Source organism: Allobosea sp. NPDC055332, assembly GCF_053645455.1.
In genome coordinates this window covers 642,716-695,499 of sequence record NZ_JBSHMO010000005.1, presented here as the reverse complement: position 1 = coordinate 695,499, position 52,784 = coordinate 642,716, and the positions used below count along the sequence as shown (strand labels likewise).

Annotated in this window: 56 protein-coding genes and 1 pseudogene (1 of these 57 cut by a window edge); 34 read left to right on the top strand and 23 right to left on the bottom strand. The window is 67.3% G+C overall.

What is annotated here, in order from left to right; genetic code table 11:
- The first annotated feature begins 289 nt into the window (after window positions 1–289).
- Window positions 290–1,945, top strand: a complete 1,656-nt coding sequence (locus tag ACWIGM_RS28825) for an acetolactate synthase large subunit (protein WP_454029398.1) — start codon at window positions 290–292, stop codon at window positions 1,943–1,945.
- A gap of 161 nt (window positions 1,946–2,106) precedes the next feature.
- Window positions 2,107–3,489: an aldehyde dehydrogenase family protein gene (locus ACWIGM_RS28820; protein ID WP_454029397.1), complete on the top strand. Its 1,383-nt coding sequence runs from the start codon at window positions 2,107–2,109 to the stop codon at window positions 3,487–3,489.
- 8 nt (window positions 3,490–3,497) lie between these two features.
- Here the strand turns inward: ACWIGM_RS28820 and ACWIGM_RS28815 are convergent, their stop codons facing one another.
- On the bottom strand, window positions 3,498–4,121 hold the full coding sequence (locus tag ACWIGM_RS28815; RefSeq protein ID WP_454029396.1) for an SCO family protein: 624 nt from the start codon (window positions 4,119–4,121) through the stop codon (window positions 3,498–3,500).
- Between the two features lie 32 nt (window positions 4,122–4,153).
- A complete protein-coding gene (locus tag ACWIGM_RS28810) occupies window positions 4,154–5,215 on the bottom strand; it encodes a L,D-transpeptidase family protein (RefSeq protein ID WP_454029395.1) in 1,062 nt (353 codons plus the stop codon).
- 189 nt (window positions 5,216–5,404) lie between these two features.
- Between ACWIGM_RS28810 and ACWIGM_RS28805 the strand changes: the two genes are divergently transcribed.
- Window positions 5,405–6,028: a DsbA family protein gene (locus tag ACWIGM_RS28805; protein ID WP_454029394.1), complete on the top strand. Its 624-nt coding sequence runs from the start codon at window positions 5,405–5,407 to the stop codon at window positions 6,026–6,028.
- Between the two features lie 7 nt (window positions 6,029–6,035).
- The gene (locus ACWIGM_RS28800; protein WP_454029393.1) at window positions 6,036–6,200 is read left to right on the top strand and encodes a hypothetical protein; all 165 of its coding nucleotides are present in this window, start codon (window positions 6,036–6,038) and stop codon (window positions 6,198–6,200) included.
- A 4-nt stretch (window positions 6,201–6,204) separates the two neighbouring features.
- Here ACWIGM_RS28800 and ACWIGM_RS28795 read toward each other — a convergent pair whose 3' ends face one another.
- The 5 genes from ACWIGM_RS28795 to ACWIGM_RS28775 are packed head-to-tail and all read right to left on the bottom strand — an operon-like array spanning window position 6,205 to window position 10,966.
- Entirely contained in the window at window positions 6,205–6,507 is a 303-nt protein-coding gene (locus tag ACWIGM_RS28795) for a hypothetical protein (RefSeq protein ID WP_454029392.1), read from the bottom strand.
- Window positions 6,508–6,547: 40 nt separating this feature from the next.
- Window positions 6,548–7,462 (bottom strand): cation diffusion facilitator family transporter, encoded by a 915-nt coding sequence (locus tag ACWIGM_RS28790; RefSeq protein WP_454029391.1) that lies wholly within the window; start codon window positions 7,460–7,462, stop codon window positions 6,548–6,550.
- Complete coding sequence (lspA, locus tag ACWIGM_RS28785; RefSeq protein WP_454029390.1) at window positions 7,462–7,968, bottom strand: signal peptidase II; 507 nt, start codon at window positions 7,966–7,968, stop codon at window positions 7,462–7,464. Before lspA ends, ACWIGM_RS28790 begins: the two co-directional genes overlap by 1 nt.
- Entirely contained in the window at window positions 7,965–8,594 is a 630-nt protein-coding gene (locus ACWIGM_RS28780) for a methyltransferase family protein (RefSeq protein ID WP_454029389.1), read from the bottom strand. Before ACWIGM_RS28780 ends, lspA begins: the two co-directional genes overlap by 4 nt.
- An 11-nt stretch (window positions 8,595–8,605) precedes the next feature.
- A complete protein-coding gene (locus ACWIGM_RS28775) occupies window positions 8,606–10,966 on the bottom strand; it encodes a heavy metal translocating P-type ATPase (protein WP_454029388.1) in 2,361 nt (786 codons plus the stop codon).
- A gap of 116 nt (window positions 10,967–11,082) precedes the next feature.
- Here ACWIGM_RS28775 and ACWIGM_RS28770 point away from each other — a divergent pair, with 116 nt between their 5' ends.
- The 19 genes from ACWIGM_RS28770 to ACWIGM_RS28680 all read left to right on the top strand — a co-directional run bounded on the left by ACWIGM_RS28770 (window position 11,083) and on the right by ACWIGM_RS28680 (window position 29,612).
- Window positions 11,083–11,502 carry a MerR family transcriptional regulator gene (locus tag ACWIGM_RS28770; RefSeq protein WP_454029421.1) on the top strand — a complete coding sequence of 140 codons (420 nt, stop codon included), beginning with the start codon at window positions 11,083–11,085 and terminating at the stop codon, window positions 11,500–11,502.
- Window positions 11,503–11,590: 88 nt separating this feature from the next.
- Window positions 11,591–11,956, top strand: a complete 366-nt coding sequence (locus tag ACWIGM_RS28765) for a hypothetical protein (protein WP_454029387.1) — start codon at window positions 11,591–11,593, stop codon at window positions 11,954–11,956.
- 180 nt (window positions 11,957–12,136) lie between these two features.
- Window positions 12,137–12,655 (top strand): YcnI family copper-binding membrane protein, encoded by a 519-nt coding sequence (locus ACWIGM_RS28760; RefSeq protein ID WP_454029386.1) that lies wholly within the window; start codon window positions 12,137–12,139, stop codon window positions 12,653–12,655.
- A gap of 41 nt (window positions 12,656–12,696) precedes the next feature.
- Window positions 12,697–14,283 carry a copper resistance CopC/CopD family protein gene (locus ACWIGM_RS28755; RefSeq protein ID WP_454029385.1) on the top strand — a complete coding sequence of 529 codons (1,587 nt, stop codon included), beginning with the start codon at window positions 12,697–12,699 and terminating at the stop codon, window positions 14,281–14,283.
- Complete coding sequence (locus ACWIGM_RS28750; protein ID WP_454029384.1) at window positions 14,280–15,077, top strand: DJ-1/PfpI family protein; 798 nt, start codon at window positions 14,280–14,282, stop codon at window positions 15,075–15,077. The genes ACWIGM_RS28755 and ACWIGM_RS28750 overlap by 4 nt, the downstream gene beginning before the upstream one ends.
- A gap of 19 nt (window positions 15,078–15,096) precedes the next feature.
- The gene (locus ACWIGM_RS28745) at window positions 15,097–15,576 is read left to right on the top strand and encodes a copper chaperone PCu(A)C (RefSeq protein ID WP_454029383.1); all 480 of its coding nucleotides are present in this window, start codon (window positions 15,097–15,099) and stop codon (window positions 15,574–15,576) included.
- Window positions 15,577–15,736: 160 nt separating this feature from the next.
- Window positions 15,737–16,651 carry a dihydrodipicolinate synthase family protein gene (locus tag ACWIGM_RS28740; RefSeq protein WP_454029420.1) on the top strand — a complete coding sequence of 305 codons (915 nt, stop codon included), beginning with the start codon at window positions 15,737–15,739 and terminating at the stop codon, window positions 16,649–16,651.
- Window positions 16,651–17,820, top strand: coding sequence for a mandelate racemase/muconate lactonizing enzyme family protein (locus ACWIGM_RS28735; RefSeq protein ID WP_454029382.1), 1,170 nt, complete (start codon window positions 16,651–16,653; stop codon window positions 17,818–17,820). Before ACWIGM_RS28740 ends, ACWIGM_RS28735 begins: the two co-directional genes overlap by 1 nt.
- A 27-nt stretch (window positions 17,821–17,847) precedes the next feature.
- Window positions 17,848–19,119, top strand: coding sequence for an ABC transporter substrate-binding protein (locus ACWIGM_RS28730; protein ID WP_454029381.1), 1,272 nt, complete (start codon window positions 17,848–17,850; stop codon window positions 19,117–19,119).
- A 123-nt stretch (window positions 19,120–19,242) separates the two neighbouring features.
- Complete coding sequence (locus tag ACWIGM_RS28725) at window positions 19,243–20,148, top strand: carbohydrate ABC transporter permease (RefSeq protein ID WP_193219565.1); 906 nt, start codon at window positions 19,243–19,245, stop codon at window positions 20,146–20,148.
- Window positions 20,149–20,158: 10 nt separating this feature from the next.
- The gene (locus ACWIGM_RS28720; RefSeq protein ID WP_454029380.1) at window positions 20,159–20,989 is read left to right on the top strand and encodes a carbohydrate ABC transporter permease; all 831 of its coding nucleotides are present in this window, start codon (window positions 20,159–20,161) and stop codon (window positions 20,987–20,989) included.
- A gap of 9 nt (window positions 20,990–20,998) precedes the next feature.
- The gene (locus ACWIGM_RS28715; protein WP_454029379.1) at window positions 20,999–22,120 is read left to right on the top strand and encodes an ABC transporter ATP-binding protein; all 1,122 of its coding nucleotides are present in this window, start codon (window positions 20,999–21,001) and stop codon (window positions 22,118–22,120) included.
- The gene (locus ACWIGM_RS28710; protein ID WP_454029378.1) at window positions 22,117–23,100 is read left to right on the top strand and encodes an NAD-dependent epimerase/dehydratase family protein; all 984 of its coding nucleotides are present in this window, start codon (window positions 22,117–22,119) and stop codon (window positions 23,098–23,100) included. Before ACWIGM_RS28715 ends, ACWIGM_RS28710 begins: the two co-directional genes overlap by 4 nt.
- The gene (locus ACWIGM_RS28705) at window positions 23,040–24,779 is read left to right on the top strand and encodes an SMP-30/gluconolactonase/LRE family protein (protein ID WP_454029377.1); all 1,740 of its coding nucleotides are present in this window, start codon (window positions 23,040–23,042) and stop codon (window positions 24,777–24,779) included. Before ACWIGM_RS28710 ends, ACWIGM_RS28705 begins: the two co-directional genes overlap by 61 nt.
- Entirely contained in the window at window positions 24,779–25,540 is a 762-nt protein-coding gene (locus tag ACWIGM_RS28700) for an SDR family NAD(P)-dependent oxidoreductase (RefSeq protein ID WP_454029376.1), read from the top strand. The genes ACWIGM_RS28705 and ACWIGM_RS28700 overlap by 1 nt, the downstream gene beginning before the upstream one ends.
- On the top strand, window positions 25,524–26,957 hold the full coding sequence (locus ACWIGM_RS28695; protein ID WP_454029375.1) for an FAD-binding oxidoreductase: 1,434 nt from the start codon (window positions 25,524–25,526) through the stop codon (window positions 26,955–26,957). The genes ACWIGM_RS28700 and ACWIGM_RS28695 overlap by 17 nt, the downstream gene beginning before the upstream one ends.
- Before the next feature lie 262 nt (window positions 26,958–27,219).
- Window positions 27,220–28,299, top strand: coding sequence for a tonB-system energizer ExbB (gene exbB / locus ACWIGM_RS28690; RefSeq protein ID WP_454029374.1), 1,080 nt, complete (start codon window positions 27,220–27,222; stop codon window positions 28,297–28,299).
- A 3-nt stretch (window positions 28,300–28,302) separates the two neighbouring features.
- Entirely contained in the window at window positions 28,303–28,755 is a 453-nt protein-coding gene (gene exbD / locus ACWIGM_RS28685; protein WP_454029373.1) for a TonB system transport protein ExbD, read from the top strand.
- Complete coding sequence (locus tag ACWIGM_RS28680; protein WP_454029372.1) at window positions 28,752–29,612, top strand: energy transducer TonB; 861 nt, start codon at window positions 28,752–28,754, stop codon at window positions 29,610–29,612. Before exbD ends, ACWIGM_RS28680 begins: the two co-directional genes overlap by 4 nt.
- 9 nt (window positions 29,613–29,621) lie before the next feature.
- Here ACWIGM_RS28680 and ACWIGM_RS28675 read toward each other — a convergent pair whose 3' ends face one another.
- The 3 genes from ACWIGM_RS28675 to ACWIGM_RS28665 form a co-directional block, all read right to left on the bottom strand.
- Entirely contained in the window at window positions 29,622–30,920 is a 1,299-nt protein-coding gene (locus tag ACWIGM_RS28675; RefSeq protein WP_454029371.1) for an alpha/beta hydrolase, read from the bottom strand.
- Between the two features lie 85 nt (window positions 30,921–31,005).
- Window positions 31,006–31,773: an SDR family NAD(P)-dependent oxidoreductase gene (locus ACWIGM_RS28670; protein WP_454029370.1), complete on the bottom strand. Its 768-nt coding sequence runs from the start codon at window positions 31,771–31,773 to the stop codon at window positions 31,006–31,008.
- A 108-nt stretch (window positions 31,774–31,881) separates the two neighbouring features.
- Window positions 31,882–32,172 (bottom strand): metal-sensing transcriptional repressor, encoded by a 291-nt coding sequence (locus ACWIGM_RS28665; protein ID WP_454029369.1) that lies wholly within the window; start codon window positions 32,170–32,172, stop codon window positions 31,882–31,884.
- A gap of 216 nt (window positions 32,173–32,388) precedes the next feature.
- Here ACWIGM_RS28665 and ACWIGM_RS28660 point away from each other — a divergent pair, with 216 nt between their 5' ends.
- On the top strand, window positions 32,389–33,276 hold the full coding sequence (locus tag ACWIGM_RS28660; RefSeq protein ID WP_454029368.1) for a nickel/cobalt efflux transporter: 888 nt from the start codon (window positions 32,389–32,391) through the stop codon (window positions 33,274–33,276).
- Here the strand turns inward: ACWIGM_RS28660 and ACWIGM_RS28655 are convergent.
- The 12 genes from ACWIGM_RS28655 to ACWIGM_RS28600 form a co-directional block, all read right to left on the bottom strand.
- Window positions 33,257–34,105, bottom strand: coding sequence for a GNAT family N-acetyltransferase (locus ACWIGM_RS28655; RefSeq protein ID WP_454029367.1), 849 nt, complete (start codon window positions 34,103–34,105; stop codon window positions 33,257–33,259). The two genes, ACWIGM_RS28660 and ACWIGM_RS28655, sit on opposite strands and share 20 nt — an antisense overlap.
- Window positions 34,106–34,115: 10 nt before the next feature.
- Window positions 34,116–34,637, bottom strand: coding sequence for a hypothetical protein (locus tag ACWIGM_RS28650; RefSeq protein WP_454029366.1), 522 nt, complete (start codon window positions 34,635–34,637; stop codon window positions 34,116–34,118).
- Between the two features lie 12 nt (window positions 34,638–34,649).
- Window positions 34,650–35,579 (bottom strand): nucleoside hydrolase, encoded by a 930-nt coding sequence (locus ACWIGM_RS28645; RefSeq protein ID WP_454029365.1) that lies wholly within the window; start codon window positions 35,577–35,579, stop codon window positions 34,650–34,652.
- A gap of 1 nt (window position 35,580) precedes the next feature.
- Window positions 35,581–36,342, bottom strand: a complete 762-nt coding sequence (locus ACWIGM_RS28640; protein ID WP_454029364.1) for an ATP-binding cassette domain-containing protein — start codon at window positions 36,340–36,342, stop codon at window positions 35,581–35,583.
- Window positions 36,343–36,347: 5 nt separating this feature from the next.
- Window positions 36,348–37,289, bottom strand: a complete 942-nt coding sequence (locus ACWIGM_RS28635) for a sugar ABC transporter substrate-binding protein (protein WP_454029363.1) — start codon at window positions 37,287–37,289, stop codon at window positions 36,348–36,350.
- Window positions 37,290–37,322: 33 nt separating this feature from the next.
- Entirely contained in the window at window positions 37,323–38,264 is a 942-nt protein-coding gene (locus ACWIGM_RS28630) for an ABC transporter permease (RefSeq protein WP_454029362.1), read from the bottom strand.
- A 2-nt stretch (window positions 38,265–38,266) separates the two neighbouring features.
- Entirely contained in the window at window positions 38,267–39,046 is a 780-nt protein-coding gene (locus tag ACWIGM_RS28625) for an SDR family NAD(P)-dependent oxidoreductase (protein ID WP_454029361.1), read from the bottom strand.
- A gap of 121 nt (window positions 39,047–39,167) precedes the next feature.
- Entirely contained in the window at window positions 39,168–40,712 is a 1,545-nt protein-coding gene (locus ACWIGM_RS28620; protein WP_454029360.1) for a xylulokinase, read from the bottom strand.
- A gap of 31 nt (window positions 40,713–40,743) precedes the next feature.
- On the bottom strand, window positions 40,744–42,045 hold the full coding sequence (locus ACWIGM_RS28615; RefSeq protein ID WP_454029359.1) for an NAD(P)/FAD-dependent oxidoreductase: 1,302 nt from the start codon (window positions 42,043–42,045) through the stop codon (window positions 40,744–40,746).
- A gap of 11 nt (window positions 42,046–42,056) precedes the next feature.
- Window positions 42,057–42,788, bottom strand: coding sequence for an amino acid ABC transporter ATP-binding protein (locus ACWIGM_RS28610; protein ID WP_454029358.1), 732 nt, complete (start codon window positions 42,786–42,788; stop codon window positions 42,057–42,059).
- Window positions 42,785–43,447: an amino acid ABC transporter permease gene (locus ACWIGM_RS28605; protein ID WP_454029357.1), complete on the bottom strand. Its 663-nt coding sequence runs from the start codon at window positions 43,445–43,447 to the stop codon at window positions 42,785–42,787. Before ACWIGM_RS28605 ends, ACWIGM_RS28610 begins: the two co-directional genes overlap by 4 nt.
- 95 nt (window positions 43,448–43,542) lie before the next feature.
- A complete protein-coding gene (locus ACWIGM_RS28600; protein ID WP_454029356.1) occupies window positions 43,543–44,298 on the bottom strand; it encodes an ABC transporter substrate-binding protein in 756 nt (251 codons plus the stop codon).
- A gap of 136 nt (window positions 44,299–44,434) precedes the next feature.
- On the opposite strand from ACWIGM_RS28600, the gene ACWIGM_RS28595 reads away from it, so the two are divergent.
- The 7 genes from ACWIGM_RS28595 to cueR all read left to right on the top strand — a co-directional run bounded on the left by ACWIGM_RS28595 (window position 44,435) and on the right by cueR (window position 50,433).
- Window positions 44,435–45,022, top strand: a complete 588-nt coding sequence (locus ACWIGM_RS28595; RefSeq protein WP_454029355.1) for a helix-turn-helix domain-containing protein — start codon at window positions 44,435–44,437, stop codon at window positions 45,020–45,022.
- A gap of 150 nt (window positions 45,023–45,172) precedes the next feature.
- Window positions 45,173–45,346 (top strand): hypothetical protein, encoded by a 174-nt coding sequence (locus ACWIGM_RS28590; protein WP_454029354.1) that lies wholly within the window; start codon window positions 45,173–45,175, stop codon window positions 45,344–45,346.
- Complete coding sequence (locus tag ACWIGM_RS28585) at window positions 45,343–46,206, top strand: alpha/beta fold hydrolase (protein WP_454029353.1); 864 nt, start codon at window positions 45,343–45,345, stop codon at window positions 46,204–46,206. The genes ACWIGM_RS28590 and ACWIGM_RS28585 overlap by 4 nt, the downstream gene beginning before the upstream one ends.
- Window positions 46,207–46,289: 83 nt before the next feature.
- The gene (locus tag ACWIGM_RS28580) at window positions 46,290–46,679 is read left to right on the top strand and encodes a c-type cytochrome (RefSeq protein WP_454029352.1); all 390 of its coding nucleotides are present in this window, start codon (window positions 46,290–46,292) and stop codon (window positions 46,677–46,679) included.
- 95 nt (window positions 46,680–46,774) lie between these two features.
- Window positions 46,775–47,356, top strand: coding sequence for an NUDIX hydrolase (locus ACWIGM_RS28575; protein WP_454029351.1), 582 nt, complete (start codon window positions 46,775–46,777; stop codon window positions 47,354–47,356).
- A 153-nt stretch (window positions 47,357–47,509) separates the two neighbouring features.
- The gene (locus ACWIGM_RS28570) at window positions 47,510–50,044 is read left to right on the top strand and encodes a heavy metal translocating P-type ATPase (protein WP_454029350.1); all 2,535 of its coding nucleotides are present in this window, start codon (window positions 47,510–47,512) and stop codon (window positions 50,042–50,044) included.
- Window positions 50,041–50,433, top strand: a complete 393-nt coding sequence (gene cueR / locus ACWIGM_RS28565; protein ID WP_454029349.1) for a Cu(I)-responsive transcriptional regulator — start codon at window positions 50,041–50,043, stop codon at window positions 50,431–50,433. Before ACWIGM_RS28570 ends, cueR begins: the two co-directional genes overlap by 4 nt.
- A gap of 85 nt (window positions 50,434–50,518) precedes the next feature.
- On the opposite strand, the gene ACWIGM_RS28560 is transcribed toward cueR, so the two are convergent.
- A complete protein-coding gene (locus ACWIGM_RS28560) occupies window positions 50,519–50,800 on the bottom strand; it encodes a hypothetical protein (RefSeq protein ID WP_454029348.1) in 282 nt (93 codons plus the stop codon).
- Between the two features lie 206 nt (window positions 50,801–51,006).
- On the opposite strand from ACWIGM_RS28560, the gene ACWIGM_RS28555 reads away from it, so the two are divergent.
- The 3 genes and pseudogenes from ACWIGM_RS28555 to ACWIGM_RS28545 all read left to right on the top strand — a co-directional run.
- Window positions 51,007–51,336, top strand: coding sequence for a hypothetical protein (locus ACWIGM_RS28555; RefSeq protein WP_454029347.1), 330 nt, complete (start codon window positions 51,007–51,009; stop codon window positions 51,334–51,336).
- Between the two features lie 12 nt (window positions 51,337–51,348).
- Window positions 51,349–52,434: pseudogene (locus tag ACWIGM_RS28550) on the top strand (cytochrome P450); the annotation flags it as partial.
- Window positions 52,435–52,763: 329 nt separating this feature from the next.
- A protein-coding gene (locus ACWIGM_RS28545) for a glycine zipper domain-containing protein (protein WP_454029346.1) crosses the window boundary here: on the top strand, window positions 52,764–52,784 show its 5' end (the start). The gene runs 471 nt beyond the window's last position; the window shows 21 of its 492 coding nt (coding positions 1–21); its start codon is at window positions 52,764–52,766; its stop codon lies beyond the right edge, outside the window.

The window sequence follows — 52,784 nt, the reverse complement described above, 5'->3', positions numbered from 1 at the left end:
AGAGCGGCCCCGCCAGCGGCGGCGCCGTCTCGATGGGCGGTTTATAGGGGGACCCCGCTTCCCATGTCAACACGCTTCTTGAAAGTTTTTCGACAAAAGTGCCTCTGAATCTGAAAGGCGCGTATTTTCAATAGCTTATCTTTTAATCGGCAAAGAGCCCAGCATAAGTGGGGCGATCAGAGCCCAGCCGGTCCCGCCGCGACAGCGGCCCTGCCATGCGCCGGCTTTCCCTTCGCGTGAAGGCGCCCTACCTTTCCCGGTATCGAGGCGTTCCGGATAGGCGATGGCAATGACGAAGGGTTCCGATCTCCTGGTGGCAGCGCTCGAGAACGAGGGCGTCGACCGCATCTTCGGCGTTCCCGGCGAGGAGAACCTCGACGTCGTCGAGTCACTCCGGACCTCGAAGATCGAGCTCGTCCTGACCCGGCACGAGCAGGCCGCCGCCTTCATGGCGGCGACGCATGGCCGGCTGACGGGCAGACCGGGTGTCTGCATCGCAACGCTCGGGCCCGGCGCGCTCAATTTCTCGACCGGGGCGGCCTATGCCCATCTCGGCGCCATGCCGATGATCCTGATCACCGGCCAGAAGGCGATCATGAGCGCCAAGCAGGCGCGCTTCCAGATCGTCGACGTCGTCGCCTCGATGAAGCCGCTGACAAAGATGACCCGGCAGATCGTCAGCGCCGCCAGCATTCCGGCGGTGGTGCGCGACGCCTTCCGCGTCGCCATGGAGGAGCGTCCCGGTCCGGTCCATCTCGAATTGCCGGAGGACATCGCCGGCGAGGAGGTCGCCGATGTGCCGCTGATCCCGGTGCATGCGCTGGAGCACCCGGTCGCTAACCCCAAAGCGATTGCCCGCGCCGCCGAGATGATCCTCGCCGCCAAACGGCCGCTGCTGATGATCGGCGCTGCCGGCAACCGGCCGCGACTGGTCGAGCCGCTCTCCGATTTCGTGCGGCGAGTGAAGCTGCCCTTCTTCAACACCCAGATGGGCAAGGGCGCCGTCACCGGCGGCTCCAATCTCTATATGGGCACGGCCGCCCTGTCCGAGGGCGACTATGTCCACCAGGCGGTCGACCGGGCCGACCTGATCATCGCGATCGGGCATGACACGATCGAGAAGCCGCCTTTCCTGATGCGGAGCGCAGGCGGACCGAAGGTGATCCATGTCAGCTACCAGTCGGCGACGGTCGAGCAGGTCTACCATCCCGATGCCGAGGTGATCGGCGATATCGGCGCGACCGTCGCGGCGCTGGCGGAATTGCTGGGCGGCCGGCTCGAGGCCGATCCGGTCATGCTGGAGCTGCGCCAGAAGATCCTCGCCCATCTCAACGACCGGTCCGAGGAAGACCGCTTCCCGATCACGCCGCAGCGGATCGTCCATGACATCCGCGCCGTGATGCCGGAGGACGGCATGGTCTGCCTCGACAACGGCATGTACAAGATCTGGTTCGCGCGGAACTACCGCACCCACGTCGCCAACACGCTGCTGCTCGACAATGCGCTGGCGACGATGGGCGCCGGCCTGCCCTCGGCGATGATGGCGGCGATGCTCCATCCCAAGCGCCGGGTGATGGCCGTCTGCGGCGATGGCGGCTTCATGATGAACAGCCAGGAGATGGAGACCGCCGTCCGGCTCGGCCTCAACCTCGTCGTCGTCGTCCTCAACGATAGCGCCTATGGCATGATCCGCTGGAAGCAGGCGGTCGACGGCTTCGCCGATTATGGCATGAGCTTCGGCAATCCCGATTTCGTTCGCTATGCGCAGGCCTATGGTGCCAAGGGCTCGCGCGTCGGCTCGGCCGCCGAGCTCGTCCCAACGCTGGAAGCCGCCTTCAAGGGCGGCGGCGTCCATCTCGTCGAGGTGCCGATCGATTATTCGGAAAACACCCGCGTGCTCGTCGAGGAGCTGCGCAACAAGACGCCGGATATCGAGCTGGCCTGATACGGAGCCAGCCTTCGATTCTTACGGCCCTCATCCTGAGGAGCCATTTCATAGAAATGGTGTCTCGAAGGATGCTCCAGAGATCACTGGAACCATCCTTCGAGACGCCGCTACGCGGCTCCTCAGGATGAGGGCTGTGGTTCCAGTGAAAGGATAATCCCATGCTGCAGGTCGTGCAGGCTTATGATCGCGCGCCGATCGAGGAGATCGCCACCGATGATGCCGCGGCGCTCGAAGCCAAGCTGGCGGCGGCCGACAAGGTCTTCCGCGATCGCGGCAACTGGCTCCAAGCCCATCAGCGGATCGCGATCCTGCGCAAGCTCGCCGAATTGCTGTCGGCCAGGCGCGATCATTTCGCCCGCCAGATCGCGCGCGAGGGCGGCAAGCCGCTGACCGATGCGGTCATCGAGACGACCCGCGCCATCGACGGCATCCACAATGCCGCCGATGAACTCCGGAACTTCGCCGGCCGCGAGATCCCGATGGGGCTGACGCCCGCGGCTGCGGGCCGCTGGGCCTTCACCACCAAGGAGCCGATCGGCGTCGTCGCAGCGATCTCGGCCTTCAACCACCCGCTCAACCTGATCGTCCACCAGGTCGCGCCGGCGATCGCCGTCGGCTGCCCGGTGATCATCAAGCCGGCGAGCACGACGCCCCTGTGCTGCCGCGACTTCGTCGCGCTGGTGCACGAGGCCGGCCTGCCGGAGGCCTGGTGCCAGATTTTCCTGCCGGAGACCAACGAGCTCGCCGAGAAGCTCGTGACAGATCGGCGTGTCGCCTTTCTCAGCTTCATCGGCTCGGCCAAGGTCGGCTGGTACCTGCATTCCAAGCTGGCGCATGGCGCGCGCTCGGCACTGGAGCATGGCGGGGCGGCGCCGGCGATCGTCGACCGCAGTGCCGATCTCGACAGGATCATCGAGCCGCTGGTCAAGGGCGGCTACTACCATGCCGGCCAGGTCTGCGTCTCGACGCAGCGCATCTACGTGCATGAAGAGATCGCCGACGCCTTCACCGAACGGCTGGTGGCGCGGGTCGCCAAGTTGCGCACGGGCGACCCCGTCCTGAAGGAGACCGAGGTCGGCCCGCTGATCCTACCCAAGGAAGCCGACCGGGTGGCGAGCTGGATCGACGAAGCGGTGAAGGGCGGAGCCAAGCTCGCGCTCGGCGGCAAGCGGCTCTCCGAGACGACGCTGGAGCCGGCCGTGCTGCTCGATCCCGCCGCCGACGCCAAGGTCTCGCAGCTCGAGGTCTTCGGCCCGCTGGTCTGCGTCTATCGCTACAGCAAGCTCGACGAGGCCATCGCCCGGGCCAATTCGCTCAATGTCGCCTTCCAGGGCAGCGTCTTCGCGCAGGACATCGATGTCGCCCTGCATGTCGCCGAGCGGCTCGACGCCTCGGCGGTGATGATCAACGACCCGACCGCCTTCCGGACCGACTGGATGCCTTTCGCCGGCCGCAAGGAATCCGGCTACGGCACCGGCGGCATCCCCTACACCATGCGCGATATGACGCAGGAGAAGATGATCCTGATGAACCGGCGCTGAGGCAGCCTTCAGCGCTTCAGCAGCAGCCTGACCTTCGCTAGCGCCGAATCCTGCTCCTCGTGATAGTCGATCAGGCTGCGGAACCGCCCTTCCCCGTCCATCAGATAGACCGAGGCGGTGTGGTCCATGGTGTAGCCGTCCGCCGTCGGGATGCGCTTGGCATAGGCCTTGTAGGCCTTCAGCGCCGCGTCGACCTCGGCCTGCGTGCCCGAGAGCCCGACGATGCGCGGATCGAAGGACTGCAGATAGAGCGAAAGCTGCGCTGGCGTGTCGCGCTCGGGATCGACGCTGACGAAGAGCACATTGAGCTTGTCGGCCTCGGGGCCGAGCTTGCCGAGCAAGGTCGTGAGCTCGAACAGCGTGGTCGGGCAAACCTCCGGGCAGTGGGTGAAGCCGAAAAAGACCAGCGTCGGCTTGCCGAGATAATCGGCCTGCGAGACCTTGCGGCCGGTATGGTCGGTCGAGGTGAACGGACCGCCGACATCGGCCAGCGGCGTCGACACGGCTGCACTGGGCCCCGGCCGGCCGGGGCCATCGACACGCCACCAGCCGAGCGTGATTGCGGCGGCGGCGAAGGCGACGAGAACGACGGCGGCCCAGGCGCCGTAACGGATGATCTTGAGGATCGGCATAGCGCTCTGTCTGGCGTCCGGCCTCGCCGGCGTCAACGTGGCGAAATCGACCCGGTCGCCGTTGCCTGCTGCGGCTCATCGTCGCCGCCGCCACCATAGGGATCGGCCAGCGCCGCCTGCGGCGCGCTGATCTCGACCTTGCCGGCGACCATGGTCTGCATGCGCTCCGGCCCAATATTGCGCAGCAGCTTGCGGAAGCTCGGATGCATGCCGCCATCCATCAGCGCATAGCTCATCGCCGGCAAGCTGCTGATGAGTTCGGCGAGGCGTGCGTCGTCGCGGGCACTGCGGGCCGCGACCAGCGGCTCGACCTCGGGATCGGTCTGGTAGGCCGGGCACGGCGCGCCAGGGACGAAGGCCGAGGCATCGCCCGCCGGGTTGAAGACGTAACGGCCACCGCAGGTCGCGAGCTTCGGCGGTTGGCGCGTCGCCTCGAAATGATCCGAGCCTTCCTTGAGATTGCGCCAGAAGGCGATGTTCGGGTTGCCGCGATGGCGCGCCAGGTTCTCTGGCGTCATCCGGAAGGGGAAGGCCTGAACCTGGAAGCTGCGCTGCCCGCCGGCGAAGGCCTCACGCGCGAGGCCGTAGAGCTCGGTGACGCCGTCATCGGTCATGGCGTAGCAGCCAGCCGAAGTGCAGGCGCCGTGGATCATCAGGGCCGAGCCGGTATAGCCCTGCGCCTTCTCCAGCGCGTTGGGATAGCCGAGATTATAGGACAGGTAGTACGCCGATCTCGGGTTCATCAGCTCGGGCGTCACCGTATAGAAGCCCTCGGGTGCCTGCCGGTCGCCCTCACGCTTCTTCGGGCCGAGCTGGCCGGACCAGCGGCACATCGGATAGGTCTTGAGCAGGGCATATTGGCCGGAGCGATCGCGCTTCCAGACCTCGAGCTCGCTCTCCTTCTTGTAGAGGCGCACGACGATCGGGTCGGCCTGACTCATGCCCTTGTTCGACATCTGCGAGACGAGCGCAGCCGGCAAAGGCTGGTTGCCGCGGCCGTCGCCGTCCACTCCGACGCATGACGACAGGGTAATGGCGGCAACGCCGAGCAGCGCGAAGCGCCGGAGATGCTGGAAGAGAGAGCGATCGGACATGGCTAAAATTATCGGCGTCTGGCGCTAACGACTCGTGAACGGGCTTGAACCCGCGCGACCCTGCAACCTCAGGCCGGTCGAGGTTCAATTGACGTTTTCGTGAACGGCATCTCCCGCGCCCCTCTCCTTCGGCACTTGAAGCTCAGGTGGCTTCAGGTCGCAGAACCGCGGCGAAAGGGGAATCACGCCATGCTCGACCGCCGCCTCGCCTTGCAATCCCTCGCCCTCGGCCTTGCCGGCTCGCTGTCCCTGCCGGCGCTCGCCCAAGCGCCGACCGCCCTGCTCGGTCCCGGTCCGCTGCCGGAAAGGGTCTTCGGCGCGGCGGAGGCGCCGGTGACGGTGATCGAATACGCCTCGCTCACCTGCCATCACTGCATGAACTTCCACATGAAGACCTGGCCGGAGCTCAAGGCGAAATACGTCGACGCCGGCAAGGTGCGCTTCATCATCCGCGAATTCCCGCTCGATCCTTTGGCGATGGCCGGCTTCATGCTCGCCCGCTGCGCCGGCGAGGACAAATGGTACCCGGTCGTCGACATGTTCTACCGGACGCAGGAAGGCTGGGCCCATTCCGACAAGCCGTTGGACGGGCTGACCCAGGCAATGCGCCAGGCCGGCATGGGCAAGGATGGCGTCGAAGCCTGCCTGAAGCGCGAGGACATCTATCAGGGGATCAAGCAGGTCTCTGAGCGCGCCAAGGGCTTCGGTGTCGAGTCGACCCCGACCTTCTTCGTCAACGGCAAGAAGGAGGTCGGGGCGCTCTCGCTCGAACAGTTCGATGCGATCCTGGCGCCGCTGCTGGCCGGGCGCTGAGCCCATCATGGTAAAGTCGCGAAACGTCGCGCTGGCGGCGGCGCTGACCGGGCTGGTGGTCCTGTTCTACGCAGTCACCCTGGTGCGGATGCGCGAGACAGAGGATCGACGGCATCAGAGCGATCCTCAGGCGCACTCAGCCCCGGCAGAGCCTGCTGGGCCGCAGCGCTGAGGCGTCAGACCGAGCGGCCGGTCGTGCGCTTGGCCGTCTCGACTGCGCCGGCGCATTGCGGCGCGATCTCCACGAGCACGGCATCCGGGCTCGCCGCCCCTGTCCAGAAGCGGACGACCTGGACAACAGCCCAGCCGGGGTTCTCGCCGACGCGCGTCACGATCGCGGGTGTCGCGGCCCGGGCGCAGGCGGCGACCTTGTCGGCGCTGTCACGCGGAATGCCCAGCGCCGAGAGCTGGCTGGTGATGGCGCCCTGGATCGGATCGAGGATCAGGAGCGAGACCAGGGCGGCGATGAACGATTCCATATTTCGGCTTTCAGCTGTGCCTGTGTCGGAATTGCGGTGCTCAGAGGCGCTGCTCGTGACCATCCGTCCGGCGGATCGCTTCGTCCTCGATCTGGATGGTGGTGTGCTTGAGCCCGAACTCCTCGGCGAGGAGCCGATTGGCCTGAAGGAGCGTCTCACGACCCTGCGCCATGTCGGCGACGACGATATGTGCGCTCATCGCATCGAGGCCGGAGGTCAGCGTCCAGACATGCAGGTCATGGACGGCGGTGACGCCGGGCAGTGCCAACAGCGACTTTTCCAGCAAAGCGATATCGACTTCTGGCGGCGTGCCTTCCATCAGGATATGGACCGCCTGCTTCAGCAGGATCCAGGTCCGCGGCACGATGAACAGGCCGATGCCGGCGCCGACAATGGGATCGGCCAGCCGCCAGCCGGTCGCCATCACGATCACCGCCGCGATGATAACGCCGAGCGAGCCGAGCATGTCGCTCAGCACCTCGAAATAGGCACCCTTGACGTTGAGGCTCTCGGAGGAGCCGCCAGCGAGCAGCTTCATGCTGATCAGGTTGACGATCAGCCCGACGACCGCGACGGCGAGCATCGGCCCGCCGAGGATGGGCGGCGGGTTTAGGAAGCGCTGATAGGCCTCGTAGAGGATGTAGAGCGTCAGCAGCAGCAGGACGACGGCGTTGGCGAGCGCCGACAGGATCTCCATCCGGACATAGCCATAGGTCCGCTGCGGCGTCGCCGGCTTCTCGGCGAAGCGGATCGCGACCAGCGCCAGGGCAAGCCCGCCGGCATCGGTCAGCATATGCGCCGCATCGGCCAAGAGCGCGAGGCTGCCGGTCCACAGGCCGCCGACCACTTCGGCGAGCATGAAGGCGAAGGTCAGGCCGAAGGCGGCAGCGAGCCGCGATTTGTGGCGGCCGGCGGCCGTGCCGGCGCTGCCGCCATGTGAATGCCCGGCTCCCATCAGGATGCTCCGCTCATATGCCGGTTTGGCGTTCGGTTCATCACCGGCAGGGCGGCCAGCAGCATCAGCGCCACACCGAAGGTCAGCGCGATGTCGGCGCCGTTGAAGGTCGGCCAGTGCCAGTCGCCCCAATGCAAATCGAGGAAATCGGTGACGGCGCCCTGGCGCCAGCGATCGATCGCATTGCCGAAGGCCCCGCCCGCCATCAGCGCAAGGCCGATGCGTTCGAGGCGATGCCCGGCGAACGCCGCCCAGGCCAGCAGGCCGAAGCCAGCAGCGAACTTGAACAGCCCGAGCAGGCCGGGCCAGGCTTCGAGTGTGTCTCGGAACAGGCCGAAGCTGACGCCGGTGTTGAAGCCGAGGCGCAAACTGAGGAAGGGCGTAAGCGCGATCGGCTCGGGCGGATTGAGCACGATCTCCAGCATCAGCCATTTGCTGACCTGATCGAGACCGGCCGCTGCGAGCGCGACGGCGGCAGCGGAAACGAGCCTGCGCGACCAGCTCACGCCGCCTCTCCCACTGCGCGGCTGCTGACGCCGAGCCAACGCCGAACGCGAGCCTTGTAGGCGAGATAGGGCTGCCCGAGCGAAGTGGCGAGCACGCGCTCCTCGATCGCGACCTGCAATCTGATCGCGACCAGCAGCGCCAATGTCAGCGCTGCCTGCACCAGGCTCGGCAGGACGATGAAGAGGCCGATGAAGAGCAGGGCCTGGCCGACGAAGACCGGGTTCCGCGAGACTGCGAAGGGGCCGCTGTCGACGATCGCGCCCTGCTCGCCCTCGGCTGCACCGATGCGCCAGGAGGTGCCCATATAGCGCTGCGACAGCAGCGCGACGCAGGCGCCGATGACGACAAGCAGATGCCCCAAGACATCGAACCAGGGTCCGTCCAGCGCCGCCGTCAGCGGATCGCCCTTCACCGGGTTGCCGAAGGCCGCGAGCCAGAGCGGCCAGAGCACGGCCCCGGCAAAGGCGAGGCGGAAGAGCAGCGCCGGCAGCGTCTGCTTCTCCTTGCCCTTGCCGAACAGCCAGACCGGACGGCCAGCCTCCTTCGCCAGGATCGCCGACATGGCGAGGAAGCTGACGACGTAGACGATGACCATCAGATAGCTGGCGATTTCCATGCCTGACATGGAAAGCCTCCTCAGCCGATCTTGCCGGCGTTGAAGCGCAGCAGGCGCAGCGCGTTCGCCGTCACCAACACGGTCGCGCCGGTATCGGCGAGGATCGCGACCCAGAGGCCGGTGTAGCCGAGCACGCTGGTGACCAGGAACACTGCCTTCAGCCCGAGCGCGATCGCGATGTTCGCGCGGATATTGCCCATCGCCGCCCGCGCCAGCCGGATCATCGCGGCGATGTCGCGCACCCGGCTCTTCAGCACGGCGCCGTCGGCGGTCTCGAGCGCGACATCGGTGCCCGAGCCCATGGCGACGCCGATATTGGCCGCCGCCAGCGCCGGGGCGTCGTTGATGCCGTCGCCGACCATCATCACCGGCGCCTCCTGCGACAGCGCCTTGATGGCGGTGACCTTGTCGTCAGGCATCAGTTCAGCCTTGTGCTCCAGGCCGAGCGAACCGGCGATGGCGGCGCCGGTGCGGGCATTGTCGCCAGTCAGCATTACCGAGCGGACGCCGAGCGCCTTGAGCTCGGCGATAGCCGCAGCCGCATCCTCGCGCGGCTCGTCACGCAAGGCGATCAGGCCGACGAGCGCGCCGTCGGCGATGACGGCCGCAACCGTCTTGCCCGCTGTTTCCAGCCGCTCGACAGCACTCAGCGCCGCCGCGTCGAAGCTGGCGCGCTCCCTGGCGTGGCGCGGCGCGCCGACGAAGATGTCGACCCCATCAAGCGTGCCCGTTACGCCCTTGCCGGCGAGTGCCGCAGCATTGGTGGCGGCGCGCACCGGGATCGCGTGCGCCTTGGCGCGAGCGAGGATGGCAAGCGCCAGCGGGTGGCTGGAGCCAGTCTCGACGGCAGCGGCGAGCTCGACGATCTTGCGCTCGTCACGGCCGAGCGCGACAATTTCGGTGACGCGCGGCTCGCCCGCGGTCAGCGTTCCCGTCTTGTCGAAGGCGACGACGCCGGTGCGGGCGGCGGCCTCGATCACCACACCGCCCTTGAGCAGCAGGCCCTGCCGTGCGCCGGTCGAGAGTGCGGCCGCAATCGAGGCCGGCACCGAGATGACCAGCGCGCAGGGGCAACCGATCAGCAGCAGCGCCAGTGCCCGGTAGATCCAGACCGACCACTCGCCACCGAAAGCCAGCGGCGGCACCAGCGCGACCAGGATGGCGAGGCCGACGATCGCCGGCATATAGATGCGCGAGAAGCGGTCGATGAAGCGCTCGGTCGGCGCCCTCGCCTCCTGCGCTTCCTCGACCAGGCGGATGATGCGGGCGATGGTGTTGTCGGCGGCCGCCTTTTCGACCCGCACACGCAAGGCCGCCTCGCGATTGACCGAGCCGGCATAGACCTGGTCGCCCACGCCCTTGGTCTTCGGCACGGATTCGCCGGTGACCGGGCTCTCGTCGATGCCGGAGACGCCCTCCGTGATCGCACCATCGGCCGGGATGCGGTCGCCCGGGCGCACCAGCACGATCTGGCCGACCTTCAACGCGGCAGCGTCGACCTGGCGGGTCTCGCCGTTCTCCTCGACCAGGGCCGTCTTCGGCACGAGATCGCCCAGCGCCCGGATCGAGGCGCGAGCGCGATCGGCAGCGACGCCTTCCAGCACCTCGCCGACGGCGAAGAGGAAGACGACCAGCGCCGCCTCCTCGGCTGCGCCGATGACGAGCGCGCCGGTCGCGGCGATCGTCATTAGCATCTCGATGGTGAAGGGCTGGCCGACAGCCGCCGCCGCGAAAGCGCGCCGCGCCACCGGTACGACGCCGATCACGCAGGCGACGACGAAGGCCCAGTAGGCAGCCGTCTCGGAGACCGTGAACTTGGCGAGCCAGGCGGCGCCGAGCAGGGCACCGGTCAGCAGGACAAGGCGGCCCTTGCCGGTCTGGTACCAGGAGACGCCGTCCGGTGTCGGCTCATGGACATGGCCAGGCAGACCGTGGCCCTGATCGGCGGCTTTGCTCGCCTTGCCGTGGGTGTGGTCGTGGCTGTGATCGTGTTTGTGGTCATGAGCATGGTCGTGCCCGCCGCAGGCCGAATGGTCATGGTCGTGTGCATGGTCATGCTTATGTGCGTCGCCCTGCGCCTTGCCTGCCGTCCCGTGATCATGGCCGCAGCTGGAGGCGGTCTCGGGCTCAGTCGCCCGCTTGGCGGCAACCGCCGCCGTCGTATAGCCGAGGCTGGCGACGTGCTTCTCGATGGCGTCGCGCCGGGTCCGGCTCTCGTCGAGGGCGAGGGTCAGCGTCTCCGACATCACGGATAGACGGACCTCGGAGACGCCGGGCAGCCGCTCGACCGCGCCGCGAATCTTGGCTGCGCAGCTGGCGCAATCCATGCCGCCGACCTTCCAGGACAGCGTTTCCAGTTCGGTTTTCGCGGCAGTGGCCATGCGTCGTCTCCGCTTGACAGCGTTGCGGGACCACCTACCTACAACCTATAGCCACTACAGCTTCAAGAGGGAAAATCATGCAGCCGGCGAAATCTCTCGCAAGGGCCCTCGAGCGCGTGGTGCCGATCGGGACGCTGGCCGAGCGCACCGGGGTCAAGGTCGAGACGATCCGCTATTACGAGCAGGTCGGCCTGCTGCCGGAGCCCGAGCGCTCCGAAGGCAATCAGCGCCGCTATGGCCGCGCCCATGTCGAGCGGCTCGCCTTCATCAAGCATGCGCGCGATCTCGGTTTCGCGGTCGAGAGCATCCGGACCCTGCTGCGGCTTTCGGACACACCCGGCATGGCCTGCGACGAAGCGCATGCGATCGCGGCCGAGCATCTCGACGAGGTGCGCGACAAGATCGCGCGTTTGCGCTCGCTCGAGGCCGAACTTGCCCGGATCGCAACGGTTTGCTCGGGCGGCGTCGCCGCCAGCGACTGCGCCGTGATCGAGGCGTTGGCCGATCACAGCCATTGCGAGCACCACGGCCACTGAGACACTGACGCAAATTGACCCTGCCGGCAGCCATGCTATCGAAGCGGCAGGAGGGCCGGTTTTGTCCGCAGGGGCTCGCAAAGCAGGGATGAGACGCTGGGCCGCGCTGGCCGCGGCCTATCTCGTCGTGCTGCAGGCGATCTTCGCGGGCCTCGCCTCCGGCGCCAATGCGGCAAGCTTCAGCCTCGACCGCTCGCTGGCGATGACGCTTTGCGCCGGCGGCGATATGCCGGCGAGCCAAAGCGACGGCGCGGCGGCGCATGAGTTGATGAGCTGCTGCATGCTCGGCTGCGCCTTCACCGGCGCCGGTGCACCAGCTGCCCCGACCAACTCGCTGCCGGTCGTCCATCGCGCCGTCGATCTCGTCGCCTTCCAGCGCCGGCTCGATCTGCCATCCGGCTTCGTCGCCGGTCGCTTCCCGGCAAATCCGCGCGCACCGCCCGTCGCCCTCTGAACAGGACAGGCCTGCGCGCAAGGTCGCGTCGCCTCCCCTTGCTGACGGCCGCCAGCGGCCTCTTTCCACTCCATTCGCTCGCGACGGCACGCTGCCGACTCGCGCGCTCCTTTCAAATTCACGCCGCCAAACGCGGCTGCACCGGCCATGCCAGTGTCCTTTCCGCAGGGATTCCTGACGATGAAATCGCTTTCGCTTGCCGCCCTCGTCGCGGCTTTCGCTGCCGGCCCGGCCGTCGCCCATGTCACGCTGGAGACCCAGCAGGCCCCGGTCGGCTCGACCTACAAGGCAGTGCTGCGCGTGCCGCATGGCTGCAAGGGCGCGGCCACGACCAGGGTCCGAGTCCGCATCCCCGAGGGAGTGATCGCGGTCAAGCCGATGCCCAAGCCCGGCTGGACGCTGGAGACGACCAAGGGCAAGTACGAGAAGCCCTATGACTACTACGGCACGCCGACGGCCGAGGGCGTCACCGAGGTGAGCTGGAGCGGCGGCAAGCTGCTCGACGAGCATTATGACGAGTTCGTCCTGCGCGCCTATCTCACCACCGACCTCAAGCCGGAGACGACGCTCTACGTGCCGATCGTGCAGGAATGCGAGGGCGGCGCCGTCGAGCGCTGGATCGAGATCCCGGCGGCCGGCAAGTCGGCGGACGACTACAAGTTCCCGGCCCCGGGCGTGAAGCTGACGCCGAAGAAGTGAGCGAGTGCGGCCGGGCGGGAACGCCCGGCCGCCGTCCCGCCATGACCCGGCACCTTCACCTTCTTCTCATCCTGCTCGGCCTCGCCCTCGCCCCGCTGGCGACGGCGGGACAGGTGCTGGCGCATGCCGCGCTGACCAAGGCCGCGCCGGCCGACGGCGCGGTCGTCGCCGGCGCGCCCGGTGAATTCAGCCTGAGCTTCAGCGAGCCCGTCTCGCCGCTGGTGCTGAAATTGATCGGCCCGGACGGGACGAGCCGCGCGCTGACGCGCTTCACACTCTCGGACCGGACGCTCGCGATCACGGCACCGTCCGATCTCGGCCAAGGCACGCATGTGCTGAGCTGGCGTGTCGTCTCCGAGGACGGCCATCCGGTCGGCGGCTCGGTGCTGTTCTCGGTCGGAGCGCCGAGCGCAGCTCCGATCGTGACGACGCAAAGCGAGCCCGCCGTTCGCCTCACGCTCTGGCTCGGCAAGTTCGGGCTCTATCTCGGCCTCGTTTTTGGCATTGGCGGCGTGGCCTTCATGGCCTGGGTCGCCCCCCTGCCCGCACCCGTGCGCCGGCCCATAGCGGGCTTCCTCACTCTCGGGCTGCTGTCGCTGCCGGTCGCCTTTGCGGCGCAGGGGCTCGACGCGCTGGCGCTGCCGCTCTCTGCGGCGCTTCAGCCTGCAGCCTGGCAGGCCGCCGCCGCGAGCAGTTTCGGTCGCACTACGCTGATCGCGGCTCTGGCTTTGCTCGTGGCACTGCTCGCGCTCTTCGTACCCAGCACAAGCGGGCGCCTGCTCGCAGCCCTCGCCTGGTTCGGCATCGGTGCAGCGCTCGCGGCGAGCGGCCACGCCAGCGCCGCCGAACCGCAATTCCTGACGCGCCCGGCCGTGTTCCTGCACGCGATCGGCATGGCCGGCTGGGCCGGCGCCCTGCTGCCCCTCGCCTTCTCCCTGCGACAGTCCGATGGGGCGCAGACGCTGCAGCGTTTCTCGCGACGCATCCCCGTGCTGCTGCTCTTCATCCTGCTCAGCGGCCTCGCTCTCGCCATCGTCCAGGCCGAGCGCCCTCAGGCGTTGCTGACCACCCCCTACGGCCTCGTCCTCACCGGCAAGCTCGCGCTGGTCGCGGTGCTGATCGGCCTCGGCACCTTCAACCGCTACCGGCTGACGGACGCGGTCGTGTCAGGTAGCGCAGCCACCCGCTCGCTGCTGACCCGGATCATCGCAGCCGAGATCGCGATCGTCGTCGCCATCCTCGCGGTTGTCGCGCTCTGGCGCTTCACGCCGCCGCCGCGCGCGCTCTTCGCTGCGGCCGCCCAGCCAGCCAGCGTCCATATCCATACCGAGAAGGCGATGGCCGACATCAGCGTGACGCCCGGCCGCGCCGGCCCCGTGACGATCACCGTCTCGCTGCTCGACGGCGATTTCGGCCCGCTCGCGGCGAAAGAATTGCGCCTTGCCCTGTCGCGGCCAGAGGTCGGCATCGAGCCGATCGAGCGGCAGGCAATCAAGCAGTCGGATGGCAGCTGGCAGGTCGGCGACCTGACGCTTCCGGTCGCCGGCCGCTGGACCGTCGAGCTCGAGATCCTGGTCTCGGATTTCGAGATGACCCGTCTCAAGGAGACCGTGGAGATCAGGCCATGACAAGTGACATCACACGACGCGACTGGACGGGCCTGGCAGCGGCCGGCGCGCTCTCCGGGTTGCTCGCCGGGCTGCCGCAAGCCGCTTTGGCCCAGCCCGCTGGAACGAGCACGCCGCGGATCGCGATGCTGGTGCATCCCGACATGGTTATGCTCGACCTGATCGGGCCGCTGACCGTGTTCTCGCTGCTGCGGGCGGAGCTGCACCTGGTCTGGAAGGATCGGCAGCCGGTCACGAACGATCTTGGCCTGCCGGTCACGGCGACGACGAGCTATGCCGATTGCCCGACGGAGCTCGATGTCCTGTTCATTCCGGGCGGGTTGAAGGGGAGCGTCGCGCTGATGGACGATGCTGAAACGCTCGCTTTCCTCGCCGATCGCGGCGCGCGGGCCCGCTATGTCACCGCGGTCTGCACAGGCTCGCTGGTGCTTGGCGCAGCCGGGCTGCTCAAGGGCTATCGCGCCACCGGCCATTGGTACATTCGCGACCTGCTCGCAGCGATGGGCGCCAGCGTCGAGCACAGCCGTGTCGTCACCGACCGCAACCGCATCACCGGCGGCGGCGTCACGGCCGGGATCGATTTCGGCCTGACGGTCGCGGCCAAGTTGCGCGATGAGGAGACGGCGCGCCTGATCCAGCTCGTGCTGGAATATGATCCGCAGCCGCCTTTCGACGCCGGCTCTCCGGAGCGTGCCGGCACCAAGCTCACCAGCGACGTGTTGGCACGGCGCAAACCCCTGATCGACGCCGCCCGGCGCAATGCCGAACTCGCCAAGTCCCGCCTCTCGCTTTGATCACGCAAGGAGCCTCAAGATGACCAAGTTCCGCTTCGCCCTCGCCGCCACAGCCCTCGCGCTGAGCTGCGGCACCTCCCTCGCGCAGGACTACACGGCCGGTCCGCTCAAGATCGAGCAGCCCTGGACGCGCGCCACCCCCGCCGGCGCCAAGGTCGCCGGCGGCTATGTCGCGGTCACTAATACCGGTAGCGCCGCTGATCGCCTGCTCGGTGGCAGCAGCGAGATCGCCGGCAAGGTCGAGATCCACGAGATGGCGATGAACAACGGCGTGATGACCATGCGCGGCCTGCCCGAGGGCGTCGAGCTCAAGCCCGGCGCCAAGCTCGAGCTCAAGCCCGGCGGCTACCACATCATGTTCATGGATCTGAAGCGCCAACTCAAGGAAGGCGAAAAGGTCAAGGGCACGCTGAGCTTCGAGAAGGCCGGGGCGGTCCCGGTCGAATTCTCCGTGCAGTCGGTCGGCGCCCGCGCTCCGGCCGAAGCCCACAAGCACTGATCGCCGCCGAAAGGCTGCGAAATCGTGGAGGCCGCCGGGTGCAAGCCCGGCGGCTTTTTTCATGCGCGCTTGACGATCCGCGGCGTCAGAAGTACGGTCCATATTAGAAAACAAATGATCCATAATATGGATCAACTGGAGAAACGCAGTGCTGCAGGGCATGCTCCCGGTGTTGCCGACGCCGTTCACCGAGGCTGGCGCTGTCGATCCCGAGGCGATGGCTGGGATCGTCGATTTCGCCCTCGCCAGCAGTGTCGACGGCGTGGTGTTCCCGGGTTTTGCCAGCGAGGTCGACGAGCTCACTGCCGCCGAGCGGGCGACGCTGTTGAAGGTTGTCGTGCAACGTGTCGGCGGACGCGTGCCGATCGTCGCGGGAGCGAGCGCCCCGACCGCCCTTGAGGCGATCTCGCATTGCCGCGAGGCGCTCGCCAACGGCATCCGCCATGTCATGATCCAGGCGCCGAAGAGCGTCGGCACCACGACCGAAGCAGTCTCGGCCTTCTATGGCGAGATCGCCGCGGCCGTGCCCGGCATCGAGATCGTATTGCAGAACGCGCCGGCCCCACGCGGCTCCGACCTCAAGCCCGAGGCGATCCTGCAGATCGTCAGCGACAATCCGGCGATAACCTATGTCAAGGAGGAGACGCTGCCGTCCGGCCTCGCCATCTCCGCGATCGCGGCCGGCAAGCCAGCGCATCTGAAGGGCGTGATCGGCGGCGGCGGCGCGCGCTACCTGATCGACGAGTATAATCGCGGCGCCTGCGGGGCGATGCCGGCGGTCGAGCTCGCCGACATCCATGTCGCGATGGACCGGGCCTACCGAGACGGCGACACCGCCCGCGCGCGCGATCTTTATATGCGCACGCTGCCGCTCTTGGTGATCCAGTTCAATTTCCGGATGGCCTTCACCAAGCATGTGCTGACGCGGCGCGGCGTGATGACCAATCAGGTCGTGCGGGCGAAGGTGCCGCCAATGGACGCCCTCGACGTCGCCGAGATCGACGCCTGGCTGGATGCCTGCGCCGACCTCATGACCGTCGATGCGCGCGAGCCGACGCTCGCCGGAGGCGCCTGATGGCCGAGCGCGTCGCCCGCGTCGAGGTCTTCTCGATCACCATCCCGCGCGAGACGCCCTATCTCGGCGCCCTGCGCGAAGGCGAGCGCGTCAACGACCACGGCTACATCGTCCGCAAGGGCAACCGCACGGTCTATCCGACCGTCGACCGCACCGTGGTGGTGCGGATCGAGACGGCTGATGGCGCGGTCGGCTGGGGCGAAACCTACGGCATCGTCGCCCCCGGCGCCGCTATGGCGATCATCGACGATCTGCTCGGCCCCTTCGTCGTCGGGCGCGACCCGCGCGACGTCAGCGTCATTCATGACGATCTCTACGATCTGATGCGGGTGCGCGGCTATACCGGCGGCTTCTATCTCGATGCGCTCGCCGCGATCGACATCGCGCTCTGGGATCTCTGCGGCAAGCTCTCCGGCCTGCCTTTGGTCAAGCTGCTCGGCGGGCAGAAGCATGAACGCTTGCCGGCTTACATTTCCGGCCTGCCCAAGCCGACGCGGGCTGAGCGGGCCGAGTTCGCCGCGGAATGGCAGGCGAAGGGCTTCAACAGCTTCAAGTTCGCCGCCCCGGTCGCCGACGACGGCAATGTCGCGGAGATCGCGACGCTGCGCGAGCGGCTTGGGCCAAAGGCCCGCATCGCCTGCGATATGCACTGGGTCCATACCGGGGAAGAGGCCGTCGCGGCGATCCGGGCGATGGAGCCGCACGATCTCTGGTTCGCCGAGGCGCCGGTGAAGCCGGAGGATCTCGACGGTCTTGCTCATGTTGCCGCAAAAGTCTCGACGCCTGTCGCAGCCGGCGAGGAATGGCGCACGGTCTACGATCTCGTGCCGCGGGTCGCACGCCGGGCCTGCGCGATCGTGCAGCCGGAGATGGGCCACAAGGGCGTGACCGAGTTCATGCGCATCGGCCTCTATGCCCAGGCGCATCACCTGCGGGTCATCCCGCATGCCACGATCGGCATCGGCCTGTTCCTGGCGGCGAGCCTGCATGCGTCATCGGCGCTCGCGGCGGTCGAGTGCCACGAATTCCAGCATTCGATCTTCGAGCCGAACCGGCGGCTGCTGCAGGGCGACATGGATTGCAGCGACGGCTTCTACCGTTTGCCGAGCGGGCCCGGCCTCGGGGTCGAGCCATCGAAAGAAGCGCTCAAGCTGCTGAAGCGGCTTTAGCGACAACAACAAAGGGAGGAGGAGACCATGACGAGGACAAGGCTTGCACTCTCCGCGGCTGCGCTCGCGCTCGCCGCCGGCTTTCTCCCCGGCGCCGCCTGGGCGCAGGGCAAGGTGCTGAAGTTCGTCTCCTGGCAGAAGGACGAGCGCGGCGTCGGCGATTGGTGGGGCTCGGTGATCAAGGAGTTCGAGGCGACCCATCCCGGCGTCAAGATCGAATGGACCAAGGTCGAGCGCGGCGCCTATGCCGACACGATGACGACGCTGTTCGCCGGCGGCAAGCCGCCTGATATCGTCCACCTCGCCTCCTTCGAGTTCCAGAAATTCGCCGACAATGGCTGGCTGGAGCCGCTCGATGGCTACATCAAGGATGCGAAACTCGACCTCAAGGGCTGGGCCGGGCAGGACACCTGCAGCTGGAACAAGCAGACCGTCTGCACGATGATGCTCTATTTCGGCTACATCTTCGCATACAACGAAGACTTGCTGAAGAAGGAAGGCCTCGCCGCCCCGAAGACCTATGCCGAATTCCTCGCAGCGGCACAGAAGCTGACCAAGGACCTCAACGGCGACGGCATCACCGACCAGTTCGGCACCGGCCACGAGACCAAGGGCGGTGGTGGCCAGTATATGAGCGAGATGATGAACTACACGCTCGATGCCGGCGGGCGCTGGACCAACGATGCCGGCAAGGTGACGATCAATACGCCCGAGATGATCGAAGGCCTGTCGCGCTGGAAGACCATCGTCAAGAACAGCCTGACCCCGCGTGACCTGGCGGCCGGCGAGGTTCGCCAGATGTTCGCCGACGGCAAGATCGCGATGAAGACGGACGGGCCCTGGCTCTGGCCGATCATCCAGAAGGGGAAGGCCAAGGACCAGATCAAGCTCGGCATGGTGCCGTTCAAGCCGCCGGTCGGCGGCTCCTCCAACGTGCTCGGCATCGCCGCTGATGCACCCAAGGAGAACAAGAAACTGGTCTGGGATTTCATCGCGATCGCGACCTCGGACAAGTTCCAGTCGAGCTATGCGACGCTCGGCGCCTCGCCGCCGCCTAGCCCACGCGCCGACACCTCGGCCGCGACCAAGGACACGCCGCATTTCGACCTGCTGGTCCAGGCGACCAAGGCAGCCGCCGACGCCAAGGTCGACCGCATTCCGAAGGGGCTGGAGCTGCAGTTCAACGAGTTCGCCAAGATGGTCATGGAAGAGTCCCAGCGCATGATCATCCAGGACCTCGACCCGAAGGCGGTCGCGGCAACGATGCAAGCCAAGGCCGAGGCGCTGCAGAAGCAGTAACCTGAGTGCCGTCATGGCCGGGCTTGACCCGGCCATCTCGGAAACCAGCGCCCTCTCGCCATGAGATTCTCGGGTCTGCGCTTCGCTCCGCCCGAGAATGACAAGCTTCGGCCAGGAGGCCCCATGCCCCGATCAGCCTTCCTCGACCTCGCCCGCCCCAGCCGGCGTCACTGGCTCGGCTATCTCCTGCTGGCGCCGGCGGTGCTGCTGATCGCGCTGATCATCGTCTATCCGCTGTTCGTCTCGGTCGATCTCTCCTTCCAGAACGTCAATATCGCCCGGCTCGACCAGCCGCGCCGGCCGTTCACAACCGCCAATTACGAGCGGCTTTTCGCCTCCGAGGATTTCTGGAACGCCTGCTGGGTGACCTTCAAGCTGGTCACCATCGTCTCGTTCTTCTGCTTCCTGCTTGGCCTCGGCACGGCGCTGCTGGTCAACAATCGCTTCAAGGGCCAGGCGCTGGCGCGGCTGCTGGTCGCCCTGCCCTGGGCGATCCCGGAAGTGATCGCGGTCGTCATCTTCGCCTGGCTGTTCGATTCCTCTTTCGGCCTGATGAACTGGCTCTTCATCAAGCTCGGCCTGGTCGACCAGACGATCAACTGGTTCTCCTCGCCCGACGCGGCCTTCGCCGTGGTCTGCACGGTGATGGTCTGGAAGGGCTATCCCTTCGTCTCGATCATGATGCTGGCCGGACTGCAGTCGATCCCCGAGGATTTCTACAACGCCGCCAAGGTCGATGGCGCCCGCGCCTGGCAGCGGCTCCTCCACATTACCATCCCCTCTCTGATGCCGGTGATCGGCGTCACGCTCGTGCTGGTGATGCTCTGGGTCTTCCGCGACTTCTCGATCATCTACGTGCTGACCGGCGGCGGCCCGCTGAAGGCGACGCAGTCGCTCTCGATCATGACCTACGAGCAGGCCTTCGGCTTCTTCAAGATGGGCTACGCCTCCGCCATCGGCGTCATCACCCTGATCGTCTGCGTGATCGCGAGCCGACTGATGATCGCCCGCGCGCCAGACAATATCTGAGGAGGCGGCGATGAGACAAAAAACCACACGCCACGCCCTGCTCTATGTCGGCGTCGCCCTAACCTGCGCCATCCTGGTCTTTCCGATCTACTGGCTTGTCGTCACCGCGCTCTCCGAGCCGAGCCAGCTCAGGCAATTGCCGCCGAGCTTCTGGCCGAGCGAACCGCGCTGGGGCGTGTTCGGGCAGATCATGGCGGAGAAGCCGATCCTGCTCTGGCTCGGCAATTCGGCGCTGGCCGCGATCGGCGCGGTGAGCCTGTCCATGGTCGTCTCGGTGCTCGCCGGCTACAGCCTGTCGCGCTTTCGGGTCCGCGGCGGCCAGTCGCTCGGACTCTTCATCCTGACCGCCAAGATGCTGCCGGCGACGCTGCTGGTGATCCCGCTCTTCGGCATCTTCCGCAATCTCGAACTGATCGGCAGCCTGTGGTCGATCATCCTCGCCCACGCCACACTGATCATCCCGTTCACCACCTGGATGCTGAAGGGCTATTTCGACACGATCCCGCGCGAGCTCGAGCAGGCGGCGATGGTCGATGGCTGCTCGCCGCTCGGCGCGATGGTCCGGGTGATCCTGCCCGTCTCGGCGCCGGGGCTGGCGGCGACGGCGCTCTACGGCTTCGTGCTGTCCTGGTCGGACTATGCCTATGCCCGCACCTTCCTGACCAACGCCCAGGGCAACTGGACCGCCAATCTCGGCATCACCACGATGAAGGGCGAGTACATCTCGAACTGGAGCGACATCTCCGCCGCCTCCATCCTCGTCGCCCTGCCGATCCTCGCGATCTACCTCTTCCTCGAACGCTATCTCGTCGGCGGCCTGACGGCCGGGGCCGAGAAGTAGAGAACCCGCATGGCTGGAATCCGCATCGACAGCGTCACCAAATCCTATGGCGGGCTCACCGTCCTGAAGGCATTCTCGCTCGACATCGCCGACGGCGAGTTCGTCGTCCTCGTCGGCCCCTCTGGCTGCGGCAAGTCGACCATGCTGAAGATCCTCGCCGGGCTGGAGGAAGCCTCCTCCGGCACGATCAGCATCGGCGAACGCGATGTCACCGACCTCGCGCCGGGCGACCGCGACATCGCCATGGTCTTCCAGAACTACGCGCTCTACCCGCATCTGACGGTCGCCAGGAACATGGGCTTCGGCCTGAAGATGCGCGGCACCGATGCCGGCGAGATCACCAGGCGCGTCAACAAGGCCGCGAAAATCCTCGGCATCGACCATCTGCTCGACCGCCGGCCCCGCGCCCTCTCCGGCGGCCAGCGCCAGCGCGTCGCGTTGGGACGGGCGATCGTACGCGAGCCTCAGGCCTTCCTGATGGACGAGCCGCTCTCCAATCTCGACGCCAAACTGCGCGTCCACACCCGCGCTGAAATCAGCGCCCTGCACAAAAGGCTGCGCGTCACCACGATCTACGTCACCCACGACCAGACCGAGGCAATGACGATGGCCGACCGCATCGTCATCATGAAGGATGGCGTGATCCAGCAGATAGCCTCGCCCGATGTGATGTTCCGCGAGCCGGCCAACCTCTTCGTCGCCGGCTTCATCGGCTCGCCCGGCATGAATTTTTTGAAGGCGAAGGCGCAGGCCGCGAGCGGCGGCGTGACCGCGAGACTGTTCGGCCATGATGTGGCGCTGCCGGTCGCGAACGCTGCTTCACTCGCCGGCAAGGAGATCGTCGTCGGTCTTCGGCCCGAGCACATCGCCGCTGGTCCCGGGCAGGTCTCCTTCGCGGTCAGTCCACGGCTGATCGAGAGCCTCGGCAGCGAGCAATATGTCTATGTCGACCTGCCCGAAGAGCATCGACGCGAAGCGAACTCTACCGGTGAGGACGAGGCACGGCGGACCTCGCTGATCGCACGCCTGATCAATCCCGAGCCGCGGCCGCCCGAGGCGACGCTGACGCTTTCGTTCGACCCGGCGCGACTGCATGTCTTCGATGCCGCCAGCGGCGAGGCGATCCGATGAGCACGATCTTGGTCACCGGCAGCGCCGGACGCGTCGGCTCGCGCGTCGCGCGGCAACTGCTTGAAGCCGGCCATCACGTCACCGGCTTCGACCTGCGCGCCGGCGGGATCGATCACCCCGCTTTTCGCGAAGTGCTCGGCGGCTTCGACGACCGCGCCGCCGCAAGGGAGGCCGTGCAGGGCGCCGAAGCGGTCCTGCATCTCGGCGCCTTCATGTCCTGGCTCCCGGCCGACCGCGACAGGCTGTTCACCGCCAATGTCGAGGGCACGCGCGTGCTGCTGGAGGAGGCCGCGGCGGTGAAGCCAAAGCGCCTCGTCTTCGCCTCCTCCGGCGAGGTCTATCCCGAGAACGTGCCGGATTACCAACCGATCGACGAGGACCATCCACTGAAGCCGCGCTCACCCTATGGGCTGAGCAAGCTGCTCGGCGAAGAGATCGTGCGCTTCTTCGAGCGAACCAGCGGCACCCCCGCGACGATCCTGCGCTTCTCACACACGCAGGATGCGAGCGAACTGCTCGATCCCGGCAGCTTCTTCTCCGGCCCGCGCTTCTTCCTGCAGCCGAAGATCAGGCAGCAGGAAGGCTTCGGCAATGCCGCTGCCGTCGCCGCCCTGCGCGCCATCGATGACGGGCGCGAGACACTGGTGCTGTCGCGCAACGAGGCCGGCCGCCCCTTCCGCATGCACATCACCGACACGCGCGACATGGTTGCCGGCATCCTGCTGGCGCTGTCGGACGAACGCGCCGCCGGACGCACCTATAATCTCGGTGCGACCGAGCCGGTCGACTTCGCCGCCGCGCTGCCGATGATGGCGGAGTTGACGGGACTGCCGTTGAAGACCATCGACCTGCCGGGCGCCGGCGTCTTCTACGAGACGTCGAACGCCAGGATCCGGACCGAACTGGGATACGAGCCGCAATGGACCTTCGAGCGCATGATCGGCGAGGCGGCGCAGGCGCGGGTGAAGCGCGCGTCCTGACGCCGGACGAGCGCGACGTCCCGACCGGCGCAGCCGCCCTCGCCAAGGGCCTCTATCTGCTCGACGTGATCGGCGAGGCCTCGGCGCCGCCGCGCTTCCGCGACCTGCAGGCCGCGACCGGCCTGCCCAAGGGCACGCTGGCGCGCATGCTCAACACGCTGCTGACCTTCCGCCTGATCCGGCATGAGGAGAGCGACAACACCTACCGGCTCGGCCATCGTCTGTTCGAGCTCGCCCATCGCGTCTGGGAATCCTTCGACCTGCGCGGTGCGGGCGCACCGGCGCTCGATCGCCTCGCCGAGGAGACGCGCGAGACCGCCGCCCTTTGCGCCATCGACAATGGCGAGGTGCTCTATATCGACCAGCGCAGCCGCGGCGGCCCCTATGGCTTCCGCATCGAGATCGGGCGCCGCGCGCCACTGCACTGCACCGCCGGTGGCAAGGCCCTGCTCGCCTTCGTCCAGCCGCATGAGCAGCGCGCCCTGGTCGACCGGCTGAAGCTCGAACGCTTCACCGAGACGACGATCACCGAGGAGGAGGCGCTTGCCGCCGATCTCGCGCTGACTCGGGCGCGCGGCTATGCCGTCTCGCAGGAAGAGCATGTCGCCGGCGTCGCCTCGGTCGCGGCGCCGATCTTCGACCATACCGGCCGGGCCGTGGCGGCGATCGGCGTGTTCGGCCCGTCCTCGCGGCTGACGCGCGAGCGGCTGCACACCACCGGCCGCGACCTGATGGCGGCCGCCCGGCAAATCTCCGGCAATGTCGGCGCGACGCAGATGAACATCTCCCCTGCACCGCGTTCGGCGCGGCCGGTCGATCCCGACGTGCAATGCGTGCTGCCCTGGGGTGCGCATCTCGCCGAGGGTCCCTATTGGTCGGCCGGCGAGCAGCGGCTCTATTGGGTCGATATCCTCGCGCCCTCGGTCAACCGCTTCGATCCGGCGACCGGCAACAACGAAGAAGTGACGCTGCCGCGCCTGGTCAGCGCCGTGCTCGGCCGCCGCGGCGGCGGGCTGGTGGTGCTGACCCAGGAGGGGCTGGAAGCCTTCGACTTCGCCAGCGGCCGCCTCACGCCACTCGCCGACCCCGAGGCCGACATTCCCGACAACCGCTTCAACGACGGTAAATGCGACCGGCAAGGCCGGCTCTGGGCCGGGACGATGCGGCTCGACGCCAGCCGCGCCTCGGGCTCGCTCTACGCGATCGCGCCGGATCTCAGCTGGCAGCGCCAGGAGAGCGGGCTCACCGTCGCCAACGGGCTCGACTGGAGCCCGGACGGGCGGAGCTTCTACTTCGTCGATTCCGCCCATAGCCGCATCTACGCCTACGCGTTCGATCACAAGCCCGGCACGCTTGCCAATCGTCGCGTCTTCACCGAGGTTGCCGGCCGGCCGGACGGGCTCGCAGTCGATGCCGAGGGTTTCGTCTGGTGCGCGATCTGGGATGGCTGGTGCCTACATCGCTATGCGCCGGACGGCCGACTGGATCGTGAGGTCTGGCTGCCCGTGCCGCGCCCGACCAGCCTCGCCTTCGGCGGCCCCGACCTGAAGACGCTGTTCATCACCACGGCACGCATCCGCCTGCCTTCGCGGGTGCTGGCCGAGGCGCCGTTCTCGGGCGGGCTCTTCACCTTGCCGGTCGACGTGCCCGGCCTGCCGGCGGCGGAGTTCGGCGGGTGATGATCGAGGCCAGCTATCCCGATCTCGCCGGCAAGACGGCGCTGGTCACCGGCGGCGCCGACGGCATCGGCCGCGCCATCGTCGAGGCGCTGGCCCGGCAGGGCGCCAAGGTCGCCTTCCTGGATATTGATGCTACGCGCGGCGAGCGGCTTGCCGCCGAGCTTTCGGCGGCTGGCGGCAGCGTCTCCTTCTATCGGGTCGACCTGCGCGACATCCCGGCGACACAATCGGCGATCACGGCGGCGCGGACCATCCATGGCCCCTTCGCCATCGGCGTCAACAATGCCGGCCATGACGAGCGGCATGATTTCGATGTGGTCACCGAGGATTATTGGGATGACCGCTTGGCGGTGAATCTCAGGCCGATGATGTTCGTGGCGCAGGCACTGGCGCCGGACATGCGCGGACTCGGCGGCGGGGCGCTCGTCAACCTGTCCTCGACCTCGTGGATGAAGGGCTCCCCGCACATGATCGCCTACACCACGGCGAAATCGGCGGTGATCGGCTTCACCCGCTCACTGGCGCGGGCGCTCGGCCCGGATGGCATCAGGGTCAACTGCGTCACGCCTGGCTGGGTCATGACCGAGCGCCAGCGGACGCAGTGGTGGACGCCCGAGAAGGGCGCGGCCAACCAGGCCGCCCAGGCGCTGAAGGGCGAGATCCAGCCGGAGGACATCGCGCAGATGGTGCTTTTCCTCTGCTCCGACGTCTCCCGTATGTGCGCCGGCCAGAACTTCATCGTCGATGCCGGCACGGTCTGAGGCGATGAATCCGCTCGACGCGCTTCGAGCTGTGCTCGATCCGGCCGCTATCGTCACTGATCAGCAGGCGATGGCACCGCACCTGACCGATTGGCGCGGCAAGCATCGTGGCGCGGCGCTCGCCCTGCTCCGCCCGCGCAATGTCGAGGAGGTCTCGACGATCCTGCGCTGGGCAACGGCGACGCGAACGCCAATCGTGCCGCAAGGCGGCAATACCGGCCTGTCGGGTGGCGCGACGCCGGATGGATCGGGCAAAGCCGTCGTGCTCTCACCGGCGCGCCTCAACCGGATCAGAGCGATCGACACCGAGGGCGACACGCTCATCGCCGAGGCCGGCTGCGTTCTCGCTGACGTCCAGCAGGCGGCCGCAGCGCATGACCGGCTCTTCCCGCTCAGCCTCGGCAGCGAAGGCTCGTGCCAGATCGGCGGCGTGGTCGCGACCAATGCCGGCGGCATCAATGTCATCCGCTACGGCACGGTGCGCGATCTCGTGCTCGGCCTTGAATACGTTCGCGCCGATGGCGCCGTGATCCATGGGCTGAAGCCGCTGCGCAAGGACAATGCCGGCTATGCGCTGAGAGAGCTGGTGATCGGCTCGCAAGGTACGCTCGCAGTCGTAACGGCAGCGACCTTCAGGCTGTTTGCGAAGCCGCGGGCGAGCGCGACGGCACTATGCGGCCTCGCCAGCCCGGCGGATGCTTTGCAGCTGCTCGCCCTGCTGAGGCAGAGCGCAGGCGAGCGCATCTCCAGCTTCGAATTGATGTGCGACGGCGAGATGGGCCTCACCCTCGATTTCGTGCCCGGCACCGTCCTTCCCCTCGAACGGCGGCACGGCTGGTACGTCTTCGTCGAGCTCGCCGACAGCGATCCGAACGGCCGCGTCAACGAGCTGCTGACCGACACTCTCGCCACCGCGCTGGAACAAGGGGTGCTACAGGACGCCTCAGTTGCCCAGAGCGAAGCGCAGGCCAGGGCGATCTGGCATCTGCGCTTCGCCGTCTCGGAAGCGAATCGCCGGGCCGGCTTCAGCGTCTCGCACGACACCAGCGTCGCGGTTGCCGACGTCCCGGCCTTCATCGCGGCGGTCGAAGCGATGAAGGCCGAGCGCTTCCCCGAAGCGCGCGCCCTCTTCGTCGGCCATGTCGGCGACGGCAACATCCACGTCATCCTGCTCTTCCCGCGAGAGGAACCAGCCGAGCGGCAGGGCGAACTCGGTCATGCCGTCAATGCGGAGGTCTTCGCGATCGTCAGCGCTTTCGGCGGCAGCATCACCGCCGAGCACGGCATCGGCAGGAGCCTGGCCAATGCGCTGGCAGAGCATGCACAACCGGAGGCGCTCGAGCTGATGAGAGCCGTCAAGCGAGCTTTCGACCCGCTCGGCATCCTCAATCCGGGCGCGATGCTCGCGCAAAGGTGAAGCAAGCCGGCATCCCGGCGAAGCATCCAAAATACTTGAACTGTTCCGGGCCAAGAGCAGCGGAAGCCTTACTTTAGAATACGTATAAACTATTGTATTTGCTAACCAATTCGCTCTGGTTTAACTGCTGGGGACGATCGCGGAGGCAATGCCCGTCAGGGCTGCCTCCCGTGGTCATCGGTAGCCGCTTCAACGGACGCGGCTCCGTTCCGAAAGCGCTCCCGCCAAGGAGGAGCGCCAAGAGACCACGGACCATAATTCGATGCAGCGTTTGATCGGCACAGTCCTGCTTGCGACGGCCATTGCCGCCACCCCCGTGGCGAGCCTCGTCGCTTTCGCCCAGACCACTCCTGCCGAGACGGCCCCGGCACAGCAGACGAGCCCGTCCGGTGCACATGGCGGTGCGGTGCCGGCACCTGCCGCGAATTCCGCACCCGCCGCGACTGCACCGACGCAATCTGCACCCGCTTCTCCGAATACCACTGCCGCGGCAGCGGCAGCGCCGACCCAGGCTGTTCCCGGCTCCGGCGCTCCGCAAGGCGCCGTGCCTGCAATCGCTCCCACTCCCATCGCAGCGCAGGCGACCCTGCCGCATGACCTGTCGCCCTGGGGCATGTTCATGGCGGCCGACATCGTCGTGAAGGCGGTGATGCTCGGCCTCGCCTTCGCCTCGCTGGTGACCTGGACGATCTGGCTCGCCAAGGCGCTCGAACTCGCCGCCGCCAAGACGCGGGCGCAGCGGGCCGTGCGCCGGCTGGAAGAATCGATCAGCCTCGACGAGGCGGCGAGAGCGATCGCCGGCCGCAAGGGCCAGGCGCGCGGCACGGTCGCGGAGCTGGTCGGCGCCGCCCAGAGCGAGCGCGAGCGCTCCCATGATCTTGGCGAGGACGGCATCAAGGAACGCGCCGCGATCGCCCTGTCGCGGATCGAGGCACGCGCAGGTCGCTCGATGGCGCGCGGCACCGGTCTCCTCGCCACCATCGGCTCGACCGCCCCCTTCGTCGGCCTGTTCGGCACGGTCTGGGGCATCATGAATTCGTTCATCGGCATCAGCCAGTCGAAGACGACCAACCTCGCCGTCGTCGCGCCCGGCATCGCCGAGGCGCTGCTGGCGACCGCGATCGGCCTCGTCGCGGCGATCCCGGCCGTGATCATCTACAACGTCTTCGCCCGCGCCATCTCCGGCTATCGCGCCACGCTCTCGGATGCCTCCGGCGAAGTGCTGCGCCATCTCTCGCGTGATCTCGAGCGGCTGCGCCGCCAGGCCGCGCAGCAGGTTCGCGCCAATCTGCATGCCGTCCCGGCCCAGCCGGCAGCGATGCCGCGCGTCCCGGCGGAGTGAGCCATGGCCGTTTCGCTCAAGGAGGCGCAGGACGGCGATCTCGGCGAGGTCAGCGAGATCAACGTCACGCCGTTCATCGACGTGATCCTGGTGCTGCTGATCATCTTCATGGTCGCAGCGCCGCTCTCGACCGTCGACGTCGCTGTCGATCTGCCGGTTTCGAATGCGCAGCCGCAGCCGCGGCCGGAAAAGCCGATCTTCCTAACGGTGAAGCAGGACCTGTCGCTCGCGCTCGGCAACGACACCGTGCCGCGCGAGCAATTGCAGGCAGTGCTAGACCGCCAGACCAGCAATGATCGCGAACAGCGCGTCTTCCTGCGCGCCGATGGAGCCGTAGCCTATCGCGAGCTGATGGAGGTCATGAACAGGCTGCGCCAGGCTGGCTATCTCAAGATCGCGCTGGTCGGACTCGAGGATACCGGCCAAAGCGCCGCGCCGGGGGCGGGCAAGCCATGATCGCTGCCGCACCGGACCGCCGCTGGCTCGTTGCGCTGCGCTGGGGCGTCGCCGCGGCCGCCGTCGCTGCCGCGCATGGCGGGCTCGCCTGGGTCGGCGTGAACTGGCGCCTGTCGGAAGCCGCTGCCGGCGCGCCGGAGCCGGCCGTGATGATCGAGCTCGCCGCGCTTTCGGTCGCGCCCGAGGCGCCACCGGAAAACCTGCCAATCGCGCCGGAGCGGGCTGAGCCTGAACCACCGCCGCCCGAGCCGGTGAAGGAGACGCCACCCTCGGAGCCTGAGCCGGAACCGATCCCCGAGCCGACCCCGGTCGAGCAGCCGGAGATCAAGCTGCCGGAGCTGCCGCTGACCCCGAAGCTCGACGCCGTATTGCTGCCGCCTCCGCCAGAGCTGAAGCCGGTGGAGAAGAAGCCGGAACCGAAGGTCGTCGAGAAAAAGGAAAAGCCCAAGCCGAAGCCCAAGGTCGTCGAGCGCAAGCCGGTCGAACAGCGGGCCAAGGAGGCCGTGGCGCCGAAGCCGTCGGAGCAGCGCGCCGCGGCGCCGAGCAGCGCCGCGCAGGGCACGGCCAGTCAGCCGACGGTCTCGACCGCGTCCTGGCGCGGTTCGCTGATCGCGCATCTCAATCGCTACAAGCGCTTCCCGGGCGGGGCGAGCCCCGGCACGGTGCAGGTCGCCTTCGCGATCGACCGCAGCGGCAATGTGCTGTCCTCGCGCGTCGTCGGCTCGTCGGGCGATTCCGCGCTGGACGCCGAGGCAGCGGCGATGATCCGCCGCGCCAGCCCGGTCCCCGCGCCGCCGGCCGGTGTCGGTGGCGGCGGCGCGATCTCGCTGTCGGTGCCGGTGCGCTTCAGCCGATAAGGAAGCCGTTCAAGGCTGCCCGACGGGCTTCTGGAACGGCGTGGTCACGGTATCGCCGACCGCGGCGCCGGTGTCCTGGATGTTGTTTCCGAGATGCTCGACCCGGTCGCCAAGATGGCGGCGGGCGGTTGGATCAACCACAGCGATCGGGGCAGTGACAACGATGCCTGCTGCGGTGCCGACCGCTGCGGCCGCGCTGCCAGTCACCTCGATCAGCCGCTCGCCGAGACCGACACGGGAATCGGTGATGGGCTGGCCGTCGACGAGGCGCGTGCCGATCAGCTTCACCACTTCCGGGCTTTCGGCGAACTTGCCGTGGTTGAGCTTGTCGCCGGTGCGCAGCTTGGTCAGGTTCAGGACTGTGATCTTGTCGGCCTCGAACTCGCTCTTATAGGGCTCGACATCGGGATCGACGGCGCCGAGACGGTCCTTGCCGCCCCAGACCCGGCGCGAGACGGCGAGCGCCCGATCGTCCTGGGAGACGAACAGGGTGAATTTCGGCCGCCGCCCCGTCATTTCCGCGATCTGCGTGCGGAAGACGTCGGCATCGACGTCGGGCGAGGCGAGCATGACATTGGCAATCTTCGACGGGATGCCGCGATTGCGCACCGCCATCTGGGTCAGAGACTCCAGCGCGACCCAATTGCCCATGGAATGGGCGAGCAGCGAGACCTCGCCGACGGCCGGATCGCGCGCCAGCCCCTGCAGCAAGGCTTCGAGCGCATTGCGCGAATAGGTCGCGCTCTCGCGATCATAGCCATAGGCGAAGAGCGAGCCACGCGAGGGCCAGGTGAACAGCACCGGCACGACATCGGCGCCGGAATCGTGGACGATCTGGGCGAAGCGGTAAACCGCATCCTCGAAGCGGTTGTTGAAGCCGTGGACGAAGACCATGACGCGGCGCTTCGGCACGCGCGACACCCGATCGTGCAGGCGCGCCAACCCGGTCTTCGCATCGAGCTTGTCGACCCTGAGCGTGACGAAATCGGTCTCGGGGTTGCCCGGCAAACGGCTCGGCCACTGCACCTCGCCGGCCTTGCGGCGGCTGTCCGGCGGCAGCGAGATCGTCATCTCGGCAAAGGACGGCTTGCCGCGCTCGCCGGAATACAGCACGCCGGCATCCGGATCGGCCGCGCGCGTCGTCGCCACCAGCATGGTGACCTTGCTGGTGCCCGGCACGGTCGAGGCGACCGGCTTGAGCACACCCTGCACGTCGCCGGCGCAACCAGCGACGAAAACGCTGGCGACCACGGCCGCGCAGACCCGTCGGGCGGCCGGGGTCGGCAGGTCCTTGCAGCGGATCGGCATCATCGACTACCCAGCTTCGGAGCGGCGCCCAGACCATGCTGGCGCACCGCCTATCCCGTCAAGGACGCCGAAGCCACAGTGGCCGTCAGACCATATACTGGCCGCCATTAACCTCGATGGTCTGGCCGGTGATGTAGCCGCTCATCGCCGGGCTGGCGAGGAAGAGGAAGACACCGATATTGTCCTGCGGCGTGCCGACGCGCTCCATCGGGACGGTCTTGCGCATCGCCTCGATCTGCTCGGCCGTCGAATAGCGCTCATGGAACGGCGTCATGATCACGCCGGGCGAGACGCCGTTGACGCGGATGCCGAAGGGCACGAATTCCTTGGCCATGCCGCGGGTCAGGTTGAGCACGAAGGCTTTCGAGCTGGCATAGAGCGACGAGCCGGGGCCGCCGCCATTGCGCGCCGCGATCGAGCTCAGATTGATCACGCTCGCCTTGCCGCCGGATTTCTTGAGATAGGGCAGCGCCGCCTTCGAGGCCATCACCACCGAGCGGACATTGAGATCGACGACGCTGTCGAAGAACTCGTCCTCGATCTCGGCGATCGGCGTGCGCTTCACCAGCGCTCCGGCATTGTTGACGAGCACGTCGAGCCCGCCGAGCTTGTCGGCCGCCTTGTTGACGAGATCGACCGCCTGCTTGCTGTCGGCGACATCGGCCTGCAGCACATGCGCCTCGCCGCCGGCAGCCCGGATCTCGGCCGCGACGGCGTTCGCCTCGGCCTCGCTCGACTTGTAATGCACCACGACGCGCATGCCGTTCGCCGCATAGGCCTTGGCGACGGCAGCGCCGATGCCGGTGCTGGAGCCGGTGACCAGGGCGCGCAGCCCCTTCAGATCTTCGAGCATCATTCCTCCCGTGGATGCAGGCTTAAATCGTTTCAGAAGCGATCTTGCGCGAGGCAAGGCCGAACCGCCAGCGCCAGTTCGGCAACCCCGCCATTCGCACAGGGGCGCTCAAAGGAACTTGGTCATCGCCTTGAACTCAGCCAGCAGCCCGCGCGCCTCATCCGGAAGGCTGCCGGCGGCCTCCTCCAGGCAATGGCCGATATGCTCCTGGATCAGAATCTTGCGGGCATTGGCAATCGCACCTTCGACCGCCTGCAATTGCTGGGTGATCTCGAGGCAGGAGCGGACATTGGCGACCATCTCGATGGTCGAGCGCAGATGCCCCTCGGCCCGCTTCAGCCGCGTGATGATCTCCGGATGCCGATGGTGGTGGATCCGGGCGTGTTCCTCGTCCTGCATTCCCCGACCTTTCCGTCTTGATCCTATCCTCCCGGGGAGGTTATAGACCGGAGCATCCGCTGAGCAAGCGGCACCCGATCAGGCAGGCGCCGGCGCAAGACCGGGCGCATCCCGGCGATCGGGCGGGCGAGGACGAGACGGGCGCCCCCGACCAGTTCCGGCAAGGCCGGACGGCACGGCAGCCCCCGATCCGTTCCGGATCCGGAGCACCATGTCGTGCCGAGTTTCACCGAATTGCTGGCGCAGGGCGCCGGCCATGCCTGGCTGTTCATTCCGAGCGCGATCCTGCTCGGCGCGCTGCATGGGCTCGAACCCGGCCATTCCAAGACGATGATGGCGGCCTTCATCGTCGCCATCCGCGGCTCGGTGCTGCAGGCGCTGCTGCTTGGCCTAGCCGCGACGCTCTCGCATACGCTCGTCGTCTGGGGGGTGGTCCTCGGCGGCCTCTATCTGACGCGCGACTTCAATGCCGAGGCGACCGAGCCCTGGTTCCAGCTCGCCTCGGGCCTCATGATCATCGCGATCGCGCTCTGGATGCTGTGGCGGACATGGGCGGAGCAGCGTGCGCTGCACCCGGCCAGCCATGGTCTCGAGCATAGTCACGGCCACTCTCACGGTCATGGCCATGGACATTCCCACGGGCAGAGCCACGCTCACGACAGGACGGCCGACGACGAGCCGATGGATGCGCATCAGCGCGCCCATGCGCAGGACATCCGCAAGCGCTTTGCCGACCGGCCGGTGACGACCGGGCAGATCGTCCTGTTCGGACTGACCGGGGGGCTGATCCCCTGCCCGGCGGCGATCACCGTGCTGCTGATCTGCATGCAGTTGCGAGAGATCGCGCTCGGCGCCGTGCTGGTGCTGTGCTTCTCGATCGGCCTCGCGATCACTTTGGTCGCAGTCGGCGTCGCCGCCTCGCTCAGCCTGCGCGCCGCCGAGAAGCGCTCCAACTGGTTGTCGACCGTCGCGGCGCGGGCGCCCTATGTCTCCGGCGTGCTGATCGTCTTGGTCGGGCTCTACACGATCTGGCACGGCTGGAGCAGGCTGCAGGCGATAAGCCCGCATGCCGCGGCGATGCTGGTCAACCCATCGCCTGGTTGACCAGCGCGAAACGATGCGCCGGTCCGGGCGCGACCGGAGCCGCGCCACGCTCCATCACCACTGCTGAGGCGACGAGCGGCAGGCCGCATTCGTCCAGCCAGGCGCCGAGGCCGGTGCGAGCCGGCACGTCGATGCGGACGAAATCGCCGCGGCGGGCGGCGAGCAGCGCCGCGATCAGGTTGCAGGCGGCGGCGTCATCGACCGCCGCGACCGGGCCGATCAGCCAGCCTCGGCCATGGCGGCGCAGGAAGCCGAAGCCGGCTGGCGCCCCGTTTCGCTCGATCAGGATGGCATGACCGCGTGCCAGCAGAGCCTCGAGAACGGGCGCGCGCGGCAGGCCAGTCGCCTCGCCGTCGAGCTGTACCAGCAGCGGCAGATCGGACGCCGCGGCCGGGCGCATGATCTCGTTAGCCGCGAGAACGGGCGCTGCCAGCTCCGGCCAGTCGCCCTGGTGCTGGCGGACTTCGTCGATGGCGATGAAGCCATATCGGGCATAGAGCGGCTCACCGTGCGGCGTGGCGACCAGGCCAAGCGTCCGCCCGTCCGTCGCCGCGATCAGCCGTTCGGTCAGCAGCTTGCCGATGCCTTGGCCTTGTCGATCGGGCGCGACGATGATGGTGCCGAGCGTGGCATGGCTCGCGCCAAAACCCCACCAGAGCCCGACGCCGACGACCGCGTCCTCGATCGACAGGGTGAAGCCTTGGCCGAGCGACAGCGCGAACTCCCAATCCTCGCGGCGATGCGGCCAGCCGACCGCCGCCGATAGCCTCTGGCAGGCATCGGCATCTGCGAGGCCGGCCGGGCGAAGCGTCAGCTGGAGCGGCTGCATCGGCCGGCCCTCAGCGGCAGAGTTCGGCGCAGCCGGACTGCCAGAACGGCGCTTGCCCATCGAGCGGCGGCACCGAGGGACGCGGCTTTGCACCCGGCAAGTCCGTAGGCACTGGAACGATCAGCTCCCACCAGCGATGGGCGCATTGCGAGCGGAAGGCCATCTGGTCACTGATCGAGGTGTTCTCGCGCGCCAGCACCGCATCGAGCGCATCGCAGGCGCGGCGGAGCGCTGCATCGTTCCCGTCACCGGGCTCGTTGGCGTAATCATGGAAAGCGGCCGTGAAGGCTTCCATCTCACGGGCGATATGGGGCCAGTCCTGCCGGCCGAGGTTCCAGGCGTCCATCCATTCGCGTACCACCGTCTCGACCGCTTCGGCCTTGGGCTTGCCGGCGACCTTGCGAGCAGTGGTCAGCATATGGCGCATCAGTTCGGCGCGGGCATGGAGCTGGCGGGCGGCGAGCGCGGCGGTCTGCATCGCCAGAATCGCGCGCCCGGCCTCAAGCTGCAGGTCCTCGACGAAATGGGCCATATCCTTCTCCGCTCAAGGCAACGTCGCGAGCCGGTCGAACAGACGCTGGAACAGCGCGTCCGCCTCGACGCTCGCGACGACATGGGCATTGGCCGGCCGCTTGAGCCGGCCGTTCCAGTCGATCGTGGTGCGGCCCCGCAAGGGACCGTCACCGGTCTCGACCTCGACACAACAGTCCCGCCCCGAAAAGAGTTCCGGCCAGAGCAGGAAGGCGATCACGCAAGGGTCGTGCATCGGGTGGCCGGCGGTGCCGAGCCCGCCGGGGCGTGGGCGCGTCAGCATGCCATGCACCGCCCTGCCCGCCGCATTGCCAAAACTGAGAAGGCGGGCGACCTGCTCGTGCGAGGCGATCGCCTGATGGGTGACGCCGAGGCCGAACATCACGATCGGCCGGCCGCAACCGAAGACGATCGCGGCGGCGTGCGGGTCGACATGGACATTGAACTCGGCCGCCGGGGTGATGTTGCCGAGCGCCAGCGCCCCGCCCATCAACACGATGCGTTTCACTTTCGGCAGCACATCCGGCGCCAATCGGAAGGCGAGCGCGAGATTGGTCAGAGGCCCGAGCGGGCAGAGCGTGACGCTGTCGTCCGGTGCGGCGCGCAAGATAGCGATGAGAGCTTCAACGGCATGGGTTGCGCTAGCCGTGCCACGGGCCGGCGGCAGATCCGCACCGGCGAGCCCGTCGGGACCGCAGACGAACTCGGCGGTCGAGAGTGGAAAGAGCAAGGGCCGGTCGGCGCCGGCATGCACGGGCACGTCCTCGCGGCCGGCAAGTTCGCGGATACGCAGCGCATTGGCGGTGGTCAGCGCGAGCGGGACATTGCCGGCGACGGTGGTGATCGCCCTGAGGTCGAGTTCCGGGCTGGCGAAGGCGAGCAGCAGGGCAACCGCGTCGTCCTGGCCCGGATCGGTGTCGATAACGATGGTTTCGCGCGTCATCTCAGGCGGCTTTCGCGTTGCCGGCCATGATCATGTGGCTGAGATCGTCGGCGGTGAGGTCGGCGAGCGGCTGATCGACGTACTTTCGGCCGGCGCCCATGATCACGACCCGGTCGGCGAGCGCGACCACGTCGCGCATATTGTGGCTGATCAGCAGCACCGTCCTGCCGTCGGCCTTGAGCTTGCGGATCAGGTCGAGGACCAGCGCGGTCTCCTTGACGCCGAGCGCCGCCGTCGGCTCGTCCATGATGATGATCTCCGCCTTCCAGCGCAGGGCGCGGGAAATCGCGACCGCCTGGCGCTGGCCGCCCGAGAGCCGCTCGACTGGACGGTCCATGTCCTCGACGGTGACCGAGAGCTGCTTGAGGAAACCGCGCGCCTCCTGCGCCATCCGCTTCTTGTCGAGCACGCGCAGGAACGGCAGCAGCAGAGGACGCGTCAGCTCCGAGCCCATGAAGACGTTCTGGACGATCGAGAGCCGCGGCGCCAAAGCGAGGTCCTGGTAGATCGTCGCGACGCCATGGCTCAATGCGTCATGCGGCGAGGCGAAGACGACCTCCTTGCCGCGCATACTCAAAGTCCCGGATGTCGCCTCCTCGGCGCCGGAGATCACCTTGATCAGGCTCGACTTGCCGGCGCCGTTATCTCCGCAGATGGCGACGACCTCGCCGGCAAAGATGTCGAGATCGACCTCGCGCACCGCCACGACCGGGCCGTAGCTCTTGCCGATGCCACGAAGCGACAGAAGGGGTGTGGCGGTCACCGAGCTCACTTCAGGAACTGCTGGACGTTGTTCTTGTCGACCAGCACGGCGTCGGTGAAGAGGTAGGGACCGGCGGCAACGCTCTCCTTCGGCTTCTTGTCGACGACGATGGTCTGGATCGCGTCGACCGCCTGCTTGCCCATCTCCTCGAACGGGATCGAGACGGTCGCCATGAAGGTCGAGGCCGGATCGGCGATGCGGGCATAGGTCTCCTTGCCGCCATCGACCGAAACGAGCGGAATCTGGGCCTTCTTCACCCCTTGAGCCTGCAGCAGGTCGTCGATGATGTAGGCCTGGCCATCGAACGAGGCCCAGATGCCGTTGATCTTGCCCTGGTTCTGCAGCAGCAGCGCCTGCATGCCGGCGCGGACATCGTCGCGCCAGCTTTGAGTGCGGGCCATCGAGAACTTGCCGAGTTCCTTCACCGCCTGGTTCTCGGAGAGCACGTTGTCGAGCAGCTTGCCGCGGATGCGCGAGGCGACGTTGAGATCGAAGCGGGCGGTGACAATGTTGCCCTGGTAGCCCAGTTGGCCGAGCAGATAGAGCGCAGCCTCGGCGCCGACCTTGTATTCATTGGTCTGGATGTCGAAGAGGGCGTGCGGGCTTGAACCCGATTGCACGGTGATCACCGGGATCTTGGCGTCCTTGGCCGCCTTGAACTGGGCGTCGGCCTCGACCGGCTTGCCCATGGCGATGATGATCGCATCGACCTTCTTGGCGATCAGCGCATCGAACTGCTCGGCATGCTTGGGCAGCGCGCCCTCCGAGTTCAACAGCGTGACGTTCCAGCCCTTGGCCTTGGCCGCAGCAGCCGCCGCGTTGGCGACGCGGGCATGCGTCTCCGACGAGAACTGGAAGCCGATGACGCCGAGCTCGAAGGCCTGAGCCCCCTGAGCCATCCCGACGACGGCAGCGGCCGCCAGCAGAACCTTCCTCAACCCGACCATGACGACCTCTCCCCTGATTGTCGTTGTGAATTCTCAGACCTTGAACGCCGCCTTCTTCATCACGCTGGCCGAGAAGGCGACCGAGCCGATGATGATGACGCCGAGAACGATGTCCTGGATGTAATAGGGCGCGCCCAGCAGCACCAAGCCGTTGCCGAGTACCTTCAGGACCAGCGCTGCGAAGACCGTGCCCGGCACGTTCGGCTTGCCCGGCTCGAACATGGTCATCCCCAGCAGCACAGCGGCAATGGCGTAGAGCAGATAATCGCCAGCCATGTTCGGCGCGGCCGAGGACAGGTTGGCGGCGAGCAACATGGCGGTGATCGCCGCGAGGATGCCGGAGAGCAACAGGCCGATCCGCTTCATTCTCGCCGTGGCGATGCCGGAGAGACGCGCCGCCTCGTCGGCCTCTCCGGTCGCGACCATATGGGCGCCGGTCCGGGTCCATTTGACCAGCCCCCAGGCGAAGAGGGTGACGCCCGCGAGCCAGAGCACGAGATTGGGAATGCCGAAGGTGTAGCCGCGCGCCAGCCCGGTGAAGCCGGTCGGCCAGCGCCCGACAAAGGCGACACCCTGCGTGATCATGAAGGCGAAGCCCTTGGCGATCGCGGCCGTGCCGAGCGTCATGATCAGCGAGGGAATCCGCAGCACGGTGACGCCATAACCGTTGAGGCCGCCGAGCAGTGCGCCGACCGAGAGCGCCGCCAGGACCGCGACCAGCGGCGGATACTGAAGCTGCACCAGCCAGCCGCAGACGACGGCGGCGAGGCTCGCCATCTCGGCGATCGAGAGGTCGAGCTCGGCGACGGTGAAGGCGAGCGCGAAGCCGAGCGCCAGGATGGCGAGGAAACTGGTATCCTTCAGTACGTTGACGACGTTCATCGTCGTCGCGAAGTTCGGCGCGAAGGCGACGAAGAAGACGATCAGGGCAAGGCCGGCGAGCGCGGTGCCGTAGCGGCCGATGATCTCGCGCATCGTCAGGCGTTTCCCTTGGCGATCGCCGAGATCGGCGAGAGGATCTCGATGCCGCCGGTGACCGGGATCAATGCGCCGGTGACGAAGGCGGCGGCCGGCGAGAGCAGGAAAGCGATGACCCCGGCGACATCCTCGGGACGGCCGAGGCGGCCGAGCGGGGTGCGCTGCGAGGCGCCCTCGACCAGCGCATTGAACTGACTGGCGAAGCCGCCGCGCACCATCGGCGTGTCGATGATCCCCGGCGCCACCGCGTTGACGCGAATGCCGTGGCGGCCGAGCTGCTGGGCCATGCCATAGGTCAGCGTCGCGACGCCGCCCTTCGCCGAGCCATAGGCGAGGTTCGCCCCGCCATTGCCATGGGCGATCGAGGAGATGTGGACGATGGCGCCGCCCTCGCTTTGCTCGATCATCTGCTTCGCGGCGGCCTTGGAGACGCGGAACACCGCCGAGAGGTTGATGTCGACGAGCTTGTCCCATTCCTCGTCCTCCATCTCGACCATCGGTACCGGGCGCGAAGCCCCGGCACCGGTGACGAGATTGTCGAGCCGGCCGAAGCGCTCGACCGCAAGCTCGACCAGCGCACCGGCAAGATCGCGGTCGCGGACATCGCCGGTCATCGCGGCGACCTCGGCGCCATCAGCTTGCAAGCGGTCCGCAAGTTCGAGCAGCGGGCCTCCCTCCAGCCCGGACAGGACGAGCCTGTGCGCGGGGGCCAGTGTCATCGCCAGCGCGCTGCCGATGCCGCCGGAGGCGCCAGTGATCAGAGTGACGGGCTTCGGCATCAGCCCGCCTTGCCGACGACGGCGGAGGGGCGGAACGCGGCAACGCGGCGCGAAGGCGACATGGACCTCTCTCTGGAAACTCGTTCCAATTGGGTAAGACGCCAGCTCACCCGCCGCAACGTCAATCGGCGTGCAGGCTCGTGGCCACAGACGCATGGCGCGCGAGGCCGGCAAGCGGCCCGCCATCCTGCGCGGCCGCGACGAGATCGCGCGAGATCGGCGCCAGCGCGGCCTCGGCCCGGCGGAACAGAGCGAAGAGCGCGTCATAGGCCGGCTTGCGGGCCGGATCGGGCTCGAACCGATGCGCGACAGTGACGAGCCTCTGCTGTGCTTGCGCGAGAGAGGCGAAACGGCCGAGCCCCGCGAAAGCGATGATCGCCGCGCCAAGCAGACCGGGCTCGCGGGAGGCCGCGACCACGACCGGTCGCCCGCAGAGATCGGCCTTGATCTGGCTCCAGACTGGATTGGCCGCTGCACCGCCGCCGAAGCGGATTTCGGTCGCAGCCCGGCCGAGAGCAGCTTCGGCCCGCTCCAGCACAATCCGGTTGAGGCAGGCGACGCCCTCCAGCACGGCGAAGGCGAGATCGGTCGGCCCATGCCGGCGGTTCAAACCGATGAGCGCGCCCCGCAAGGACGGGTCCCAATAAGGCACGCGCTCGCCCTGGAGGTAGGGCAGGAAGAGCAGCGGCTGCGGCTGGCGCGGACCGGCGAGCAGTGCATCGATCTCCTGCCCGACAGTCGCGCTCTCGCGGCCGAGCAAAGCCAGCAGCCAGGAGATGGTGTCGGCGCCGGTCTGGCTGGGGCCGCCGAGTTGGAATAGGCCGCGCCAGTCGACGGTGAGTAGCCCCTCCGCCCGCGCCGGCTTGCGGCCGACGACGCCGAGTACCTCGGTCGTGCCGGAGATGTTGTAGGCGAAGCCATCGCGCATGGCGCCGAGACCGACCACCGCCGCCCAGGTATCGTTCGAGGCGCAGAACACCGGCTTGCCGGCGAGACGACCAAGCGGCGCAGGCAGGCCGGACTGGACCAGGGCAACCTGCTGCCAGGGCTCCAGCATCTCCGGCAAGACGGCTGCCGGAATTCCCGCGGCCTCCAGCAGGTCGTGGCCTTCGTGCTGGGTGGCCGCAGCCAGCAATCGCGCCATCGAGACAGGGTCGCTGGCCTGCCGACCGGTCAGGCGGAAATTCAGATAGTCCTTCGGATCGAGCAGGCAGGCGAGCTTGCCGAAGGTTTCCGGGTCGTCCGCGCGCAGCCAGGCTAGGCGGGCGAGCGGATGGAAGGCATTCACCGCGGCGCTTTCGGGATGAGCCGGGTCGAGCCTTCCCCGCAAACGCGCTGCGAGCCCGTCGGCGCGCGTATCCTTCCAGGTCATGGCAGGACGCAAAGAGCGGCCATCCCTGTCGAGAAAGATCTGCGTGCGAGTGACGCCACAGATGGCGACGGCCTCGACCGCATCGAACAGCACCGGTGCTTCGCTGGCCAGGGCAACGCAAGCCTCGACCAATAGCGTCCACCAGGCGTCGGCATCGATCTCGGAAGCGCCCGAGCGATCGTCGCGGCTCATCGGCCCGGCAATGGCGTGCTGGGCGCGGATCGCGCCGGTGTCATCGACGAGGGCGGCGCGGAAGGAGGTGCCGCCGAGATCGCAGGCGAGGACGATGCTCATGTCCTCGCCCTGCGTCAGGAACCGGCGAGCGTCAAGCGGCGCGGTCCTTCATGCCGCCATCGGTCAGGCGGTACCAGGCGATGATGGCGGAGACGTAGAGCTCGTTCAGCGCATGCAGCGGCAGCGGCGTGATCGAGGTCACCGGGAAAGGCAGGCTCGCCCGGTCGCCGGTCGAGAGATACTGCGCCATCGCCCGGCCCATCGCCGTCTGCAAACCGACGCCGCGGCCCATGCAGCCGATATCGACGAGCAGGCCGGGCTCCGGCTCGTGCAGATGCGGCAGGAAATCGCGGGTCAGCGCGACGCGGCCGCACCAGCGATAATCGAAGCCGACGCCCTTGGCCTGCGGGTACATCTTGCCGATGACGCGCTCCAGATGGGCCCAGTCGGCGGCGTCGCGTGGCTCGCGGAACGGACCGCGCCCGCCCATCAGCAGCCGGTTGGTGTGGTCCTTGCGGAAATAGAGCAGGAGCTGACGGGTGTCGGAGGTGACCTGCCCTTCCGGCAGGATCGTGCCGGCGAGATTGTCGGATAGCGGCTCGGTCGCGACGATGAAGGAGTTCGGCCGGATCACCGTCTGGCGCAGCTTCGGAATCAGGTCGCCGGTATAGCCGTTGGTCGCGATCACCACGCGCGGCGCGGTGACGCTGGCGCCCTGCGCTGTGCGTACCACCCAGTTGCCACCGTTGCGGCTTAAGGCCGTCACCGGGCTCTGGCCGTGGATCGCGGCGCCCGCCTTCAGCGCGGCACGGGCGAGGCCGCGGGCATAGGCTAGTGGCTGGACGCCGCCGCCGCGCGGGTCGAGCCAGCCGCCGAGATAGCGGTCGGTGCCGATCAGGCGGCCGACCGCATCGGCGTCGAGGAAGCGCGCGCCGACGCCGCGCATGCCCCATTCGTCGGCCCGGCGCTTCACCGTCTCGACCATGGCCGGCGTATGCGCGCCCTGGATCCAGCCGGCGCGGTGATGCGGCACGTCCATGCCGTGTTTCTCGATCAGCCCGAAGACGAGATCGGCGGTCGAGCCGACGAAGGAGACCAAGGCCTCGCCCGCCTCAGGCCCATATTTGGAGACGATCTCGGAGGGGTCGTATTTGATGCCGGGGATGACCTGCCCGCCATTGCGGCCGGACGCGCCCCAGCCCGGCTCGCGCGCTTCCAGCACGACGACGGAGACGCCGGCCTCGGCCAGGTGCAGCGCAGTCGAGAGGCCAGCATAGCCGGCGCCGACGATGCAGACGTCGGCTTTGGCATCGCTCGCGAGCGGCGGTGTCTGCGGCGCAACAGGGGCGGTTGCATGCCAGAGTGAGGGTTGCAGCGGAAACGGCTCGGCCATGGCGGTAACCCTCAGATCGGCTTGAGCACGCGGCGGAGGAAGTCCTGCGTGCGCGGATTGCGCGGTGCGCTCAGCACCTCACGGGCGGCGCCCTCCTCGACGATGACGCCGCCATCGAGGAAGAGCACGCGGTCGGCGACCTCGCGGGCGAAACCCATTTCGTGAGTGACGACCAGCATGGTCATGCCCTCCTCGGCGAGGCTCTTCATCACGCCGAGCACCTCGCCGACCAGTTCCGGATCGAGCGCCGAGGTCGGCTCGTCGAACAGGATCGCCTTGGGCTGCATGGCGAGCGCGCGAGCAATGGCGACGCGCTGCATCTGGCCCCCAGAGAGCTGGGCCGGATAGGCGCCGAACTTGTCGGCGAGGCCGACGCGGGCGAGCAGGTCGCGGCCGCGTTCCAGCGCCTGCGCGGCCGGTTCCTTCTTCACATGGATAGGCCCCTCGACGACGTTCTCGAGCGCGGTCCGGTGCGGGAACAGGTTGAAGCGCTGGAACACCATCGCCATGGCGGTGCGGATCCCGACGATCGAGCGGTCAGTGCGATCGACCCTGGCGCCATCGACCGTGATCGAGCCGCCATCATAGGATTCGAGCCCGTTGATGCAGCGCAGGATCGTCGATTTGCCGGAACCGGACGGGCCGATCAGGCAGACGACCTCGCCGCGCTGGACGCTGCCGGTGATGCCCTTCAGCACCTGATGGGAGCCGAAGCTCTTGGTGACGCCGGAAAGCTCGATCATCGCCTGGCTCCCTTGCCGAAGCGGCGTTCGAGCCAGCCGACGAAGGCGATCAGCGGCAGGCTCATCGAGAGGTAGAGCAGCGCCACCAGCGTGTAGACCGTCATGTTCTTGAAGGTCGAGGAGGCCAGCAGCGAGCCCTGCAGGGTCAGCTCCGCGACGGTGATGGTCGAGGCTTGCGAGGAATCCTTCAGCATCATGATCATGATGTTGCCATAGGGCGGCAGCACGACCTTGACCGCCTGGGGCAGGATCACCCGGCGCATCATCAGGAACCAGCCCATGCCGATCGACTGGGCCGCTTCGACCTGGCCATGGTCGATCGCCTCGATGCCGGCGCGGAAGTTCTCGGCCTGATAGGCGGAATAGGCGATGCCGAGGCCTAGGATCGCCGCCTGCAGCGCGGTCAGCGCGAGGCCGAACTCGGGGAAGACGAAGTAGATATAGAAGAGCTGCACCAGGATCGGGATGCCGCGCAGCGTGTTGACGACCAGCTTGGCGATGAAGGCGAGCCAGGCGACGCCGGAAACGCGCATCAGCGCCCAGACTAGGCCGAGCACGGTGGAGAGCGCCAGCGAGCCGAGCGTCACGAGGATGGTGAACTTCAGCCCCTGCAGCAGCAGCGGCATGAACTGGGCGGCGTCGCGCAGGAAGGATTGCATTGGGGTTCGGCGTCGCTGGGATGATCTCGGACACGCCTGCGGCCTTCACTCCGCCGGCGAAGCGGCGAGGTGAGGCTCAGACACAGTGGGTTCGCTTATTCGAGCCCCCATTTGGCGAGGATCTTGTCGAGCGTGCCGTCGGCCTTGACCTTGGCGAGGCCGGCATTGACCTTCTTCAGCAGCTCGCCGTCGCTCTTGCGCACGCCGATGCCGACCGAACCGGTGATGATCGGCTTGTAGGACTTGACCAGCCGGACGTTCGGGAACTGCCCCTGCTTCAGCGTGTAGGCCATGATCGGCGCGTCGGCGAAGGCGGCTTGGACGCGACCGGCATTGACGTCGGCGAGGATGTCCGGCGAGGTCTTGTAGAGCTTCACCTCAGGGAACAGCCCGGTCTTCTGGAGCGCCTCGACATAGGCGGTGCCGATCTGGGCGCCGACCGTGTAGCCCTTCATGTCGGCGAGCTCGACATAGTCCTTCTTGTCCGCGGCCGGGACGAGCAGGCCCTCGCCATAGGTGTAGATCGGGTCGGAGAAGTCGATCACCTCCTTGCGGGCCGGGGTGATGTACATCGCCGCCGAGATCAGATCGATCTTGTTCGCGGTGAGCGAGGCGACCAGCGTCGAGAACTGCATGCCCTCGACCTCGACCTTGAGGTCCGAAGCCACCGCGATCGCCCTGACCAGGTCGACCATCACGCCTTCGATGGTGTTGGTCTTGGTGTCGAGAAAGGTGAACGGCATGCCGGTCGGCGTCGAGCCGACCTTGAGGACGGATTGTGCGGCAGCCGGCGATATGGAAGCGGCGACAGCGCCTCCAGCCAATAGGGTCAGGAAGATCCGGCGTTCCATGGCAATGTCCCCTCATTTGTCCATACGCCCAGGCGGGCGCCGGCTCGTATTTTCATGAGCATGAAGATACGAGCATAGGGCGATCTTGCCGGCAAGCGATTTTCATGCACATGAAATAAGCGATGAAGGAATCGCGATGAGCCTGCCTGCCGCCGACCTGCCGCATCTGCATGTCGATCGCGAGATCGGCGCCCGCCTGCGTCAACTGAGGCGTGCGCGCCGGCTGTCGCTGGAGGAGCTCGCGAGCCGCACCGGCCTGTCCATCGGCTTTCTCAGCCAGATCGAACGCGGCCTGTCCTCGCCGACGCTGCGTGTACTCGCCGCCGTTGCCGACGCATTGGGCACCGCGATCTCGGATCTGTTCCCCGCCGATTCCCGCCAGGCCGACCCGACCGCCACCATCGTGCGCCAGGCTGACCGCGGCGAATTGCAGCTCTGGCGCTCCGGCATCCGCAAGCAGTTGCTGACCCCGCAGGCCGAGGGCGCCAAGCTCAACCTCTTCATCGTCGAGATGGAGCCCGGCGCCAGCACCGGCGACGAGCACTATATCCATAATGGTGAGGAAGCCGGCCTCGTGCTCAGCGGCACCATGCTGCTCAACGTCGAGAACGAAAGCTGGGTCATGCGCGAAGGCGACAGCTTCCGCTTCCTCTCCTCGCGCCCGCATCGCTTCGCCAACCAGCATGACGGCGTCACCCGCGTGCTCTGGGTCAACTGCCTGTAGGCGACATCGCCATGCATGAAATGCATAACAATAGACTTTTCCTATAGCCCGATCTGCGTCTAAGCCAATGCCGCCATGAAGAAAGGCGGCTGGACAACACCGCCTCCCCCGGCACGATCAGTCGTGTGGGGAAACGCAAGGGAGGTCGGCATGGCCGGGCAAGCCGCCAGCAGGACCGTCCCGTTCGGCTCCGGATACGAGCCGCAGCGGCGCGTCGACCATGTGATCCAGATCAAGGCGCCGATCTCGCGCGCGCTGGACGATCGCCCCTTCCCTCCCGGACAGACAACCAGCCTTACCGCGCCAGAGGACGAGCAACCATGACACAAGCGCGACGGCACCAGCACGACCATTCCGGTGCGGCTTCAACAGACGGGGTCGCGATCAACGGCGAGATTCGGGTGACGCTGCCGGATGGCGCCGTGCTGCGCGCGCTGTCGCAGGGCCAGGGACGACCGCTGCTGCTGGTCAGCGGGCTCGCCGGCAGCACCGCTTTCTGGGACGACAATGCCGCGACGCTCGCCCGCTCCTTCCGGGTGCTGCGCTTCGATCAGCGTGGCATCGGCACCAGCGATCGCGGCAGCGCGCCCTGCACGATCGACCAGCTGGCCAAGGACTGTCTCGCCGTGCTCGACGCCGCCGGCGTCGACCGCGCCACGGTGCTCGGGCACTCGACCGGTGGCTGCATCGGCCTGTCGCTAGCGCGTCAGGCGCCGGACCGGTTCGACGGGCTCATCGTCAGCGGCAGCTGGCTGAGGCAGAATCGCTACATGACTGCGCTGTTCGAGACCCGCCTCGCCATCCTCGACCAGCATCCGCGTGCCTATGCGGCGAGCGCGGCGCTGATGACCTATCCGCCGACCTGGCTCGAAGCGCACTGGAGCGTCTACGAGACAGCGGTCGCGACCGCGCCGGACACGCCGGAAGCGAAGCAGATCGTGCGCGAACGCATTGGCGCGCTGCGCGCCTTCGATGCTTCGGGCTGGGCTGGAGAGATCGCTGCGCCGACACTGATCCTCGGCGCGCGCGACGATATGATCGTCCCTGCCTTCCTGCAGGAGGAACTCGCCGCGGCCATGCCCGGAGCCCGCAAGACCCTGCTCGATACAGGCGGGCACTACTTTCCGATTTCGCGGCCCGACGCCTTCACCGCCAATGTGGCCGAATGGATCGGAGCTCTGTAACCGCGGCCGCGACGAACTGCCCCGTATCCAAAGGAGCGGGCTGCGCTATCTCAGAAGGAGTCTAAGCTAGGAGAGACGACCCGATGAGACTGCTTGCCAGCGCTACCCTGCTCGCCCTTGCCGCGGCGACCGCTTCCCCCGCCCAGGCGCAGGACGTCTCTGCCGGTGAGCGTTCCTGGAACAAGTGCCGCGCCTGCCACCAGATCGGTGAGGGCGCCAAGAACCTGGTCGGCCCGCAGCTCAATGGCCTGTTTGGTCGGCATACCGGCGAGGTCGAGGGCTACAGCTATTCGACCGCCAACAAGGGCGCAAACATCACCTGGGACGAGGCGGTCTTCGCCGAATACATCAAGGATCCCAAGGCCAAGATCCCCGGCACCAAGATGATCTTCGCCGGCATCAAGAACGAAAAAGAGATCGCGGATCTCACCGCCTTCCTCAAGCAGTTCGGCAAGGACGGTAAGAAACTCTGAGATTGAGGCGCCGCGTCAAGGGAACTGACGCCGCCTACCAACTGTCCCGGCCCATCACTCACAAGATCTGCCAGAGCCGGCAAGGACACAGACCGATGCGGGAACTGCGCATCGGTCGATATCTGCTACGTTGTTCAGAAAAGAATTTGCCGGCTACAAAAATCCCTGGCGAGTCGCCGGCCGAATCACCATATGCTGCCGCCGGAGGGAGCATGGGGAAGTCGGCGAGGGCAGCAAAGGCGGACGCTCAGAAGCGTGCCGCGGAACCAAAGGTTCAGATCGGTGCCATACCCTATCGGCACCGGGCAGACGGTGCTGTCGAAATCATGCTGGTGACCACGCGCGAGACGCAGCGCTGGATCGTGCCGAAGGGCTGGCCGATCCGCGGGCTGAAGGGCCACGAGGCCGCCGCGCGCGAAGCCATGGAGGAGGCCGGACTGGTCGGCGAGGTCGGCAAGAAGCCCGTCGGCCGTTATACCTACTGGAAGCGGCGCACGCGCGATTTCGTGCTGTGCAAGGTCCGGCTCTATCCGCTCGCCGTGAATGACCAGCTCCCAAGCTGGCCCGAGCAGGACCAGCGCCGCAGCCAATGGTTCACCCAGGCCGATGCCGCCGATCTCGTCGACGAACCGGCGCTCGGGGCGATCCTGCGCAGCCTGACATTCGGCAAAGCCTGAAGCCGGAGCCTTCTGATCCCTGCTAGCCATCGTCAGCAAACAGCGCCCGCCAGCCGATTCTGCAGGGCCAGTGCAATCTAAATTCAGCCGCTTGACCTTCCCATGATGGGAAGGTGTAGCCATCTTCCAACGAGAGAAGGAAGGTGATGCGTCATGACGATGCATGCGAAGCATGAAGCGCCCGCGACCGGGCATAGCGTGATCGATATTCCTGTCGACGGGATGACCTGCGCGTCCTGCGTCGGGCGGGTTGAAAAGGCGATCACCGCCGTCCCCGGCGTGAGCGGAGCAGAGGTCAACCTGGCGACCGGCAAGGCGCGCGTGACGCTCGCCGGAGCGCAGACTGTTACGATCGCGGAAGCGATCCGCGGCGCCGGCTACGAGCCGGGCGCGACCGACATCACCCTGGCGATCTCGAGCATGACCTGCGCCTCCTGCGTCGGCCGGGTCGAGAAGGCCTTGCGCGCCGTGCCGGGCGTACTGGGAGCCGAGGTCAACCTCGCGACGGAGCGCGCGACCGTGCGCGTCGCCGATGGCGCCATCACGCCGGCGCTCGTAGCAGCAGTCTCCATCGCCGGTTACGAAGCCAGGCCCCTCGGCGAGAGCCGCAGCGACGATGGCGATGCCGCCGCTGTGCGCCGTGAAGCCGAGCAGAGCGCCTTGTTCCGCGCGGTCATCATCGCAGCGCTGGCGACCTTGCCGCTGATGATCCTCGAAATGGGCCCGCATCTGAGCGAGACCTTCCATCACTGGCTCTATGCCCGCGTCGACGCCTTCGTGCTGAAGCTCATTGCCTTCGGCCTCACCAGCATCGTTCTGTTCGGGCCGGGCCTGCGCTTCTTCCTGAAGGGCTGGCCGGCGCTGCTGCGCGGAGCGCCCGACATGAACGCGCTGGTCATGCTCGGCGCCGGCGCGGCCTATGCCTATTCCGTCGTCGCGACCTTCGCGCCCGACTGGCTGCCGGCCGGCACCGACTACACCTATTTCGAGACCGGAGCGGTGATCGTCACGCTGATCCTGCTCGGTCGCTGGTTCGAGGCCAGGGCCAAGGGGCGGACCAGCGAGGCGATCAAGCGGCTGGTGCAATTGCAGGCGCGCTCGGCCCGCGTGCTGCGCGACGGCGTCGAGAGCGAGATCGCGATCGAGCATGTCCGGGTCGGCGATCTCGTTCTGGTCCGGCCGGGCGAGAAGATCCCGGTCGACGGCGAGGTCGTCGAGGGCGCGTCGTATGTCGACGAGGCGATGGTGACGGGCGAGCCGGCACCGGCGCACAAGAGCGCCGGCTCGGCTGTGATCGGCGGCACGATCAACCGCAATGGGTCACTGCGCTTCCGGGCCGAGAAGGTCGGCGCCGATACGCTGCTCGCCCAGATCCTGCGCATGGTCGAGCAGGCTCAAGGCGCCAAGCTGCCGATCCAGGCGCTGGTCGATCGCGTCACCAACTGGTTCGTGCCGGCGGTGATCGCCGTCGCGCTCATGACCTTCGCAGCCTGGCTCGCCTTCGGGCCCTCGCCCGCTTTGACCTACGCACTGGTCAACGCGGTCGCGGTGCTGATCGTCGCCTGCCCCTGCGCCATGGGCCTGGCGACACCGACCTCGATCATGGTCGGTACCGGCCGCGCTGCCGAACTCGGCATCCTGTTCCGCCAGGGCGCGGCGCTGCAGGGCCTGAGCGAGGTCTCGACCATCGCCTTCGACAAGACCGGCACTTTGACCAAGGGCCGGCCCGAGATGACTCGCTTTATCGCCGCCGAGGGCTTCACCGAGGCGGAAGCGCTGCGCCTTGCCGCCTCAGCGGAGAGTGCCTCGGAACATCCTTCCGCCGAGGCGATCGTCGCGGAAGCGAAGCGGCGCGGTCTTGCGCTCGCGCCGGCCGCCGGCTTTGCGGCCGAGCCCGGCCTCGGAATCTCGGCCCAGGTCGACGGTCGCGACGTCCTGGTCGGCTCGCAGAAGCTAATGGCACAGCGGAACATCGCTCTCGGCGGCCTGGCCGACAAGGCAGCCGCCTTCGCCTGCGAGGGCGAGAGCCCGCTCTATGTCGCGGTCGAGGGCAGGCTCGCCGGGCTCGTCACCGTCGCGGATCAGGTCAAGCCTGGCACATCGGCTGCGATTTCCGCGCTCAAGACGCTCGGCCTGCGCATCGTCATGGTGACCGGCGACAACCGCGCCACCGCCGAGGCGATCGCAACCCGGCTCGGCATCGACGCTGTCGAAGCGGAGGTGCTGCCGACCGACAAGGCCGCGATCGTCAAGCGGCTGCAGTCCAATGGCGGCAAGGTCGCCTTCGTCGGCGACGGCATCAACGATGCGCCGGCGCTGGCCCAGGCCGATATCGGCATCGCCATGGGTGCCGGCACCGACATCGCCATCGAGAGCGCCGACATCGTCCTGATCTCCGGCGACCTGCGCCACGTGCCCGAGGCGATCGGCCTGTCCAAGGCGACGATGACCAACATCCGCCAGAATCTCGGCTGGGCCTTCGGCTACAATGTACTGCTGATCCCGGTCGCGGCTGGCGCGCTCTACCCACTCTGGGGCGTGTTGATGTCGCCGGTCTTCGCCAGCTTCGCCATGGCGTTCTCCAGCGTCAGCGTGCTGGCCAACGCACTGAGGCTGCGCCGCTTCGCGGCGCGGCAGGACACCACCGCGGCGCCGAACTCGGCCCCGGCCTTCGGGAGGATGGGATGAACATCGGACAAGCCGCCGAAGCCTCCGGCGTCAGCGCCAAGATGATCCGCTATTACGAGCAGATCGGGCTGATCGAACCGCCGGCGCGCTCGCAATCGGGTTACCGGGTCTATGCCGAGCCGAATGTCCATACGCTGCGTTTCGTGCGCCGCGCCCGCAGCCTCGGCTTCTCGGTCGACGAGACCGGGGCGTTGCTGGCGCTCTGGCGCGACCGCTCGCGGGCAAGCGCCGACGTGAAATCGCTGGCGCTGAAGCATGTCGCGGAGCTGGAGGAGAAGGCCGCGGCGCTGCAGGCAATGGCAGCGACGCTGCGCCATCTCGCCAGCCATTGCCATGGCGACAAGCGGCCGGACTGCCCGATCCTCGACAAGATCGGCGCGACGAGCTGAGCGCTCCAAAAGCAAAATGCCGGAGGCCTTTCCAGGCCCCCGGCATTCGCCGATACGGGAAGAATAACGTCGTCGGCAGCGCCGTTCAGCGCCGCATCGCCTCGGCGAGGCGCGGCGAGAAGGTACGGGTCGGCCGGCGAACGACAACGACGGAACGGTTCGGTGTCATCACCGTGGTGCGGTGCGCAGCCTTGCGGATCAGCGGCACCACCTCGGCAACCGGCACGCCCATCAATTGAGCGGCGAGCTCGGCCTGGTGTTCCGGCGAATCGCTCATGCACTGCGCCGCTGTCACTGCCTCTTCCAGAGTCGGCAGTTCGACGCGTGGGCGCAGGACGCGCGGAGGAGGATTCTTGTACTCGGGCATCTCAATGGCTCCTTGGACGCCTAAAATAGCACTTATTGTGCACTGCACAAGATTGCGCTGCATTATTCTCTGCAATGCAACAATCGCAGAGCGGCTGGCACAGGGCTTGCGCCTTCGGAATGCCTAAAACCGGCAAGAGATTGTCGCCGTCAGGGCCGGTTCCGCCCAGCTCGCCCACTTGGTTTCGGCCTTGCCAGGAGAGACCCATGATTGCAGCGGATGCAGCCATGTCGGCAGCGCAGGCCCGCCGGCGTCGCCCGCCAGCCCCCGAGCCGGAAGATCATGAGTTCGGCCGGCTCGAATTGCTGCTGCGCCTGCGGCGCAACCCGCTGACAATCTGGCGGACGCGCCACTTTCGCGAGCCGATCGTCGCCGGCGAAGGGCTTTTCGGCTATGGCGTCGTCGTCTCCGACCCGGACGTCATCCGGCATGTGCTGGTCGAGAACGCGGCGAACTACCGCAAGGACGATCTCCAGCGCACCATCCTCGCGCCCGGACTCGGCGAAGGGCTGCTGACCGCCGAGGGCGAGGCCTAGAAGCGGGCACGGCGGACGCTGGCGCCGCTGTTCACGCCGCGCTCGGTCGCGGCGCTTGCGCAGCGCATGACGGCGCCGGCCGAGCGGACGGTCGCCCGCATGCTGCGCCGGCGCAGCAGCCGCGTCGTCGACGTCTCAGCCGACATGACCCGGGTGACCTACGATATCCTGGCCGAGACGATGTTCTCGAACGCGATCGCCGGCGGTGCCGACGCCTTCGGCAAGGCCTTGACCCGCTATTTCGAGACGCAGGGACGGATCGATCCGCTCGACGTGCTCGGCGCACCGGCCTGGCTGCCGCGCATCGGCCGCTGGATGGCGCGGCCGGCGATCGGCTTCTTCGAAGCGCAGGTCAAGGCGATCATCGCGGCACGGCAGGAGCTGCATGCCGGCGGCAGCAGGCGGCCGGAGAGGCCGGACCTGCTCGATGCCCTGCTCGCGGCGCGCGATCCCGAGACCGGAACCGGACTCAGCGAGGCCGAAGTCGGTGCCAACATCGTCACATTCATCGGCGCCGGCCACGAGACAACGGCCAACGCCCTGACCTGGTCGCTCTATCTCATCTCGCTCGCACCGGATGTGCGCGATGCGCTGGAGGCGGAGGTCGATGCGGCCGGCGACGATCTCGCCGGCGCCGCCCTGGCGGGCGAGCGCCTGGCGCTCACCCGCGCCGTGATCGAGGAAGCGATGCGGCTGTACCCGCCAGTGCCCTCATTGTCGCGCACGGCGCTGGCCGACGATGTCGCAGCAGGCCGCTGCGCCATCCCGAAGGGGGCGCTGGTCGTGGTGTCGCCCTATCTCCTGCATCGACATGAGACGCTCTGGGAGGCGCCTGACCGCTTCCGGCCCGAGCGCTTCCTGCCCGGCGCCCGCGAGGCCATTCCGCGCTACGCCTATCTGCCGTTCGGCGCCGGCCCAAGGGTCTGCATCGGCCAGCAATTCGCCATGGTGGAGGCGGTGATCGTGCTCGCCACGCTGCTCCGGCAGTTGCGCTTCGATCATGCCGGCGACGCAGCGCCGATGCCGGTGCAGCGTATCACATTGCGGCCGCGCGACGGGATGCCGATGCGCCTGACTGCACGGCACGCATTACGGTGACGATATAACGGACCGCGGCGAATTAACCACAGCTGCCGGAAAAGCGTTAAAGATGAACCTTTGGTTTTTTAAAGATGTCACGCCAGCAGCGGCCGATGCTGCGGAGCAGCGTCTGCGCAACAGCCTGCCAATCCCGGTTTTTCTTGGCTTTTGACCGGGGTTCTGGAGCGCGAACATTTTAAAGATTGTCGGAATCGTGACAAACTGCAGCAGCACTTGCCCAAAAAAGGCCAATATGGAACAGATGCCGGGTGTGGCGCCATATGGTCCTGCCCGGTTTTGCGAAACTGGCTCAGTCGGGTGCAAGGGCTACCAGAATTGCAGGCGCCATGGATTTTGGAAACAACCTT

Coding starts and splice junctions, on each gene's coding strand:
- ACWIGM_RS28655 (WP_454029367.1), bottom strand. CDS start 34,105: ATGCAGCCGCTCCAGCTGACGCTTCGCCCGGCCGGCCTCGCAGATGCC.
- ACWIGM_RS28675 (WP_454029371.1), bottom strand. CDS start 30,920: ATGCCGATCCGCTGCAAGGACCTGCCGACCCCGGCCGCCCGACGGGTC.
- ACWIGM_RS28765 (WP_454029387.1), top strand. CDS start 11,591: ATGAGACGCTGGGCCGCGCTGGCCGCGGCCTATCTCGTCGTGCTGCAG.
- ACWIGM_RS28695 (WP_454029375.1), top strand. CDS start 25,524: ATGCCGGCACGGTCTGAGGCGATGAATCCGCTCGACGCGCTTCGAGCT.
- ACWIGM_RS28775 (WP_454029388.1), bottom strand. CDS start 10,966: ATGGCCACTGCCGCGAAAACCGAACTGGAAACGCTGTCCTGGAAGGTC.
- ACWIGM_RS28625 (WP_454029361.1), bottom strand. CDS start 39,046: ATGCCGAAGCCCGTCACTCTGATCACTGGCGCCTCCGGCGGCATCGGC.
- ACWIGM_RS28735 (WP_454029382.1), top strand. CDS start 16,651: ATGGCCGAGCGCGTCGCCCGCGTCGAGGTCTTCTCGATCACCATCCCG.
- ACWIGM_RS28795 (WP_454029392.1), bottom strand. CDS start 6,507: ATGGAATCGTTCATCGCCGCCCTGGTCTCGCTCCTGATCCTCGATCCG.
- ACWIGM_RS28630 (WP_454029362.1), bottom strand. CDS start 38,264: ATGCGCGAGATCATCGGCCGCTACGGCACCGCGCTCGCCGGCCTTGCC.
- ACWIGM_RS28615 (WP_454029359.1), bottom strand. CDS start 42,045: ATGGCCGAGCCGTTTCCGCTGCAACCCTCACTCTGGCATGCAACCGCC.
- ACWIGM_RS28635 (WP_454029363.1), bottom strand. CDS start 37,289: ATGGTCGGGTTGAGGAAGGTTCTGCTGGCGGCCGCTGCCGTCGTCGGG.
- ACWIGM_RS28730 (WP_454029381.1), top strand. CDS start 17,848: ATGACGAGGACAAGGCTTGCACTCTCCGCGGCTGCGCTCGCGCTCGCC.
- ACWIGM_RS28570 (WP_454029350.1), top strand. CDS start 47,510: ATGACGATGCATGCGAAGCATGAAGCGCCCGCGACCGGGCATAGCGTG.
- ACWIGM_RS28665 (WP_454029369.1), bottom strand. CDS start 32,172: ATGCAGGACGAGGAACACGCCCGGATCCACCACCATCGGCATCCGGAG.
- ACWIGM_RS28800 (WP_454029393.1), top strand. CDS start 6,036: ATGGTAAAGTCGCGAAACGTCGCGCTGGCGGCGGCGCTGACCGGGCTG.
- ACWIGM_RS28790 (WP_454029391.1), bottom strand. CDS start 7,462: ATGGGAGCCGGGCATTCACATGGCGGCAGCGCCGGCACGGCCGCCGGC.
- ACWIGM_RS28780 (WP_454029389.1), bottom strand. CDS start 8,594: ATGTCAGGCATGGAAATCGCCAGCTATCTGATGGTCATCGTCTACGTC.
- ACWIGM_RS28650 (WP_454029366.1), bottom strand. CDS start 34,637: ATGGCCCATTTCGTCGAGGACCTGCAGCTTGAGGCCGGGCGCGCGATT.
- ACWIGM_RS28760 (WP_454029386.1), top strand. CDS start 12,137: ATGAAATCGCTTTCGCTTGCCGCCCTCGTCGCGGCTTTCGCTGCCGGC.
- ACWIGM_RS28725 (WP_193219565.1), top strand. CDS start 19,243: ATGCCCCGATCAGCCTTCCTCGACCTCGCCCGCCCCAGCCGGCGTCAC.
- ACWIGM_RS28585 (WP_454029353.1), top strand. CDS start 45,343: ATGACACAAGCGCGACGGCACCAGCACGACCATTCCGGTGCGGCTTCA.
- ACWIGM_RS28805 (WP_454029394.1), top strand. CDS start 5,405: ATGCTCGACCGCCGCCTCGCCTTGCAATCCCTCGCCCTCGGCCTTGCC.
- ACWIGM_RS28705 (WP_454029377.1), top strand. CDS start 23,040: ATGGACCTTCGAGCGCATGATCGGCGAGGCGGCGCAGGCGCGGGTGAA.
- ACWIGM_RS28680 (WP_454029372.1), top strand. CDS start 28,752: ATGATCGCTGCCGCACCGGACCGCCGCTGGCTCGTTGCGCTGCGCTGG.
- ACWIGM_RS28750 (WP_454029384.1), top strand. CDS start 14,280: ATGACAAGTGACATCACACGACGCGACTGGACGGGCCTGGCAGCGGCC.
- ACWIGM_RS28670 (WP_454029370.1), bottom strand. CDS start 31,773: ATGCTCGAAGATCTGAAGGGGCTGCGCGCCCTGGTCACCGGCTCCAGC.
- ACWIGM_RS28560 (WP_454029348.1), bottom strand. CDS start 50,800: ATGCCCGAGTACAAGAATCCTCCTCCGCGCGTCCTGCGCCCACGCGTC.
- ACWIGM_RS28610 (WP_454029358.1), bottom strand. CDS start 42,788: ATGATCGAGCTTTCCGGCGTCACCAAGAGCTTCGGCTCCCATCAGGTG.
- ACWIGM_RS28825 (WP_454029398.1), top strand. CDS start 290: ATGACGAAGGGTTCCGATCTCCTGGTGGCAGCGCTCGAGAACGAGGGC.
- exbB (WP_454029374.1), top strand. CDS start 27,220: ATGCAGCGTTTGATCGGCACAGTCCTGCTTGCGACGGCCATTGCCGCC.
- ACWIGM_RS28595 (WP_454029355.1), top strand. CDS start 44,435: ATGAGCCTGCCTGCCGCCGACCTGCCGCATCTGCATGTCGATCGCGAG.
- ACWIGM_RS28745 (WP_454029383.1), top strand. CDS start 15,097: ATGACCAAGTTCCGCTTCGCCCTCGCCGCCACAGCCCTCGCGCTGAGC.
- ACWIGM_RS28710 (WP_454029378.1), top strand. CDS start 22,117: ATGAGCACGATCTTGGTCACCGGCAGCGCCGGACGCGTCGGCTCGCGC.
- ACWIGM_RS28645 (WP_454029365.1), bottom strand. CDS start 35,579: ATGACGCGCGAAACCATCGTTATCGACACCGATCCGGGCCAGGACGAC.
- ACWIGM_RS28605 (WP_454029357.1), bottom strand. CDS start 43,447: ATGCAATCCTTCCTGCGCGACGCCGCCCAGTTCATGCCGCTGCTGCTG.
- ACWIGM_RS28700 (WP_454029376.1), top strand. CDS start 24,779: ATGATCGAGGCCAGCTATCCCGATCTCGCCGGCAAGACGGCGCTGGTC.
- ACWIGM_RS28620 (WP_454029360.1), bottom strand. CDS start 40,712: ATGAGCATCGTCCTCGCCTGCGATCTCGGCGGCACCTCCTTCCGCGCC.
- ACWIGM_RS28820 (WP_454029397.1), top strand. CDS start 2,107: ATGCTGCAGGTCGTGCAGGCTTATGATCGCGCGCCGATCGAGGAGATC.
- ACWIGM_RS28575 (WP_454029351.1), top strand. CDS start 46,775: ATGCGGGAACTGCGCATCGGTCGATATCTGCTACGTTGTTCAGAAAAG.
- exbD (WP_454029373.1), top strand. CDS start 28,303: ATGGCCGTTTCGCTCAAGGAGGCGCAGGACGGCGATCTCGGCGAGGTC.
- ACWIGM_RS28600 (WP_454029356.1), bottom strand. CDS start 44,298: ATGGAACGCCGGATCTTCCTGACCCTATTGGCTGGAGGCGCTGTCGCC.
- ACWIGM_RS28810 (WP_454029395.1), bottom strand. CDS start 5,215: ATGTCCGATCGCTCTCTCTTCCAGCATCTCCGGCGCTTCGCGCTGCTC.
- ACWIGM_RS28740 (WP_454029420.1), top strand. CDS start 15,737: ATGCTCCCGGTGTTGCCGACGCCGTTCACCGAGGCTGGCGCTGTCGAT.
- ACWIGM_RS28555 (WP_454029347.1), top strand. CDS start 51,007: ATGATTGCAGCGGATGCAGCCATGTCGGCAGCGCAGGCCCGCCGGCGT.
- ACWIGM_RS28815 (WP_454029396.1), bottom strand. CDS start 4,121: ATGCCGATCCTCAAGATCATCCGTTACGGCGCCTGGGCCGCCGTCGTT.
- cueR (WP_454029349.1), top strand. CDS start 50,041: ATGAACATCGGACAAGCCGCCGAAGCCTCCGGCGTCAGCGCCAAGATG.
- ACWIGM_RS28755 (WP_454029385.1), top strand. CDS start 12,697: ATGACCCGGCACCTTCACCTTCTTCTCATCCTGCTCGGCCTCGCCCTC.
- ACWIGM_RS28715 (WP_454029379.1), top strand. CDS start 20,999: ATGGCTGGAATCCGCATCGACAGCGTCACCAAATCCTATGGCGGGCTC.
- ACWIGM_RS28580 (WP_454029352.1), top strand. CDS start 46,290: ATGAGACTGCTTGCCAGCGCTACCCTGCTCGCCCTTGCCGCGGCGACC.
- ACWIGM_RS28720 (WP_454029380.1), top strand. CDS start 20,159: ATGAGACAAAAAACCACACGCCACGCCCTGCTCTATGTCGGCGTCGCC.
- ACWIGM_RS28590 (WP_454029354.1), top strand. CDS start 45,173: ATGGCCGGGCAAGCCGCCAGCAGGACCGTCCCGTTCGGCTCCGGATAC.